The 55555-nt window shown below is 72.3% G+C and carries 56 protein-coding genes (2 of these 56 running past the window's edge); 30 read left to right on the forward strand and 26 right to left on the reverse strand.

What is annotated here, in order from left to right; translation table 11 throughout:
* The 4 genes in view from NE234_RS04170 to NE234_RS04185 are tightly spaced (at most 58 nt apart) and all read left to right on the forward strand, a layout consistent with a single transcriptional unit that may run on beyond the window.
* On the forward strand, positions 1-1318 hold the 3' portion of the coding sequence (locus NE234_RS04170) for a magnesium transporter MgtE N-terminal domain-containing protein (protein ID WP_252777492.1). 50 nt of this gene lie to the left of the window's left edge; only the last 1318 of its 1368 coding nucleotides appear in the window; its start codon lies beyond the left edge, outside the window; the stop codon is at positions 1316-1318.
* Positions 1315-1884 carry a DUF1003 domain-containing protein gene (locus tag NE234_RS04175; protein ID WP_252777493.1) on the forward strand — a complete coding sequence of 190 codons (570 nt, stop codon included), beginning with the start codon at positions 1315-1317 and terminating at the stop codon, positions 1882-1884. The genes NE234_RS04170 and NE234_RS04175 overlap by 4 nt, the downstream gene beginning before the upstream one ends.
* Before the next feature lie 20 nt (positions 1885-1904).
* On the forward strand, positions 1905-3041 hold the full coding sequence (locus NE234_RS04180) for an Mrp/NBP35 family ATP-binding protein (RefSeq protein ID WP_252777494.1): 1137 nt from the start codon (positions 1905-1907) through the stop codon (positions 3039-3041).
* 58 nt (positions 3042-3099) lie between these two features.
* Entirely contained in the window at positions 3100-3969 is an 870-nt protein-coding gene (locus tag NE234_RS04185) for a glycoside hydrolase family 16 protein (protein WP_252777495.1), read from the forward strand.
* Between the two features lie 61 nt (positions 3970-4030).
* On the opposite strand, the gene NE234_RS04190 is transcribed toward NE234_RS04185, so the two are convergent.
* The 5 genes from NE234_RS04190 to sigE all read right to left on the reverse strand — a co-directional run bounded on the left by NE234_RS04190 (position 4031) and on the right by sigE (position 8841).
* Positions 4031-4357 (reverse strand): sec-independent translocase, encoded by a 327-nt coding sequence (locus NE234_RS04190; RefSeq protein WP_252777496.1) that lies wholly within the window; start codon positions 4355-4357, stop codon positions 4031-4033.
* A gap of 106 nt (positions 4358-4463) precedes the next feature.
* Positions 4464-6239 (reverse strand): trypsin-like peptidase domain-containing protein, encoded by a 1776-nt coding sequence (locus NE234_RS04195; RefSeq protein ID WP_252777497.1) that lies wholly within the window; start codon positions 6237-6239, stop codon positions 4464-4466.
* A gap of 170 nt (positions 6240-6409) precedes the next feature.
* A complete protein-coding gene (locus NE234_RS04200; protein WP_252777498.1) occupies positions 6410-7483 on the reverse strand; it encodes a sigma-E factor regulatory protein RseB domain-containing protein in 1074 nt (357 codons plus the stop codon).
* Positions 7480-8040: a zf-HC2 domain-containing protein gene (locus tag NE234_RS04205; RefSeq protein WP_252777499.1), complete on the reverse strand. Its 561-nt coding sequence runs from the start codon at positions 8038-8040 to the stop codon at positions 7480-7482. The genes NE234_RS04200 and NE234_RS04205 overlap by 4 nt, the downstream gene beginning before the upstream one ends.
* Positions 8041-8223: 183 nt before the next feature.
* Positions 8224-8841: an RNA polymerase sigma factor SigE gene (sigE, locus tag NE234_RS04210; RefSeq protein WP_252777500.1), complete on the reverse strand. Its 618-nt coding sequence runs from the start codon at positions 8839-8841 to the stop codon at positions 8224-8226.
* Positions 8842-8947: 106 nt separating this feature from the next.
* On the opposite strand from sigE, the gene NE234_RS04215 reads away from it, so the two are divergent.
* The 8 genes from NE234_RS04215 to NE234_RS04250 all read left to right on the forward strand — a co-directional run bounded on the left by NE234_RS04215 (position 8948) and on the right by NE234_RS04250 (position 17705).
* Positions 8948-9601 (forward strand): O-methyltransferase, encoded by a 654-nt coding sequence (locus NE234_RS04215; protein ID WP_252777501.1) that lies wholly within the window; start codon positions 8948-8950, stop codon positions 9599-9601.
* 13 nt (positions 9602-9614) lie between these two features.
* Positions 9615-10193, forward strand: coding sequence for a hypothetical protein (locus NE234_RS04220; RefSeq protein ID WP_252777502.1), 579 nt, complete (start codon positions 9615-9617; stop codon positions 10191-10193).
* Between the two features lie 259 nt (positions 10194-10452).
* Entirely contained in the window at positions 10453-11757 is a 1305-nt protein-coding gene (locus tag NE234_RS04225) for a nucleotide sugar dehydrogenase (RefSeq protein WP_252777503.1), read from the forward strand.
* A 100-nt stretch (positions 11758-11857) separates the two neighbouring features.
* Positions 11858-13204, forward strand: coding sequence for a glycosyltransferase (locus tag NE234_RS04230; RefSeq protein WP_252777504.1), 1347 nt, complete (start codon positions 11858-11860; stop codon positions 13202-13204).
* On the forward strand, positions 13197-14711 hold the full coding sequence (locus tag NE234_RS04235; protein WP_252777505.1) for a polysaccharide deacetylase family protein: 1515 nt from the start codon (positions 13197-13199) through the stop codon (positions 14709-14711). The genes NE234_RS04230 and NE234_RS04235 overlap by 8 nt, the downstream gene beginning before the upstream one ends.
* Before the next feature lie 11 nt (positions 14712-14722).
* Positions 14723-16066 (forward strand): polysaccharide deacetylase family protein, encoded by a 1344-nt coding sequence (locus NE234_RS04240; protein ID WP_252777506.1) that lies wholly within the window; start codon positions 14723-14725, stop codon positions 16064-16066.
* Positions 16063-16797, forward strand: a complete 735-nt coding sequence (locus NE234_RS04245; RefSeq protein ID WP_252777507.1) for a polysaccharide deacetylase family protein — start codon at positions 16063-16065, stop codon at positions 16795-16797. Before NE234_RS04240 ends, NE234_RS04245 begins: the two co-directional genes overlap by 4 nt.
* Before the next feature lie 17 nt (positions 16798-16814).
* Positions 16815-17705, forward strand: coding sequence for a hypothetical protein (locus NE234_RS04250; RefSeq protein WP_252777508.1), 891 nt, complete (start codon positions 16815-16817; stop codon positions 17703-17705).
* A 43-nt stretch (positions 17706-17748) separates the two neighbouring features.
* Here the strand turns inward: NE234_RS04250 and NE234_RS04255 are convergent, their stop codons facing one another.
* Both NE234_RS04255 and NE234_RS04260 read right to left on the reverse strand, forming a co-directional pair.
* Positions 17749-19239, reverse strand: a complete 1491-nt coding sequence (locus NE234_RS04255; protein ID WP_252777509.1) for a leucyl aminopeptidase — start codon at positions 19237-19239, stop codon at positions 17749-17751.
* A 127-nt stretch (positions 19240-19366) separates the two neighbouring features.
* On the reverse strand, positions 19367-19534 hold the full coding sequence (locus tag NE234_RS04260; RefSeq protein WP_252777510.1) for a DUF3117 domain-containing protein: 168 nt from the start codon (positions 19532-19534) through the stop codon (positions 19367-19369).
* A 327-nt stretch (positions 19535-19861) separates the two neighbouring features.
* Between NE234_RS04260 and NE234_RS04265 the strand changes: the two genes are divergently transcribed.
* The 3 genes from NE234_RS04265 (at position 19862) to NE234_RS04275 (ending at position 22608) form a co-directional block, all read left to right on the forward strand.
* Positions 19862-20647: an enoyl-CoA hydratase-related protein gene (locus NE234_RS04265; RefSeq protein ID WP_252777511.1), complete on the forward strand. Its 786-nt coding sequence runs from the start codon at positions 19862-19864 to the stop codon at positions 20645-20647.
* A gap of 110 nt (positions 20648-20757) precedes the next feature.
* Positions 20758-21264 carry an NUDIX domain-containing protein gene (locus tag NE234_RS04270; protein ID WP_252777512.1) on the forward strand — a complete coding sequence of 169 codons (507 nt, stop codon included), beginning with the start codon at positions 20758-20760 and terminating at the stop codon, positions 21262-21264.
* Between the two features lie 84 nt (positions 21265-21348).
* Positions 21349-22608 carry a cytochrome P450 gene (locus NE234_RS04275; RefSeq protein WP_252777513.1) on the forward strand — a complete coding sequence of 420 codons (1260 nt, stop codon included), beginning with the start codon at positions 21349-21351 and terminating at the stop codon, positions 22606-22608.
* On the opposite strand, the gene NE234_RS04280 is transcribed toward NE234_RS04275, so the two are convergent.
* The 3 genes from NE234_RS04280 to NE234_RS04290 all read right to left on the reverse strand — a co-directional run bounded on the left by NE234_RS04280 (position 22609) and on the right by NE234_RS04290 (position 28057).
* Entirely contained in the window at positions 22609-23871 is a 1263-nt protein-coding gene (locus tag NE234_RS04280) for a cytochrome P450 (protein WP_252777514.1), read from the reverse strand. It abuts the gene before it with no gap.
* Between the two features lie 233 nt (positions 23872-24104).
* The gene (locus tag NE234_RS04285) at positions 24105-27455 is read right to left on the reverse strand and encodes a phosphodiester glycosidase family protein (protein ID WP_252777515.1); all 3351 of its coding nucleotides are present in this window, start codon (positions 27453-27455) and stop codon (positions 24105-24107) included.
* Between the two features lie 128 nt (positions 27456-27583).
* A complete protein-coding gene (locus tag NE234_RS04290) occupies positions 27584-28057 on the reverse strand; it encodes a MarR family winged helix-turn-helix transcriptional regulator (protein ID WP_252777516.1) in 474 nt (157 codons plus the stop codon).
* 144 nt (positions 28058-28201) lie between these two features.
* Here NE234_RS04290 and NE234_RS04295 point away from each other — a divergent pair, with 144 nt between their 5' ends.
* The gene (locus NE234_RS04295; RefSeq protein WP_252777517.1) at positions 28202-30268 is read left to right on the forward strand and encodes a carbohydrate ABC transporter permease; all 2067 of its coding nucleotides are present in this window, start codon (positions 28202-28204) and stop codon (positions 30266-30268) included.
* An 83-nt stretch (positions 30269-30351) separates the two neighbouring features.
* A complete protein-coding gene (locus tag NE234_RS04300; RefSeq protein WP_252777518.1) occupies positions 30352-30915 on the forward strand; it encodes a GNAT family N-acetyltransferase in 564 nt (187 codons plus the stop codon).
* A 20-nt stretch (positions 30916-30935) separates the two neighbouring features.
* Here NE234_RS04300 and NE234_RS04305 read toward each other — a convergent pair whose 3' ends face one another.
* Entirely contained in the window at positions 30936-31325 is a 390-nt protein-coding gene (locus NE234_RS04305; RefSeq protein ID WP_256528353.1) for an ATP-binding protein, read from the reverse strand.
* Positions 31326-31357: 32 nt separating this feature from the next.
* Between NE234_RS04305 and NE234_RS04310 the strand changes: the two genes are divergently transcribed.
* Together NE234_RS04310 and NE234_RS45795 are read left to right on the forward strand one after the other, a co-directional pair.
* Positions 31358-32104, forward strand: coding sequence for a helix-turn-helix domain-containing protein (locus NE234_RS04310; protein WP_252777520.1), 747 nt, complete (start codon positions 31358-31360; stop codon positions 32102-32104).
* A 17-nt stretch (positions 32105-32121) separates the two neighbouring features.
* Positions 32122-32211 (forward strand): DUF397 domain-containing protein, encoded by a 90-nt coding sequence (locus NE234_RS45795; RefSeq protein WP_406566937.1) that lies wholly within the window; start codon positions 32122-32124, stop codon positions 32209-32211.
* A gap of 52 nt (positions 32212-32263) precedes the next feature.
* On the opposite strand, the gene NE234_RS04315 is transcribed toward NE234_RS45795, so the two are convergent.
* Positions 32264-32692 carry a bleomycin resistance protein gene (locus NE234_RS04315; RefSeq protein WP_252777521.1) on the reverse strand — a complete coding sequence of 143 codons (429 nt, stop codon included), beginning with the start codon at positions 32690-32692 and terminating at the stop codon, positions 32264-32266.
* Positions 32693-32852: 160 nt separating this feature from the next.
* Here NE234_RS04315 and NE234_RS04320 point away from each other — a divergent pair, with 160 nt between their 5' ends.
* Positions 32853-34046, forward strand: coding sequence for an MFS transporter (locus NE234_RS04320; RefSeq protein WP_252777522.1), 1194 nt, complete (start codon positions 32853-32855; stop codon positions 34044-34046).
* A gap of 363 nt (positions 34047-34409) precedes the next feature.
* On the forward strand, positions 34410-34541 hold the full coding sequence (locus NE234_RS44105; RefSeq protein WP_256528306.1) for a hypothetical protein: 132 nt from the start codon (positions 34410-34412) through the stop codon (positions 34539-34541).
* Positions 34542-34613: 72 nt separating this feature from the next.
* On the opposite strand, the gene NE234_RS04325 is transcribed toward NE234_RS44105, so the two are convergent.
* From NE234_RS04325 to NE234_RS04335, 3 genes are all read right to left on the reverse strand, one after another.
* On the reverse strand, positions 34614-35573 hold the full coding sequence (locus tag NE234_RS04325; protein WP_252777523.1) for a CU044_5270 family protein: 960 nt from the start codon (positions 35571-35573) through the stop codon (positions 34614-34616).
* The gene (locus NE234_RS04330; protein ID WP_252777524.1) at positions 35570-36127 is read right to left on the reverse strand and encodes an RNA polymerase sigma factor; all 558 of its coding nucleotides are present in this window, start codon (positions 36125-36127) and stop codon (positions 35570-35572) included. The genes NE234_RS04325 and NE234_RS04330 overlap by 4 nt, the downstream gene beginning before the upstream one ends.
* A gap of 74 nt (positions 36128-36201) precedes the next feature.
* Positions 36202-36762, reverse strand: coding sequence for a MarR family winged helix-turn-helix transcriptional regulator (locus NE234_RS04335; RefSeq protein ID WP_252777525.1), 561 nt, complete (start codon positions 36760-36762; stop codon positions 36202-36204).
* A 67-nt stretch (positions 36763-36829) separates the two neighbouring features.
* On the opposite strand from NE234_RS04335, the gene NE234_RS04340 reads away from it, so the two are divergent.
* On the forward strand, positions 36830-37675 hold the full coding sequence (locus NE234_RS04340; protein ID WP_252777526.1) for an SDR family oxidoreductase: 846 nt from the start codon (positions 36830-36832) through the stop codon (positions 37673-37675).
* On the opposite strand, the gene NE234_RS04345 is transcribed toward NE234_RS04340, so the two are convergent.
* The 3 genes from NE234_RS04345 to NE234_RS04355 form a co-directional block, all read right to left on the reverse strand.
* Positions 37676-38500 carry an SDR family oxidoreductase gene (locus NE234_RS04345; RefSeq protein WP_252777527.1) on the reverse strand — a complete coding sequence of 275 codons (825 nt, stop codon included), beginning with the start codon at positions 38498-38500 and terminating at the stop codon, positions 37676-37678.
* A 104-nt stretch (positions 38501-38604) separates the two neighbouring features.
* The gene (locus NE234_RS04350) at positions 38605-39243 is read right to left on the reverse strand and encodes a response regulator transcription factor (RefSeq protein ID WP_252777528.1); all 639 of its coding nucleotides are present in this window, start codon (positions 39241-39243) and stop codon (positions 38605-38607) included.
* Positions 39234-40517, reverse strand: a complete 1284-nt coding sequence (locus tag NE234_RS04355) for a sensor histidine kinase (protein ID WP_252777529.1) — start codon at positions 40515-40517, stop codon at positions 39234-39236. Before NE234_RS04355 ends, NE234_RS04350 begins: the two co-directional genes overlap by 10 nt.
* A 132-nt stretch (positions 40518-40649) precedes the next feature.
* Here NE234_RS04355 and NE234_RS04360 point away from each other — a divergent pair, with 132 nt between their 5' ends.
* Together NE234_RS04360 and NE234_RS04365 are read left to right on the forward strand one after the other, a co-directional pair.
* Positions 40650-41393 carry an ABC transporter ATP-binding protein gene (locus NE234_RS04360; RefSeq protein WP_252777530.1) on the forward strand — a complete coding sequence of 248 codons (744 nt, stop codon included), beginning with the start codon at positions 40650-40652 and terminating at the stop codon, positions 41391-41393.
* On the forward strand, positions 41390-43975 hold the full coding sequence (locus NE234_RS04365) for an FtsX-like permease family protein (protein ID WP_252777531.1): 2586 nt from the start codon (positions 41390-41392) through the stop codon (positions 43973-43975). The genes NE234_RS04360 and NE234_RS04365 overlap by 4 nt, the downstream gene beginning before the upstream one ends.
* 38 nt (positions 43976-44013) lie before the next feature.
* Here the strand turns inward: NE234_RS04365 and NE234_RS04370 are convergent, their stop codons facing one another.
* From NE234_RS04370 to NE234_RS04380, 3 genes are read right to left on the reverse strand one after another with little or no spacing between them, the layout of a single operon-like run.
* A complete protein-coding gene (locus NE234_RS04370) occupies positions 44014-44583 on the reverse strand; it encodes a DNA-3-methyladenine glycosylase I (protein ID WP_252777532.1) in 570 nt (189 codons plus the stop codon).
* The gene (locus NE234_RS04375) at positions 44580-45008 is read right to left on the reverse strand and encodes an SRPBCC family protein (RefSeq protein WP_252777533.1); all 429 of its coding nucleotides are present in this window, start codon (positions 45006-45008) and stop codon (positions 44580-44582) included. Before NE234_RS04375 ends, NE234_RS04370 begins: the two co-directional genes overlap by 4 nt.
* Positions 45005-45709 carry a hypothetical protein gene (locus NE234_RS04380; protein ID WP_252777534.1) on the reverse strand — a complete coding sequence of 235 codons (705 nt, stop codon included), beginning with the start codon at positions 45707-45709 and terminating at the stop codon, positions 45005-45007. Before NE234_RS04380 ends, NE234_RS04375 begins: the two co-directional genes overlap by 4 nt.
* Before the next feature lie 86 nt (positions 45710-45795).
* Here NE234_RS04380 and NE234_RS04385 point away from each other — a divergent pair, with 86 nt between their 5' ends.
* Positions 45796-46326, forward strand: a complete 531-nt coding sequence (locus NE234_RS04385) for a hypothetical protein (protein WP_252777535.1) — start codon at positions 45796-45798, stop codon at positions 46324-46326.
* A 70-nt stretch (positions 46327-46396) separates the two neighbouring features.
* Here the strand turns inward: NE234_RS04385 and NE234_RS04390 are convergent, their stop codons facing one another.
* Positions 46397-46981 (reverse strand): LOG family protein, encoded by a 585-nt coding sequence (locus NE234_RS04390; RefSeq protein WP_252777536.1) that lies wholly within the window; start codon positions 46979-46981, stop codon positions 46397-46399.
* Positions 46981-47787, reverse strand: a complete 807-nt coding sequence (locus tag NE234_RS04395) for an LOG family protein (RefSeq protein ID WP_252777537.1) — start codon at positions 47785-47787, stop codon at positions 46981-46983. Before NE234_RS04395 ends, NE234_RS04390 begins: the two co-directional genes overlap by 1 nt.
* A gap of 116 nt (positions 47788-47903) precedes the next feature.
* Between NE234_RS04395 and NE234_RS04400 the strand changes: the two genes are divergently transcribed.
* Positions 47904-48407, forward strand: a complete 504-nt coding sequence (locus tag NE234_RS04400; protein WP_252777538.1) for a hypothetical protein — start codon at positions 47904-47906, stop codon at positions 48405-48407.
* Positions 48407-50563, forward strand: a complete 2157-nt coding sequence (locus NE234_RS04405; RefSeq protein WP_252777539.1) for a bifunctional polysaccharide deacetylase/glycosyltransferase family 2 protein — start codon at positions 48407-48409, stop codon at positions 50561-50563. Before NE234_RS04400 ends, NE234_RS04405 begins: the two co-directional genes overlap by 1 nt.
* Before the next feature lie 9 nt (positions 50564-50572).
* Here NE234_RS04405 and NE234_RS04410 read toward each other — a convergent pair whose 3' ends face one another.
* Together NE234_RS04410 and dapE are read right to left on the reverse strand one after the other, a co-directional pair.
* Positions 50573-50968: a MerR family transcriptional regulator gene (locus NE234_RS04410; protein ID WP_252777540.1), complete on the reverse strand. Its 396-nt coding sequence runs from the start codon at positions 50966-50968 to the stop codon at positions 50573-50575.
* A 107-nt stretch (positions 50969-51075) separates the two neighbouring features.
* The gene (dapE, locus tag NE234_RS04415; RefSeq protein ID WP_252777541.1) at positions 51076-52131 is read right to left on the reverse strand and encodes a succinyl-diaminopimelate desuccinylase; all 1056 of its coding nucleotides are present in this window, start codon (positions 52129-52131) and stop codon (positions 51076-51078) included.
* A gap of 218 nt (positions 52132-52349) precedes the next feature.
* Here dapE and NE234_RS04420 point away from each other — a divergent pair, with 218 nt between their 5' ends.
* Together NE234_RS04420 and NE234_RS04425 are read left to right on the forward strand one after the other, a co-directional pair.
* Complete coding sequence (locus NE234_RS04420) at positions 52350-53201, forward strand: peptidoglycan recognition protein family protein (protein WP_252777542.1); 852 nt, start codon at positions 52350-52352, stop codon at positions 53199-53201.
* Positions 53202-53335: 134 nt separating this feature from the next.
* Positions 53336-54166 (forward strand): lysozyme, encoded by an 831-nt coding sequence (locus NE234_RS04425; RefSeq protein WP_252777543.1) that lies wholly within the window; start codon positions 53336-53338, stop codon positions 54164-54166.
* A 59-nt stretch (positions 54167-54225) separates the two neighbouring features.
* Here NE234_RS04425 and NE234_RS04430 read toward each other — a convergent pair whose 3' ends face one another.
* On the reverse strand, positions 54226-55062 hold the full coding sequence (locus NE234_RS04430; protein WP_252777544.1) for a 2,3,4,5-tetrahydropyridine-2,6-dicarboxylate N-succinyltransferase: 837 nt from the start codon (positions 55060-55062) through the stop codon (positions 54226-54228).
* Between the two features lie 423 nt (positions 55063-55485).
* On the opposite strand from NE234_RS04430, the gene NE234_RS04435 reads away from it, so the two are divergent.
* A protein-coding gene (locus NE234_RS04435; protein ID WP_252777545.1) for a hypothetical protein crosses the window boundary here: on the forward strand, positions 55486-55555 show its 5' end (the start). It continues 755 nt past the right edge of the window; the window shows 70 of its 825 coding nt (coding positions 1-70); the start codon lies at positions 55486-55488; the stop codon falls past the right edge of the window.

Genomic DNA, 55555 nt, shown 5'->3' on the forward strand with positions numbered 1-55555 from the left:
GGTGTTCGACCCCGCCGGGGACCAGATCGGCCGGGCGCGGGACGTCGTCGTCGCGCTCCGCCCGCCGCCACGGCCACCGCGCGTGCTCGGCCTCGTGGTCGAGGTTCCGCCGCATCGTCTCGTCTTCCTGCCGATCACGCGGGTGACCAACATCGACGCCGGTGCGGTGATCTTCGACGGCCGCATCAACATGCGCCGGTTCGAGAAACGCGAGTCCGAGACCCTGGCGATCGGCGAGCTGCTCGACCGGACCGTCGAGCTCACGGAGACCGGCGAGAAGGCGATCGTCCTGGACCTGGGCATGGAGCAGACCCGGACCCGGGACTGGCTGATCATGAAGGTGGCCGTACGCCGCGTCGACCAGCCGGCCGGCCGGGGCCCGCGGCTGGGCCTGCGACGGCGGCGCGGCGAGACGTTCGTCACCGACTGGGACCAGGTCAGCGGCCTGACGATGATCGAGGAGAAGCAGGGCGCCGCGAACCTCATCGCCGCGTTCGAGCAGATGCGCGCCCCCGACCTGGCGAACGTCGTGCACGAGCTGTCCGCGAAGCGGCGCGCCGAGGTCGCCGCCGCGCTCGACGACCGGCGGCTCGCCGACGTCCTGGAGGAGCTGCCCGAGGACGACCAGGTGGAGATCCTCGGCGAGCTGGGCGTGGACCGGGCCGCCGACGTGCTGGAGGAGATGGGCCCCGACGACGCGGCCGACCTGCTCGGCGAGCTGCCGGCGGAGCAGCGCGAGCAGCTGCTCGCGCTGATGCAGCCGGAGGAGGCCGCGCCGGTGCGGCGGCTGCTGACCTACGCCGACAACAGCGCGGGCGGCATGATGACCACCGACCCGGTGATCGTCTCCCCCGACGCGACCGTCGCGGAGGCCCTCGCCCTGATCCGCAACGCCGACCTGAACCCGGCGCTGGCCGCGCAGGTGTACGTCTGCCGCCCGCCGACCGCCACGCCCACCGGCCGCTACCTCGGCACCGTCCACTTCCAGCGGCTGCTCCGTGAGCCTCCGCCGACGCTGGTCAGCGCCATCTGCGACACGGAGCTGGACCCGCTGCGGCCGTCGCGCTCGCTGGAGGCGGTCGCGAGCTACCTGGCGACGTACAACCTCGTCTCCGTACCGATCGTCGACGAGGGCGGGCACCTGCTCGGCACGGTCACCGTCGACGACGTCCTCGACCACCTGCTGCCCGACGACTGGCGGGAGAGCGTCATGGACCCGCCGGTGGAGGAGGCCGACGAAGAGGAGGAGTCCCTGCGCCGCGCCGGCGGAGACGAACGGGCCCTGCGCGAGGTATCGGGTGACGGGAGGCGGTCATGAGCACCGCCCTCGGCCGGAGCCGTGACGAGCAGCGGTTCGGGCGGCTCGACCAGCCGCGGGAGTACCGCCGTACGATCTCGCCGCGGCTGTACTACGACCCGGAGGCGTTCGGCCAGTTCTCCGAGCGGATCGCGCGGTTCCTCGGAACGGCGCGGTTCCTCGTCTACATGACGGCGTTCATCACGGTCTGGCTCGGCTGGAACACCTTCGCCCCGGCGTTCCTGCGCTGGGACCCGTACCCGTTCATCTTCCTGACCCTGATCCTGTCGCTGCAGGCGTCGTACGCCGCGCCGCTGATCCTGCTCGCCCAGAACCGGCAGGACGACCGCGACCGCGTGCAGTACGAGCAGGACCGCGCCCGCAACGAGCGGAGCGTCTCCGACACCGAGTACCTCACCCGGGAGATCGCGAGCCTGCGCATGGCGATGAACGAGGTCGCCACCCGCGACTGGATCCGCGACGAGCTGGCGCACCTGCTCAAGGAGCTCGACGGGCGCCACCCCGAGCCGGGCTGGCGCGACCACCGGTCGTCCGGTCCCGGCGAGCTGGGTTCGCCCGCCGACTGACCGGTAAATAACATGGGGGCATGGCCTCCCCCACGATCGAGCAGGTGACCGCGGCGCTCGCGACGGTGAACGACCCGGAGATCCGCCGTCCCATCACCGAGCTCGACATGATCAAGGGCGTCGACGTGGCCGCCGACGGCTCCGTGACGGTCGGCGTTTACCTCACGGTCGCCGGCTGCCCGCTCCGCGACACGATCACGCGCGACGTCACCGCCGCCGTCTCCAAGATTCCCGGCGTCACCGGCGTACGGGTCGACCTCGACGTGATGAGCGAGGAACAGCGCTCCGCCCTCCAGACGAAGCTGCGCGGTGGGCAGGCTCCGAAGGAGATCCCCTTCGCCAAGCCCAACTCCCTGACCCGCGTGTACGCCGTGGCGAGCGGCAAGGGCGGTGTCGGCAAGTCCTCCGTGACGGTGAACCTCGCGGCCGCCATGGCCGCGCAGGGCCGCAAGGTGGGCGTCGTCGACGCCGACATCTACGGGCACTCCGTGCCGCGCATGCTCGGGGTGACCGGCCGGCCCACCCAGGTCGAGCAGATGATCATGCCGCCGAACTCCCATGGCGTGAAGGTCATCTCGATCGGCATGTTCACCGAGGGCAACGCGCCGGTCGTCTGGCGCGGCCCGATGCTGCACCGCGCGCTGCAGCAGTTCCTCGCCGACGTCTACTGGGGCGACCTGGACGTCCTGCTGATGGACCTGCCGCCCGGCACCGGTGACATCGCCATCTCGGTGGCCCAGCTGCTGCCCTCGGCGGAGATCCTCGTCGTGACGACGCCGCAGCAGGCCGCCGCCGAGGTCGCCGAGCGCGCGGGCGCGATCTCCGCGCAGACCCACCAGACCGTCGCGGGCGTGATCGAGAACATGTCCTACCTGCCCTGCCCGCACTGCGGCGAGGCGGTCGACGTGTTCGGCTCCGGCGGCGGGCAGACCGTCGCCGACGCGCTGACCCGGACGCTCGGCACGTCCGTGCCGCTGCTCGGGCAGGTCCCGATCGACGTTCGCCTGCGGGAGGGCGGCGACGCCGGCGTGCCGATCGTGCTCGACGACCCGGACGCCCCGGCGGCCAAGGAGCTGCGGGCCATCGCCGACCGGCTCTCGGGACGGGCGAAGAGCCTGCGCGGCCGGCAGCTTGGGCTGAGCCCGAACCGCGCGTGACCGATTCTTAGTCCGCGTCTTCGCTTGACCGGCCGTACGAGCGTGGTTTCGTGTGCCCATGGCACTTCGTTCCGCTCGTGCGGCCGTCCTGGCCTTAGCGGTCGCGGCCGCCGGGTGCTCGACCGGCGGCGGGCGCGGGCCGGTCGCCGCGCCGCCCGCCGTGACACCGTCCGGTCCGGCGGCCGGCGACGGCACGGCCTCCGCCACCCCGACGCCGGGTTCGTCCGACGAGCTGCGGCCGACGCGGCCGAGCGTCGTCCCGTCGGCCCGCGCGTACGGCCGGTGGGGCCGCCCCGTCCTGTACGACGACTTCGGCGGCGACCGGCTGGATCCGCGCAAGTGGCAGGTCTACGACGCGCCGAACGCCCCCTCACATCCCGGCTCGCCCGCCGGCGTCCACGTCGCGAACGGGCGCCTGCGGCTCGTCGGCGGGCTGTACGACGGTCGTGACGAGTCCGCGGGGGTCGTCTCACGCCTGGCCCAGACGTACGGCCGCTGGGAGGCCCGCATCCGGGCCGACCGCGGCAGCGGGTACTCCGCGACCGCCTTCCTGTGGCCGACGCGGCTCGGGGCGCCGGAATGGGCGGAGATCGACTTCGCCGAGATCATCGACGGCACCCGGCGTACGGGCGGGCTGTTCATCCACCACGGCGCGGACGACCGGCAGCTGAGCAAGATCGCGCACGTCGACTTCACGCGCTGGCACACCGTGGCCGTGGACTGGCTGCCCGCGAAGCTGACGTTCCGGGTGGACGGCGAGGTGGTCTGGAGCTACGAGGGGCCGTACGTCCCGAAGCGGGCGGACATGCACCTGAACCTGCGCAACGAGACGGCGGACGGGTTCCACCGGATGGCGAACACGCCGCAGCGGGTGACCATGGAGGTCGACTGGGTCCGGGTCTTCCGCGCGCCGGGAGTCACCCGCTGACGTCGCGGGGCGGCCGGTGACGGCCGGGCTGGTCCCGGATGGGAGCGGCGGCCGCCGTCGGTCAGGTGGCCTCGGGGTCGTACGGCGGGCGCTCGCCGTACGGCAGGAACGGCTCGTCGCGCACCGGCTCGCGTACGTCGAGGTCGTCGAGGTCGTCCAGCAGGTGTTTGGTCACGAACCGGCGGGGGTTCAGATCGGCGAGGTCGAAGTCGGCGAACTCCGGGCCCAGCCCCTCCTGCAGGTCCTGCTTGGCGCTGTTGGCCATCGTGCGCAACTGCCGCAGGGCCCGCCCCGCCTGGGCCGCGACCTTGGGCAGCTGGTCCGGTCCGAAGATGATGATGGCCAGGACCACGAGGACCGCGCCCTCACCGAACCCTACGCCGAACACGAGTCCTCCATACGGTGGCCACGACTCTGACCGGAGCCGCCGATCCCAGCTTAACCGGGCCGGGAACCGGCGTCTCCTCTGGTTCCGGGCCGATGATCCCCGGTTGCTAGTTCCCGGCGGCGAGGGTCAGCTGGACGGTCCTGCTCTGCCCGCCACGGGTGAAGACGACCGGCACCGTGTCGCCGGGCGACTTGCTGCGGATGGCGACGATCAGCTCGTCGGCGCCGCCGATCGCCTTGCCGGCGAAGGACGTGATGACGTCGCCCGCCTTCAGTCCGGCCTTCTCCGCCGGGCCACCCGGCGTGATCGCGCCGCCCTTGCACTGCGTGGCCGAGCCGCTGGTCGAGATCCGCGCGCCGTTGCCCTGGTAGGACATGTCCATGCAGGCGCCGATGATCGGGTGGGTGACCTTGCCGCCCTTGATCAGCTGCTCGGCGACCCGCTTGACCTGGTTGCTCGGGATCGCGAAGCCCAGGCCGATGCTGCCGCTCTGCTGCTTGTCGCCGCCGAGGGTCTGGCCGCCGAGCGTGGCGATCGCGGAGTTGACCCCGATCACGCGGCCCTGCGAGTCGACCAGCGGGCCGCCGGAGTTGCCGGGGTTGATGGCCGCGTCGGTCTGCACGGCGCTGATGTAGGCGGACTCGCCGCTCTCGCCGCTCGTGGTGACCGGGCGGTTCAGCGCGCTGACGATGCCGGTGGTGACCGTCCCGGCCAGGCCGAGCGGCGAGCCGATCGCGATGACCGGGTCGCCGACGGCGATCCCGTCGGAGTCGCCGAGGAGGAGCGCCGGACGGCCGTCGAGCGTGGCCGGCTTGATCACGGCGATGTCGGAGTTCGGGTCGCGGCCGACGATGCTCGCCGAGGTGGTCTTGCCGTCGTTGTACACCACCTGCATCGTGCCGCCCTGGGCGGCCGGCGCGACCACGTGGTTGTTGGTGACGATGTACCCGCCGTTGACGATGAAGCCGGTGCCCGCGCCGCCCTCGGTGGCGTTCGCCACCTTGATCATCACGACGCTGGGCACGACGCGCCTGGCGATCCCGGCGACGGACCCCGGAGCGCGGTTCTTGGCACCGGTGGTCGACCCACCGCCCAGGTCGACGGCCTTGGGACCGCTGTCACGGGTGGCGACCACGCCGATGCCCGCCCCCAGGGCGCCGGCGATGAGCGCGACCGCCACCGCGACGGCGACGAACACCCCCATGACCGGCCCGGAGCGTTCGTTCGGCCGGACCGGGGGCACGGGCGCCCAGTTCGGCGCGGTCCCGCCGGGCCCGCCGGGCGGCGTCCCCCAGGCGTACGGGACGGAGGACGGCGGCGGCTGGTCGTGCGGCGTGAAGATCGGCCGGGGCGTGCCCTGCTCACCCGGCCGACCGGCGTACCCGTAGGCCGGGGTCCCCTGGCCGTACGCCTGACGGCCCTCCTCGGCGCTCGGGGAGCCGTTCTGACCGGTGTATCCCGGACCGCCTTGCTCGAAGCCCGCCGAGCCCCCCTGACCGGCGTATCCGGGACGGCCCTGCTCGAAGCCCGCGGAGCCGTTCTGACCGGTGTATCCCGGACCGCCTTGCTCGAAGCCCGCCGAGCCCCCCTGACCGGCGTATCCCGGACCGCCCTGACCGAGACCCGGACGGCCGTTCTGCTCGGGCGGCGTCGTCGGCCCGCCCTGACCGGATCCTCCGGCCGGGCCGTACGGACGACCGTCCTCGCCGTACGCCGAGGACGCTCCCGGATCCGGCGGCGCCATGCCCTCGTAGCGGGGCGGACCGGACACCAGCAGCTGGTCGGTCAGGCTCAGGGTGCCGTCCTCGTCCCCGGTGTTCGGACCGCGCACACGACCGTCGTCCGGCGCAGATCCCCCGGGCGCGCGGCTGTCATCCGTCATCACCAAGCTCCTCGCGTACCGCGCATGGACTTTGCTTCAACGCTCCACACTGCCGGGCAGGGCATGTGGCGAGCATAAGCGACCCGTGCCACTGAACCATTCGGGTCATCGCGTTACCCCGCCCGTGGTCACATCCACCTGAACGCCATACAAAACGCGATCTTCACGGATCAGTCAAACGGGTTGGCCCACGATGTCAGCCGGTCCAGCCCCCGGCCGATGCGGCCCCAGAATCCGGTGTCACCGTGCGGCAGCGCGGCCACGGCCTGGTCGACGACGGGCGGTGGCGCGTCCGCCAGGATCGTGTAGACGTAACCGCGGCTGGCCCACACGGCGCGCTGCTGGACGGTGTCGCGGAGGTAGACGGTCCGGCCGCCGCGCGTGGTCTTGTGCCAGCTCTGCACGCTGCTCGGGTCGAGCACGCCGCGCTGGACGAACACCGAGACGACCGAGAGCCCGTCGGAGTAGCTGAGGTGCACGACCGGGCCGCCCAGGTCCTGCTGCCGCGCGTCGTACAGGCTGAGGTGCCCCGGCAGGGCGGACTGCACCGGCCAGCCGCGGTAGCGCAGCGCGCCCAGGTCGGCGCCGGCCAGCTGGTGCGTCCAGGGCGCCTCGACCGTCTGCGGCGCGGAGGCCGCCACGAACATCGTCTTCGGCACCGAGGGCCGCATCTCGGTGAAGAAGGTGAGGTTCACCGCACGGCCCTGCTGGTCGAGCAGCTCGCGGCGGAGCATGAGGCCGGTGGCGCGGTCGATGTAGAACCGGCCGGCGGGGGTCCCGTCGGCGCGGCGCGCCTCGATGATCGTGGTGGGCCGGCCGCAGACCTGTCCGTCGCCGGCCTGGACGACGGCGTAGTTGCGGGCGAGCAGGTCGAGCATCTTCGGCGTGTACCCGGTGAGGCCGCCCTGGGCCTGCTGCGGATAGTCCGCCTCGAACATCTGCCCGCCCTGCTCCGCGGTGGTGCTCTGCACCCGCATCCGGGTGCCCTGCCCGGGCACGTGGGCGACGTTGACCAGCGACGTGGTCGACATGCCACTGCGGCTCCAGGACGTGATGTACTGCACGCCCTCGTACGCGGTGTCGCGCGCGGCCCCCTCGGCGCCGCGCAGCAGCCGCAGGGCCTCCGGGTCGGAGCGCAGCCGTGCGCCGCTGGCGGTGTCACCGGTGGTCACGAACCACATCAGCAACAGCGCGGTGGCGAGGCCGCCCGCCAGCCACGAGTGGTGCGAGGCCCGGCCGCTCACGGGTGATCGCCGGCCGTGACCTCGGGCCGTGGGTCGGTCAGCGGGACGTCCCCGGAGGTCAGGGCGTGCTCGACGGCGAACTGCTCGACGGACGGCGTGACGCGGGGCAGGGAGCCCGGGTCGGAACCCGCGGCGAACGCCGCCGAGCCGACGCCGAGCACCGCCAGCGTGGCCGCGCCCGCGATGAGGTAGCGCCCACGCGGCAGCCGGCGCCGCGCGGCGGCCGCGCGGCGGGGACGGTTGTCGGACGGCCGCGTACGGGCCGGGACGTCGCCGGGTCGCGCGACGGCCGGGGAACGGGCCTGACCGGGCAGCCGGGGGACGGGTGGCGGAAGGGGGTCCCCCGGCTCGCCCATGGCCTCCAGACGGCGCAGGAGGCCCTCGGAGGGCATCGTGTCGTTCAGCGCCCGCAGGCGCTTCTTGAGGCAGCGCAACGCCTCCGCCTCGGCGCGGCACTCCGCGCAGGCGGCGAGGTGGCGATGGGCCTTCTCGCGTTCGTGGTGGCCGAGCTCGCCGTCGACCAGCGCGGTGAGCCGCTCCCCCAGATGGCCGCTCATGGGGCCTCCTTCGGCGGAGGAGCGACCAGACGCGCTGTGCTTGCGATTCGCTCGCTCCGCTCGCTCATGGGGGCCTCCTCCGCCGGAGGAGCGACCAGACGCGCCGTGCTTGCGACTCGCTCGCTCATGGGGTCTCCTCCGGCGGGGAGGTCACCAGCGGGGCCGTGCTCGGGATCCGCTCGCTCATGAGGCCTCCTCGGCGGGCGGCTCCGTGCCGGTGGAGGCTGCGGCCCGGCGCGGGCCGCGGTGCTCCAGCGCCGCGCGCAACTGGGCGCGGCCGCGGTGGATCCGGCTGCGAACGGTGCCGATCTTCACGCCGAGGGTCGCGGCGATCTCCTCGTACGACAGGCCCTCGATGTCGCACAGCACCACGGCGGCGCGGTAGTCGGGCGCGAGCGCGTCGAGCGCCGCCTGGACGTCGGCGTCGAGCTTCTTGTCGAAGTAGGCCTGGGCGGGGCTGGGCTCGGGTCCGTGCAGGCGCTCGGCGGCGTCCTCGGACAGCCCCTCGAACCGGATGCGCTGACGCCGCCGCGCCTGGTCCAGGAAGAGGTTCGTGGTGATCCGGTGCAGCCAGCCCTCGAACGTGCCGGGCTGGTAGTTGGCCAGGGAACGAAAGACCCGGACGAAGACCTCCTGCGTGAGGTCCTCGGCGTCGTGGGGGTTGCCGGTGAGCCGGAAGGCCAGTCGGTAGACGCGCGCGGAGTGCTCCCGCACGATCTCGTCCCACGTCGGAGGAGTCCAGGCGATGCCGGGGTCGTGCACCGACACTCCCCTTTCACGTACGAGTTCTGCCACCGACATACTGCCCCGTTTCTTCCTCTCCGCCTAGCGGTAGCCACGCCCTCTGAAGAACGTGACGGTACGCGGCGGAGTTCCCCCTCCGTACTAGTGTTTGCCCTGCAGGCTCATGCATCCCAAGGAGGAAGTCATCGACGCGGTGAAGGCCACCCTGGCCTACGTGGACCAATACCTCCCGGAGGACGAGCCGCTGCGCGAGGCCCGGCAGCGCGGCATCGACGTCGGGGCCACCCCGATCGGCGCGGCGGGCGGCGCGGCCCTGCGGTTCCTCGCCGCCGCCATCAGCGCCCGCACGGTCGTGGAGATCGGCTCCGGCTGTGGCGTGTCCGGCATCTGGCTGCTGCGCGGGATGCGTCCCGACGGAGTGCTCACGAGCGTGGACGTCGAGCCGGAGAACCAGCGGCTGGCCCGCGAGGCGTACGCCGCCGCAGGCTTCCCGACCTCCCGTGCCCGCCTGATCGCGGGCCGTGCCCTGGACGTGCTGCCGCGGCTGACCGACGGCGCGTACGACATGGTGTTCTGCGACGCGGTGAAGCAGGAGTACCCCGACTATCTCGGCGAGGCGCTGCGGCTGCTGCGACCCGGCGGCGTCGTCGCGTTCGACAACGCCCTGTGGCATGACCGCGTCGCCGACCCGGCCGACCGGGACCCCGACACGGTGGCGATCCGCAGCCTCGGCCGCATGGTCCGCGACGACGACCGTCTCGTCCCGCTGCTGCTGCCGATCGGGGACGGGCTCCTCACCGCGGTCAAGTGCCGGTGAGCCTCTCGACGTAATGATCGCGGTACGGGCGCGGACCTCGCCGCAGGACCTGACCTCGGCGGCCGGGACGCTCGTCCTCCTCCTGGTGTCCGTGGCGTTCGCCGTCAGCGGCGCGCTGAGCCTGCCGGCCGTGGGCGGCGTCGTGGCCCTCGTCGTCGGAGTGCCGGGGATCGCGCTGTTCGGCGCCCGCCTCGTCGCCACGGCCGGGCGGGCGGTGAGCGGGCGGCCGGTGCTGGAGGTCGGCGAGCACGGGGTGTGCGTTCCGGCGGCGTGGCCCTGGTCGCGCGCACGGGACCGTCGGCTGTCCTGGCCGGAGGTGGCCTCCGTGGTGGTCTGGAACGAGACGCTCCCGCGCGGGCGGCTGCGCTCGCTCCCGCGCGTCGCCTTCCTCCCCGTCGGGGAGCGCGCGGCGGAGGCGGGGGCCGAGCCGGGCGTCGAGCTGCTGGCGCTGCGCCTGGAGGACGTGCCCGGAACCGCGACGCTGCACTGGTCGGCGGCACTGCCGCCGCGCGCGACGGTCTCGCTGGAGGCGGTCCTGGAGGAGGTGCGCCGGCTCGGCGGCGTCCCCGTGGTGGACGCCCGGTCGCGCTGACACTTCGGAACAGTTTTTCCTGCTTTTCCATTAATTAAGGTGCTTTGGCTAACAAGCGCCGACATACCACCCCCGCGCGCGACGTAGGCAACTCACCCTTTTGCGGGGTTCCTACGGCGAAAGAGCGCGACAGCATGCTTTCTGCTGCCCTTTCGGCACTCCCCCCGACAGTAAGGCCGAAGATGGACATCAGAAGAACGTTGCATTTTGCGGCTTTTCTCCCGAGGCCGTCGTTCGAGGTTCCCGCGGAGGCCGGCTCATGACCGCCACCGCCACCGCCGCCGACCTCGACGCCCACGCTCCGGCGTCGGGCGCCTACGACGTCGCCATCGTCGGCCTCGGCTACGTCGGCCTGCCGACCGCGCTGGCCTTCCACGCCGCCGGCGCCCGGGTGCTGGGCATCGACGCGAGCCCGGAACGCCTCGCCCGGATCCGGGAGCGCCGCGTCGACCTGCTGGCCTCCGACCACGCCCGCCTGGCGACGGCGCTGGACGACGAGGCCTTCTCGCTCGTCACCGACCCCTCGTACGCGTCGTGGGCCCGCGCCGTGGTGATCTGCGTGCCGACCCCGGTCACCGCGCACCTGACCCCGGACCTGTCCGCCCTGGACCGGGCCTGCGCGTCCGCGGTCCTGCACGCGGTGCCCGGCCAGGTCGTCATCCTCACCTCGACCAGCTACGTCGGCTGCACGGAGGACCTGCTCGCCGGTCCGTTACGGCGCCGCGGGCTGCAGGTGGGCCGGGACGTCTTCGTCGCGTTCAGCCCCGAGCGGATCGACCCCGGCAACGACCGGTACGCCCATGAGGTCGTCCCCCGGGTCGTCGGCGGGGCCACCCCGCAGTGCACGGCCGAGGCGGTCAAGGTCCTCGCCCACTGCACCGGCAACCTGCACGAGGTGTCCTCGGCGGGCGCCGCCGAGATGACCAAGCTGTTCGAGAACACCTTCCGGGCCGTCAACATCGCTCTGGCCAACGAGATCGCGGAGATCAGCCGGACCCTCGGCCTGAACGTCATGGAGGTCATCAACGCGGCGGCGACCAAGCCGTACGGGTTCATGCCCTTCTTCCCGGGACCGGGGGCCGGCGGGCACTGCATTCCCTGCGACCCCCACTACCTGCTCTGGCAGCTGCGCAAGACGCGGCTCCCGACCCCCGTCGTCAGCCAGGCCATGGCCGCGATCGCGGAGCGTCCCCGGCGGGTCGTCGACCGCGTCCGCGAGGTCCTGTCCGAGGCCGGGGTCGGCCTGGCCGGCGCGCGGATCCTGCTGCTGGGCGTGAGCTACAAGCCGGACGTGGAGGACGTACGCGAGTCCCCCGCCCTGGAGATCATCGACGGGCTGCTGGCCGCGGGCGCCGAGGTCGCCTACCACGACCCCCTCGTCCCGGAGATCCGGCTGCCGGAGGGCCGCGTGCTCGGCAGCGTCGACCCGCCCGGCGGCGAGGCCGACCTCGTCGTCGCGCACACCACGCACCGGGCCCTGGACCTGTCCTGGCTGCCCGAGGACCAGCTCGTCCTGGACGCGACCTACCGCCTCACCGGCGCCGGCCGCCGCGTCCCCCTCTGAGACCCGACCCCCCGCCGCGTCGAAGGGCGGAGGCGGCGCCGAGCCCGAGCACGGCGCCGTCCCCGCCCCGTCATGCCCACCGAACACGAGGAGACTCTTCGTGAGCACGCCACCCCTTCCGGGGGACCGAGCCCGGCCCGGGCGGCTCGCGTCCTTCGGGGCGTTCGCCGGCGTCACGGTCATCTGCCTGGTCATCGCCTGGCACGTCGGGATCAAGGTCGCCTTCCTGCGCGGCGACCCGTTCACCCCGGCGTACACCATCGCGGTCAGCGGCTATGTGCTGAGCCGGTTCCTGCTGGCGGCGTTCTACCGGCCGCCGCGCGACGCGGGGATCACGCCCACGGTCGCGATCATCGTTCCCGCCTTCAACGAGGGCGAGGCGGTGGTCCGCACGATCGACTCCTGCATGGCGCTGGACTACCCGCGCGACCGGCTGGAGCTGGTCGTCGTCAACGACGGGTCCAGCGACGACACATGGGAGCACATGCTGCGGGCGGCCGCCGCCCATCCTCCCGGGTCGGTGCGGTGCGTCGACCTGGGGAGCAACCAGGGCAAGCGTGCGGCCATGGCGGCCGGGATCCGCGCGACGAAGGCGGAGATCCTCGTCTTCGTCGACTCCGACTCCATGCCCGCGCCGAACGCCGTCCGCAGGCTCGTCCAGGGCTTCGCCGACCCGAAGGTCGGCGCGATCTCCGGCCTCACCTACGCGCGCAACGCCGAGACGAACACGCTCACGCGCATGCAGGCGGCGCGGTACTACGTCTCGTTCCAGCTCCTCAAGAGCGCGGAGTCGGTCCTGGGCGCGGTCACCTGCTGCTCCGGCTGCTTCGCCGCCTACCGCCGCGCGGCCGTGGAGCCGCTGCTGGACGCCTGGGAGCACCAGCGGTTCCTCGGCGTCGAGTGCACGTACGGCGACGACCGGGCGCTGACCAACCGGGTCATCAAGACCGGCTGGATCACGCGGTACGACGCGCGCGCCGAGGCGTGGACCGACGTCCCGGACGCCTACCGGAAGTTCTTCCGCCAGCAGCTGCGCTGGAAGAAGTCGTGGAGCCGGGAGGGGCCGCTCCTGCTGTCGCACGTCTGGCGGAGCCGCACCCGCGCGCTGCCGTCGGTCGCCGTGCAGACGTGCGCCGGGCTGCTCAGCCCGATCGTCATCTTCCTCACCGTCGTCCGCGCCGTCGTGGAGGGGCACTCGCCGCTGATCTATTTCCTCGGGCTGTATCTCGTCTCGATGGCGTACGCGTTCGTCTACCGGCTGTTGCGCAAAGACGGCCTGTGGCTCTACGCCTTCCTCGGAACGTTCTTCTACATCACCTTCTCGCCGCAGTTGTTGTGGGCGATCGCCCGAATTCGCGACGGGAAATGGGGCACCCGCTCGGTCGACCGGCGGCGGCCCCCGGCGTACCGGATCAAGCCGTCTCCGCAGGCGGTGCAGGATGGCTGAGCCGACCCGGATGGGGCGGGTGAGCGCGGCCGCCAACGGCACGCTCTTCATCGGCGCCCTGGCCCTCGTGCTCGTCGTGTGGGTCGCGGTGAGCCGTCCGTTCGACCCGCCGCGGCAGACGCCGCCGCCGGTCCACCTCGACGCGGCGACCGCGCGGGCCGCCGCCGGCCTGCCCGGTTACCCCGGGTCGGTGGTGGTGCTGACGTACCACGCGGTGTCCGACGCCGACCACGCGGGCAGCACGCTGACCCGGCGATTGTTCGGCGAGCACCTGGCGGCGCTGGCCGCCGCGGGCTACCGCACCGTCCGGCTCGCCGACGTCGAGCGGCTCATCGCGCACCAGCCCGTACGGCTGCCGCCGAAGGCGCTGCTGCTGACGTTCGACGACGGCACGCTCACCGACTGGACGACGGTCGACCCGGTGCTCGCGCGCTACCACTTCACCGCGACGGCGTTCCTCACGACGTCGAAGATGGTGGCCGCGGGAACGCCGTCGTACTACCTGTCGACGCGGCAGCTGCGGGCGCTGCGCGCGACCGGCCGCTGGGAGTTCGGCTCGCACTCGGACGCGATGCACGACCAGGTGCCGGTGCCGGGCGACCTGGCCCCGGCGCTCGTCAACCGGATCCTCGTCCACGGGAAACAGGAGTCGCCGGCGGCGTGGCGGTCCCGCGTGCGCGCCGACCTGGCCCGGAGCCAGAGGTTCTTCCGGCATGTCTTCGGACGGCCGGCGAGCGCGTTCTCCTATCCGTTCGGCGACACCGGCAGCACGGGCAACGCCCCGGCGCTGGCGCGGGAGCTGCCCGGCCTGCTGCGCGACGCCGGGTTCGGCGTCGCCTTCATCGGCGAGAACGTCCCGACCGAGCACGTCAACGCCGTCAGCGCGCAGTCGCCCCGCTGGACGCTGGACCGCATCGGCGTCCGGGCCACGACGTCGGTCTCGGACCTGCTGGAGATGGTCCGCGGGGCGGTTCCGGTCGCGCCGCCGCACGACCTGGCCGCCCTGCCGTGGCTCGGGGACCTGGCCGACTGCGCCCACCGGCCCGGTCTCCTCTCCGTGCGCAGCGACGGCTACGGCACCTGCCTGCTCGGCGAGGTCAACACCAGCCAGTGGGTGAACTACACGGTCCGGACCCGCGTGACCGGCGTGAACCGCCACGCCGCCGCCGTGATCGCCGTACGGGACGGCGCGGGCGCGGGCCACCGCGGCCGGGTCGAGGTCGTCGTCGGGGAGGGCTCGCTCGTCGTCCGCGAGCAGATCGGCGACGACGCGCGGGTCGTGCTCGCCAGAGCCGCCCTCCCGGCGAGCCGCGCCGGGCGGACCGTGCTGATCCGGGTCCACCGGAACACCGCGGACGTCACCGTCGACGGGCGCCGGCTGCGGGCGGCCTTCGACCCCCGCCTCCACGAAGGCGGGATCAAGTTCGGCATCGCCGCGGACGGCGGCCGCCGCACCGTCGTCTACCACCGCCCGACCCTGACCCCGGACACCCAGCGGAACCGTTGAGAGAAGGACCGATGCACCACACACCTGCCCCGGCGGCGGCGCGGCTCGCTGCGCTGTTCGCCCTGCTGTGCGCGGCGCTGGCCGTGCCCGGCGTGAGCGGCGGCACCGCCCACGCCGCGATCGGCACCGTCGTCACCCTCGGCTTCGACGACGGCGTCAAGGACCAATTCACCAACGCCCGCCCGATCCTGCAGTCCCACCACCTGCACGGCACGTTCTACATCAACAGCGGGCAGACGAACCTCACCAACTACATGACGCAGGCCGACATCGCGGCCCTCGCCTCGGACGGGGACGAGATCGCCGGCCACACCGTCGACCACGCCGACCTGACGACCCTGTCCTCCGACGACGCCAAGCGGGAGGTCTGCAACGACCGGGTGACACTGCTCGGCTGGGGCTTCGCGGTCAAGAACTTCGCCTACCCGTACGGCTCGGAGAACGCCGCCACCGAGCAGATCGTCCGCGACTGCGGCTACAACAGCGCCCGCGCCGTCGGCGGCGTCGTGTCGCCCGGCTCCTGCGACGGCTGCGGCTACTCCGAGAGCATCCCACCGGCCGACGCGTACAACATGCAGACGCCCGACTCGATCAAGTCCGACACGAGCCTCGCGACGCTGAAGAGCCTGGTCACGAACGCCGAACGGCACGGCGGAGGCTGGGTGCAGCTGGTGTTCCACCACGTCTGCGACGGCTGCACCGACACCTACTCGGTCAGCCCCAGCACGCTCTCGGACTTCCTCGACTGGCTCACCCCGCGCGCCCTGATCGGCACGACGGTCAAGACGGTCGACCAGGTGATCGGCGGCGCGCAGCAGCCGCCCGTGAACGGCCCGCCGCTGAACCCGCCGACCCACGGCAACCTCGTCCAGAACCCCTCGCTGGAGTCGGCCTCGAACGGGCTGCCGTCCTGCTTCCAGTACGGCGGGTACGGCACGAACACCTACACCTGGACCCGGTCCACCGACGCGCACACCGGCTCGTACTCCCAGCAGCTCGACGTGACCGCGCTGACCAGCGGGGACCGCAAGCTCGTTTCCAAACAGGACGCGAACACCTGCGCGCCCGTCGCGACTCCGGGCCACGTCTACAACGCGTCGGTCTGGTACAAGGGCAGCTGGGCGTCCGACGTGCAGGTCAAGCTGACGCTGTACTACCGGACCAGCGCCGGCACCTGGGCGTACTGGACGAGCGGCCCCGCGCTGCCCGCGACGAACACCTGGACGCAGACCCCCGCCTTCACGAGCCCGGCCGCTCCCGCCGACGCCACCGGCCTGTCCGTCGGCCTCTCGCTCGCGGGCGTCGGCACGATCTACACCGACGATTACGACATCACGGACCCGGCCAACCCATGACGACCAGAGGAAGAGTCCTCGCGGAGTTCGGGCTCGGAGTCGGGCTGCTGGGCCTCGCCGCCGGCCTCGCGGTCGACGTGCTGTCCCCGGCGAGCAGGGCCGACACCGAGAAGGCCCGTACGGTCGTGACCAACGCGATGCTGCAGGCCGCGCGGACGGACAACCGCTGCACGCGCGGCCGGGTCGCGCTGACCTTCGACGACGGCCCGGACATCTACACGCCGCAGATCCTGAAGGTCCTGCGCGCGTACGGGGTGCGGGCGACCTTCTTCGCCATGGGCCAGAAGGCGGCCGCGCGGCCCGCCCTGATCAGGGCGGAGGTCGCGGACGGTCACCTGGTCGAGAACCACAGCTGGAACCACCCGCACATGGCCGACCTCGACCAGGCACAGATCGACTGGCAGCTCAACGCGACCCAGCGGGCCATCACGGCGGCGGGCGCGCCGGCGCCGACGCTGTTCCGGCCGCCGTTCGGCAACACGAACACCACGGTGGACGGGGAGGCGAGGCTGGCCGGGATGCGGGTGATCCGCTGGTCGATCGACACCGACGACTGGCGGGGCCGCGAGCCGGGCGACATCGCCGCGTCCGTCCTCGACCAGGTGGTCCCGGGCTCGGTGGTGCTCATGCACGACGGCGTCCGCCAGTCCGCCGCCACGGTGCAGGCGCTGCCCACGGTGATCCGCGGGCTGCGCGCCCGCGGGTTCTGCACCGCCCTCGCCACCGACTGACCGGGAAGGACATGTCGATGCATCGGCACAATGGGCGTACGGGCGACGCCCTCCGCAGGGCGGGCGGACCCCGCACGGACGACGGACCCCGCACGGACGACGGGCCCCGCACGGCGGTCTCGGGCGGGATCCGGCGGCGGGCCGGCGTCCGGACCGCGTTGGTCCTCACCGTGGTCGCGGTGCTCGCGGCGGGCGGCTGGGCGGTACGCGCCCGGCCGCGCCCGGCGCTGTTCGCGCCGCGGCTGTCCGGGCCGGACCGCCTCGTCACCAACGAGTTCGCGCACTGGAACCCCCAGACGCCGGGCACCCGTGTCTCGCGGGACTGGGACGTCAGCAGCGGGTCGCTGTTCATCCACCGGGGCGTCGCCTGGTCGGGGACGCCGGACGCGTCGGTCCCGGACGCGGGATCGACCCGGGGCACGGGATCGAGCGTGTTCCGGATGACCACGCGCCGCCGGGACTTCGAGGACGTGGCGGTGTCCCTCCGGCTGCGGAACCTGGGCCTGACGGCCACCGGGCGGGCGGCGGCGTCGGAGATCGACGGCGTGCACGTCTTCCTGCGCTGGCAGAGCCCGGAGAAGCTCTACGTCGTCTCGCTGAACCGCCGGGACGACCTCATCGTGGTCAAGAAGAAGCTGCCCGGCGGCGACGCCAACGGCGGCACGTACTACACGCTGGGCCAGGCCCGCTACGCCGTCCCGTACGGCCGCTGGCAGGCGTTCCGGGTCCGGATCACGACGTCCGGCGGCGGCCTGGTGACGATCACGGTCGCGCGGGACGGCCGCGAGGTTCTGTCGGCGACCGACGACGGCAGTGAGAGGGCGGCGATCCTGGACCCCGGCGCGGTCGGGCTGCGCGGGGACAACTGCGATTTCGAGTTCACCGCCTTCCGCGTCACCCGGATCTGACGCCGTCCCGTGGGCGTGCCCTCCAGGCGCTCTGACGGGGCGGTCAGTCCCCGGCGTCCGGCCCGCTGAGCCAGCGCAGCAGCAGGCGGACGCCGAACCCGGTTCCACCGCGCGTGACCTCGGCGTCGTCGGAACCGGCGCGGGCCGGCCCGGCGATGTCGAGGTGCGCCCACGCGCGCCGCCCGGTGAACTCCCGCAGGAACAGCGCCGCGACGATCGAGCCCGCGCGGAAGCCGCCGCGCCCGGCGTTCGCGAGGTCGGCGACGTCGGAGTCGAGGGCCTGGCGGTAGTCGTCGGTGAGCGGCATCCGCCACAGCGGCTCGCCGCTGTCGGCTCCGGCGCCGAGCAGCCCGGCGGCGAGGGCGTCCTCGGTCGCGTACAGCGCGCCGAGCCGCTGGCCGAGCGCGACCTTGGCCGCCCCGGTGAGCGTCGCGAGGTCCACGAGCGCGTCGGGGTCGAGCTCGGCGTCCGCGTAGGCGAGGGCGTCGGCCAGGACCAGGCGTCCCTCCGCGTCGGTGTTGAGCACCTCCGACGTGATGCCGCCGTAGTGCCGGATGACGTCGCCGGGGCGCATCGCGGAGCCGGACGGGAGGTTCTCGGCCGCCGCGATCAGCCCGGTGACCCGGACCGGCACGCGCAGCGCCCGCAGCGCGGTCATCGCGCCGATGACCGCCGCGCCGCCCGCCATGTCGGTCTTCATGGTCTGCATGCTCCCGTTCGACTTCAGCGACAGGCCGCCGGAGTCGAACGTGATGCCCTTACCGACGAGCACGACGTGCCGGGCGGCCGGGCCGGTCTCCGGCTCGTACGCCAGCTCGATCAGGCGCGGCGGGCGGGCCGATCCGGAGCCGACGGCGACGATCCCGCCGAAGCCCCCGGCGCGCAGCTCCTCCTCGTCGCGGACCCGTACGGTCAGCCCGGACTCGGCGGCGAACCGCTCGGCCTGCTCGGCCAGCCACCGCGGGGTCTTCTCCAACGACGGGGTGTTCACCAGGTCGCGGGCGGCCGCCACGGCGCGGGCGACGACGACGCCGCGTTCGACGGCGCTGTCGGCCGCGCGCCCGGCCTCGACGAGCAGGGTGATCGTCTCGGCCGCCGGTCGTGTCGGCGAGCCGCCGACGCGGAAGTCGTAGGAGGCCAGCAGCAGGCCCTCGGCGAACGCCGCGAGCGCCTCGTCGCCGGCGCCGGACGGCACGGCGACGGCGACGCCTGCGCGGCCCCGCCCGCGTCGCGCGACGGCCGCGCCCGCCCGGCGCAGCGCCGCCGGGGAGCCGTCCCCGACGCCGTACAGCAGCAGGTCGGTGATGCCGTCACCCAGCCGGCACGGGGCGCCGACGAGCTCTCCGGGGCCGCCCTTCGCCTCCTCGTGAGCGAGCAGGTCGGTCGCGCCCAGGGGGAACACGCCGGCCACCTCGTCGGCGTACAGGGGGTCGAGCTCGGGACCGGACCGCACGGGCACCGCGACGACCTCGGCGGTCGTGGCGATGTCCCGGATCGTGCCGTGGACGGTGCGCAGCTGGGTGGAAACCGGCAAGACCTCTCCTTCGGGACGGTCCCGTACGGGCCTCAGGGGGACTGGACGGTCCCGTACGGACAGCGAGGCCCCGGCGGACGAACGCCGGGGCCCTCGCGGAAACCTCAATGATCGGGGTGACGTCGGGTCAGCCCACGACGCCCTTCAGCGCGTCCCCGAGCTCGCCTGCCTCCTCCGCCGACAGTTCGACAACGAGCCGCCCGCCGCCTTCGAGCGGGACACGCATGACGATTCCGCGCCCCTCCTTGGTAACTTCGAGCGGACCATCGCCTGTCCGCGGCTTCATCGCCGCCATGCGTGAATCCCCTTCCTGCCTAGGGCCGCGCGGGGCCGCCGGGCTTCTTTGGCCGCTGACCCGTCTGCCGCATCAAGTCAACTGGTGGTGGTCCATTATCCCGTTTTCCGGGCGCTAAGTGGTAACGATCAGCTTCGAGATCATGCTGAGACCTGGCGACCGGCCGTTCCGGCGGTGGGCGGCACCCCCGTCGCGGGGCCCGTGGCGCCCTTCCTCTCTTCATTTTCTCGCACCGGCGACGGCGCGGCTCTTGCCCCCGGCCTCCGGCGTCACGGAAGGTTGCCGTGGAGGATCGGACGGACCGAACCAGGGCAAAGGAGCCTGAACGTGTCGGAGAGCGTGCGGTACGACCTCGCGGACGGGGTCGCGACGATCAGCCTGAACCGCCCGGACGCGATGAACTCGCTGACCGCGAAGACCAAGAGCGCGTTGCGCGCGGCGGTGGAACGGGCACGCGACGACTCCGCCGTACGCGCGGTGATCCTGACCGGTAGCGGCCGCGCCTTCAGCGCCGGGCAGGACCTGCGGGAGCACGCCGCCAACCTGGACGCGGGCCGCGGCCTCGACGGCACGATCGCGGACCACTACAACCCCATCGTCCTCGCCCTCGCCGGCATGCCCAAGCCGGTGATCGCCGCGGTCAACGGCGTCGCGGCGGGCGCCGGGTTCTCCTTCGCGCTGGCCTGCGACCTCCGGATCGCGTCGGAGAAGGCGTCGTTCGCGACGGCGTTCACGAGGATCGGGCTGGCCCCCGACAGCGGCCTGTCCTGGACGCTGCAGCGCCTCGTCGGCCGGGCCAAGGCCACCGAACTCCTGTTGCTCGCCGAGCCGCTCCGCGCGCCGGAGGCGCTCGAACTCGGCCTCGTCAACCGCGTCGTGCCCGCCGACCGGCTCGACGCGGAGGCGCGCGAGCTCGCGCGGCGGCTCGCCGCCGGGCCCACGGTCGCGTACGGCGCGGTGAAGGCCGCCCTCGACCACGCGGCCACCGCCGACCTGGCCGGCGCGCTGGCCAGGGAGGCGGAGCTGCAGGACGCCTGCGCCGCGACCGCCGACCACACGGCCGCCACCAAGGCCTTCCTGAAGAAGGAGGAGCCCGTCTTCGAAGGCCGCTGAGCCGCCCGCGACCTCCGGCGGCCTCGGCCGCCCGCGGCCCCCGGATGATCAGGGGGAACGCCGGAGTGCCGGGCGCCCGGGCCGCCGGGTGACCCCTTAGCCTCGGCACCGTGACCGAACGCGAATGGCTGTCCACCGAGGATTGGTACGCCTCCCTGCCGAGCGTCTATCTCGCGGCGGGCGGACTGATCACCGACACCTCCGGACGGATCCTGCTCGTCAAGCCGAGCTACCGCCCCTACTGGCTGTTCCCCGGCGGCATCGTCGAGGCCGGCGAGGCTCCGCACCTCGGCTGCGAACGCGAGGTCCTGGAGGAGGTCGGGCTGTCCCTGACCGCGGGACGCCTGCTGGTCTGCGACTGGGTACCGGCGGACGACGAGCGCCCGCGCGCGAACGTGTACTTCCTGTTCGACTGCGGCACGTACTACGCGGACGCGCCGATCCGGCTGCAGGAGGAAGAGCTCGTGGACCACGCGTTCGTGACGGTCGAGGAGGGCGTCGGCATGCTCTCCTCCGCCTCGGCCGCCCGCCTTCCCGCCGCCCTGCAGGCCCGCGCGACCGGCACGACGCAGTACCTCGCCGCGTCCAAGCCCATCGACGCGGACCTCACGCGATAACGCCGGAGAATGGACGGGGCATGGACCTGACACTCTCTTTTACATAGCCTTGACCGGCACGCCTGCCGATCGAGGGAGTGTTCATTGGCCACGCCGTCAGCGGTCCCCGACATCCTGTCGCCCGAATTCGCCGCGGACCCGTATCCGTACTACCGGACGATGCTCGACGAATTTCCGCTGATCAGGCAGGAGGCGAGCGGCGGCTACGTCATCTCACGCTACGAGGACGTGCAGCGCGCCTTCCGGGACCCGGTCTTCACCACCGACAACTACCAGTGGCAGCTCGAGCCCGTGCACGGGCGGACCATCCTGCAGATGAGCGGCCGAGAGCACGCCGTGCACCGCGCGCTGGTGGCGCCGGCGTTCCGCGGAAATGAGCTGCAGGAGAAATTCCTGCCGGTCATCGAGCGCAACTCCCGCGAACTCATCGAGCGTTTCGCCACCCGCGGAACCGTCGATCTGGTGGCGGAATTCACGACGCGGTTCCCCATCAACGTCATCGCCGACATGCTGGGCCTGGACAAGGGGGATCACGACCGGTTCCACCGCTGGTACACCTCGATCATCGCGGTCTTCGGCAACCTGGCCGGCGACCCGGAGGTCGCGGCGGACGGCGAGCGGACCCGCCGCGAGCTGGGCGAGTACCTCATCCCGATCATCCGGGAACGCCGGGCGAACCCCGGGGACGACCTGCTGTCGACGCTCTGCGCCGCCGAGATCGACGGCACCAGGATGACCGACGACGACATCCGGGCCTTCTGCAGCCTGCTGCTCGCCGCCGGCGGCGAGACCACCGACCGGGCCATCTCCGCGCTGTTCCGCAACCTCCTCGAACACCCCGACCAGTTCGCCGCCGTACGCCGCGACCGCACGCTCATCCCGAAGGCGTTCGCCGAGACGCTTCGCCACACCCCGCCGGTCCACATGGTCATCCGTCAGGTGGCCGAGGACGTCACCCTCAGCGGCGGCACCGTGCCCGCCGGCGGCACCGTCGTCTGCGCGGTCGGCGCCGCCAATCGCGACCCCCGGCGCTACTCCCGTCCGGACGAGTTCGACGTCTTCCGCGACGACCTGGCCGCCTCGACCGCGTTCTCCGCGGCCGCCGACCACCTGGCCTTCGCGCTCGGACGTCACTTCTGCGTGGGCGCCCTGCTGGCCAAGACGGAGGTCGAGGTGGCGGCGAACCACCTGCTCGACGCCATGGACGACCTCGCGTTCCGTGACGGCGCCGCGCCGCCCGAGCGGGGAGTGTTCACCCGCGGCCTCATGACGCTCCCGCTGAGGTTCCGGCCGGTGGCCGCCGGCTCCTCCTCCGCCATGGCGGCGCCGGCCGTCACCGGCTGATCAACCGGAGACGTACGACGGGGTGAACCCCACCGGCAGGTCGACCAGGCCGCGCATCCAGACGGACGGCGACCACCCCAGGTCCTCGGGCTCCACCGCCAGCAGCAGGTCCGGCAGCCGGTCGAGGAGCACCTCGACGGCGGCATGGCAGATCACCTCGGCGAGCTCCGGTGCCGGGTACGGGCACCGGTGCTCGCCGTAGCTGAACGACATCATGGCCTGGTTGCCGACCGCGGGGGCGTCGGAGGTGGGCCGTACCCGCGGGTCGCTGTTGGCCGCCGCCAGGCCCAGGACGAGCAGGTCGCCGGTGTCGATCTGCTGCCCGCCGAGGAGGACCGGCCGGGCGGCCCACCGGCCCAGGTAGTTCTGCGTGGGCGTGTCCTCCCACAGCACCTCGTTCAGCGCATGGCCGACGCTGCGGCGGCCACCCGCGAGGTTCAGGGAGAACCGGTCGTCGGTCAGCATCAGCCGGACGGTGTTGCCGATCCAGTACGCCATCGGCTGCTGGGCGGCGGTCATCACCAGGACCAGGTCCGCGATGAGCTCCTCTTCCGTCAGGTTCGCGGAGTCGTTCAGCATGCGCGTCACGAAGTCCGGGCCCGGCTGCTCGCGCTTGTGCGCCACCAGCCGCTCCATGGTCGCGCAGATGCCCTGGTAGGCGTCGAGCGCGCCCTCGTCGCCGTTGACCGTGGTCATCATGTCCCGCAGCAGGCCCGGGGTCTCCTCCTCGGGCAGGCCGAAGATCTGCGCGAGGACGAGCAGCGGCAGCGGATGCGCGTACTCGGCCATCAGCTCGGCCTCGCCCCGCCCGGCGAACGAGTCGATCAGGTCGTCCGCGATCCTCTCGGCCCGGATCCGCAGGTCGAACTGGTCGACGTCGAACAGGCCGTTGCTGATCGCACCGGCGCGGCGCCGGTGCTCGTCGCCTTCGGCGAACAGCGTGGAGGGCTGGTAGCCGACGAAGGGCCGCAGCGGCCAGTCGGGCGGGATGTCGTCCCACTGGTTCCAGCGGCGGGAGTCGCGGGCGTAGATCTCCGGGTGGCTCAGGACGTGATGGACCTCCCGGTAGCCGATGACGAACCAGGCGGGGATGTCCCCCTCGAGCACGACGGGGACGACCGAGCCGTGCTCCTGGCGCATCTCGCGGTAAAGCTCCGACGGATTCCGCAGGAACCTCGGCCCGTACAGCGGCAGGACGGCGGCGTGGGCGGGACAGCCGCCCGGTGAGTCGTCGGCGGGGGCGGCGGGCACGGGCTCGGTCATGGCCTTCTTCCACGAAGCGGTCGGAATCCGCCGACGGCACACGCCGGCGAGGCGTCACGGGTGGTGTGCGCGAGACTACGCGTCCAAGATCCGCCAGGGGCCTACATCCGGACGAATTCCCCCGAGAATCGCGGTCCGCCGACGCTCGGGCCCGTTCCCCTGGTCGACCGCGGCACGTACGGAAGACCCCTCGGAGACGGCGACCGGCCGCTCCGAGGGGTCCGTGCGGCAGGTCAGCCGGTGACCGTGACCTCGATCCTCCCGGACACGCCGCCGCTGGTGACCGAGACGGTCGCGGTGCCCGCGCGCCGGGCGGTGATGCTCCCCGTCGCCGGATCGACCTCGACCACCCGCGTGTCGCTGGACGACCAGACGTGCGAGGCCGGGTCGGCGATCGGGAGCGTCAGCGTGGGCTGATTGTCGCCGCCGACGGCCGTGCCGGTCGCCGTGAGCCGCCCCGAGTCCCCCTTCCGCAGGGCGGCCGGGCCGGTGACCGCGATGGACGCCAGCACCGGCTCGACGGTGAACCCGATGCGGCCGGACGGGCCGACGTGGATCAGACCGAAGTTGTAGAAGCCGCCCTGATCCGCCGGCGCGTACGCGGGCATGCCGAGGTCGGCGAAGGTGAACTGCGGAACACCGTCGGCCGAGGGCTGCCCGAGCGGGTCGAGGATCTGCTCGGCGAAGCCGCGGGCGTGGCCGTACAGCATGATCACGTGGGTGCCGCGGTGCGTCTGCTGGTACCGCTGGATCAGCCGCACGTACATCCGCGCCTCCCACCGGTCGCCGAACTGGCTGTTCGCGGCCGGATGCGGGTCGTACGCCGGCATGTGCGTCACCACGAGGACCGCCGGGGAGCGGTTGCCGGTGAGCTGCCGGACCAGCCAGGGGAACTGCGCCTCGGCGGGGCTCTGGTAGGCGTCGGACGACTGCAGACTGCCGTGCGCGTTGTCGGTCACGATGACGTTCGCGGGTCCGGAGGTGTACGCGTAGTGGGTCTCGCCGAAGACCTTCGCGAAGTTCCCGTTCTCCGGCACCGCGCCCTGGCTGATCTCGTGGTTGCCGACGATGTCCCGGTACGGGACGCCGAGCGCGGCCATCTTCTGCTGGGCGAACTGCAGGTCGGGCAGCTCCCCGTCATCGGGCATGTCGCCGAGGAACTGCGCCCGGTCGGGCCTGAGCGCGGGGACCCGCTTCGCGATGGCGTCCATGACGCCGGCGCTCGCCGAGCCCGGGTCCGACGCGACGAGGTGGGCGTCGTCCCCGGTGAGGAGCGTCGTGCCCTTCTTGTGGAAGTCGTCCGCGCTCTCCTCGTACGTCAGCCAGGACGGGTTCTTCGGAATGGCCGTGTACGGCGGCGCGACGACCGGGCGCGGGGAGTACAGCGCCTGCAGTCCGCTGACGTTCAGCGTGCCGCTCATCGTGGTCGCCGCGTTGATGCCGAGGAAGTCGATGAAGCTGATCTTCAGCGGGAACTTCATCGTCGACGGCAGCGCGGCGACGACGAGCCGCCAGTCCTTCCAGGTGACCGTCGTCGGGTAGAGGGTCGTCGTGAGGCCGTCGGCGCCGATGTAGGACTCCGCCAGATTGATGCCGCTGCCGTCACCCTTGATCCACAGGCCGATGCCGGTCGGGTTCTTGCCCTCGGCGTCGGCCCCGGCCTGCAGCGTCGTCTTCGAGGACAGGACGAGCTGCTTGACCCCCTGCCCGGCGGGCACGGTGTACGTGAGCTGGAGCGAGCCGGATGCGGTGGATCCGGGCGGCACGACGCCGGAGGCCAGGCTCGTCTGCGCCGGCTGTCCGGTGGTGTTGCGCAGGTTCCAGTCGCCCACGTCGCTCATGTCGTCGATGACCTTGGAGACGCTGCCCACCGCGACGGTCGTGCTCGCGGACACTCCGCCCGACTCGGCGGTCACCGTGGCGAGGCCGCCCTTGGCGGCCGACGCGGTGAACGTCCCGTGCGCGTCGATGGTGCCCAGGTCGGACGGGCTGACCGTCCACCGGGCCACCTCCGCGGGGACGGGTATGGAGCCGTCGCCGGTGAGGGTGAACTGCTGGACCGATCCGTTGATGAGGTCCGGCTGGTCCGGGCTGATCGTCAGCGAGTGCAGGCGGTCGAGGACGCGCAGGGGCTCGGTCGCGGTCGCACGGCCGTTCCTGGCGATGATCTCTCCGGTGCCCGCGCGGTTCACGGTGAGCCGGCCGTTCTGCCACGAGCCGAGGGACGACGGCACGACCGTGACCCGGGTGTCGCCGGCGGCGGGGTTCTGGTCGGCGTCGGTGGCGTACACCGGGACGTCGACGGTCGCGCCGGGCACGGTGGTGACCGGCGTTCCGCCGTTGATGACGACCGTGCGCGCCGAACCGGCGGCGTCGGCCGTGGAGTAGACGAAGATGCCGTTCGCGACCGCGCGCTCGTGGCCGTCCGAGGGCGTGTTCATGACGGAGAGCCGGCCGTCGCCGGGCTTGCGCGCGACGAGTTCGCTCGAGCCGCCGCCGTCGAACAGGATGGCGTCGTACGCGCCGTGGTCGAGCAGGTAGCCGGTGGCCTCGTCGGGCGTGACGCCGGACGCCCCGGTCGGGCCGGTACGCCCGTCGAGGACGACGAACGTCGCGTGCCGACCGTCCTTGCTCAGGCCGACGGCGGTCTCCGGGTTGCGGCTGGGGTTCTTGCCGCCGGGCGGAGTGCCCACCGGGTCCTTGTACGCCGCGCCGTCCTTCACCAGGACGGTGGCGCCGCTGACCATCGTGGTCAGGGTGGGCGTCTTCTCCTCGATGGTCAGGGTGTCGCCCACGTGGACGTTCGCGGCGAGCCACTGCCCGCCCGCGCCGGCCCCGGCCAGGCTCTCCCGCCCGGCGGTCAGGCGGGGTATCGAGGTGACGCCGGCCGTGACGCCGTCGACGGTGAGACCGCCTCCGGTGGCGTGGCCGGTGACGACCGTCGCCGCGGCCACCGCCGTCGGACCGCCGAGGTCGGGGGTCAGCCTGCTGATCCCGCCCGCCGCGACGTCGGTGACGGTGTTCACGGAGGTGATGGCGTGGCTCGCCCCGCCGTCGGTGACGGTGCCGCTGTAGGTCTGCGGGCCGATGACCATCGAGCCGTCCGGCTTGACGCCGAGGATCGCGTTGAAGTTCGGCTGCGGGCTCTTGAGCAGGCGGCCGTTCGCCATGATCCCGCCGATCGGCCGGCCGGTGGCGTTGATGTCGAAGTAGTCGCCGTTGATGCCGGCCACCGCGCCCGTACGCGTCCCCATGGAGGTGAGGGTCTCGTCCGAGGGGTCGGTGATCTGGTCTCCCGCCTCGACGGCGCCGATTCGTACGTTCGGGTCGGACAGGTCGACGTCGAGCACCTGCGTGTGCTGGCGGCCGCCCACGGCGTCGTAGGTCTCGGAGTACTCGGCGACCCCGTGGGTGATCGGGGTCGAGTCCGTCCGGCTCTGGTCGACGACGAGGGGCCAGAAGTCAGGAGTCTTGGGAAGCCAGGGCGCGGCCGCCGCGTCGGCACGTGGGGTGAGCCCGGCCGCCATGGTCGCGGTGACCACGGCGGTCAGGCCGATTCTGATGAGACGGTTCGCCGTTCGCACGGCGCCTCCCGGTGATGAGACGAAGCGAAACCTCTGAACCTCACCAGAAAGATATTTACGGGAGACGACGACTCGACGGCAAGATCCTTACCGACCGATGCATGATCGAGCGGTAAGGCGAGGACCGGTCAGCGGTCGACGGTCACCTCGAACAACCGTTGCAGCAGGGCGTGCAGAGAGGTCCGCTCGTCGCCGGTCAGCCCGGCGAGCATGTCCCGCTCGATGACCTCGCCCGCGCGGCGCAGGGTCCCGGCCGTGGCGCGGCCCTCCGCGGTGAGCCTGATCGTGTGACGGCGCCGGTCGGCGGGGTCCCGGGTCCGTTCGATCAGCCCGCGGCGTTCCAGGAAGTCGACCACCGAGACGGCGTTCCGCGGGTCCACGCCGATCAGCTCGGCGAGGTGCTGCTGGTGCGTGACCTTCACGGCCTCCAAGGTCATCAGTGCCCCATAGTGATGCGGCGTCATGCCGTGCTCGGTCAGCATGCGCGCCCATCGCCGCCGCGACTCGGCACCGAGCCGGGTCAGCAGATAGCCCGTGCCGGCCCGGAGCTCAGGCGGTGTAGCGGAGACACTCTCTGCCGGTTCGTGGCTTTTGTCCGCCATACCGGTGATCATACGCTCTTGCGGACATTCACCATGATGGTCATAGTTCATGGCCAATGGTGGGAGACAAGAACGTTCTCACGCGTTACGGTCTGCACTGGCGATCAATGACATGAGTCAGAGCGGAAGAACGCGGAGCGGACGATGGCCCCTCACCCCCCGGCGCCACCCGTCACAGGCCGACCCGTCACCGGCCGGCCCCCTGCCGACCGGTATCGCGGCGCCGGTCTGCTGCTCACCCTCCCCGCCGCCCTCCTGGCGCTCATCACCCTGATCGTGCCGACCGGCCAGACGATCGTGAAGAGTTTCCAGAGGTCCCAACTCTTCGGCCGTTCCCACGATTTCGTCGGCCTCGACAACTACTTCAACGTCCTCAAGCAGGGCGACGTCTGGCGCGCGTTCGGCTTCTCGGTCCTGCTCGCCATCGCCCCGGTCATCGTCGCCGTGCTGATCGGCCCGGCGCTCGCCGCGGCCCTGGACGGGGCGGGAACGTGGCCGCGGCGCATCGGCCGCGTCCTGCTGTCCCTGCCGCTCGTGGTCTTCTCCCCGGTGGCGACCGCCGTCGCCTGGCACCTGGGGCAGGCCGGCGTCGGAGGGAACGGAGTCGCGAGGATCTTCGGCCGGATCGACAGCCCCGACAAGGCGTTCGCCGTCATCCCGCTGATCACGGCGGCGGCCACGTTCGGCGTGGTGTGCGGCCTGGCGCTGCTGGTCTTCCTGCCGGTCCTGCGCGGCCGCCGTGAAGGCCGGCGGGTCACCCCGGCCATGCTCGCGGTCGCGTCGATCGTCGCGCTCGCGGTAATCGCGACGAGCCTTCAGGCGTTCACCTTCCCGGCGGTGCTCGGCGACTCGCGACGCTCGGTCACCCCCGTCGGCCTGGGATACGGCAGGGCCTTCCGTCTGGCCGAATTGGGCCTCGGTTCGGCCCAGGCCACCATGGTCGGCCTGATCCTGGCGGTCCTCGGCGTGGCCGTGGCCCTCATCGCGATCAGAACGGGCCTCGGCGTCAAGCTCGCCCCCGCACCCCCGCGCGGAACTCCGGAGCCCGGCCCGCGCCCGGACGCCGGCCGGTCGGCGATCGGGCTGCTGGCCGTGGTCGTCGTCCTGATCCTCACCGTCCTGGCCTCCTGGCCCTGGCTCTCCGCGCTGTTCCCCCACGGGTCCGGCGGCTCGGCCCACGACTCCACGGCCCGGCTCTACCTGAACACGTGGATCCCGCCGCTGCTGGGCGCCATCGTCTCCGTCGGCGCGGCGTTCCTGGCGGCGCTGGGCATCGGCGGCCTGCGCCCGCTCGGCCGCCGCAGCGAGTGGCTCCTCCTGCCGTTCGCCCCGTGGCTGTTCGTCGGCGTCGGCCCGCTCGCCGTCGCCGACTACCAGAACGAGCGCGACCTCGACCTCCTCGGCAAGTTCCCGGCGCTGATCTCGCCGATCCTCGTGAGCGTCCCCGCCCTGTTCGTCCTGACGCTGTTCTGCCGGAGACACGCCGCGCGGTGGCGGGCGCAGCGCGCCGCCGGCGCCCCGGCCGGTCCGTCGTTCTTCGCCACGGTCGTCGTCCCGGCGCTGCCCCTGGCGGGTCTGCTCGTCGGCGCGATCACCCTGATCGGAGCACAGGGCCTGCTGTGGCCGTCCATCGCCGGCGACGGCCCCGGAAACCAGACGGCGCCGCTCGAGCTGATCATCCGCGTCGAGCAGACCTTCGGCACCGACACCGGGACCGGGCTGACGACGCCGATCGTCGTGGTCGTCCTGGCGCTCATCGCGCTCGCCGCGCTGCAGATCCTCTATCTCGACCGGCTCGTCATCACGACCGGCCCCGATGAGGAGGCCCTCGGAGTCACGCCGCCGTTCCAGGCCGCAGGACCACCCGTCCCGGTCCCGGGCCCCGGCCTCCCGCCGCCCACCGGGCCGTCGTTCCCGTTGCCTCCCCCGCCCGGTTACGGCCCACCGCCCTCGTACGGGCCTCCTCCCGGATACCCGCCCCCACCGGGGTACGCGCCGCCGCCCGACGGACCACCCCCTTCGCCCGCCCCCACGACGAGCCCGGCCGATCCAAAGCCGGAGCCGGAGGCGGAGCCGCCGGCGGATCCGGAGGGCGCTCCCGAGACGCGGACGCGGAGCGACGGGGAGGCATCACCCGCCGCGCGCGAGGACCCGGACGCGGCTCCGGCGGACACGCCGGCCGACGACCCACCGCAGCGCGAGGACGACTGAGGCGACCCGCAGAACCCGGAGGATGGATGCTTCGCCTGCCCACCAGGGTGCGGCGCGTCGAGAAATGCCGAGGCAGACGCCACGTGCTGAGCACGCCGCGGCTGTTCCTGCAGACGGCCACGCTCCTCGACCTGAACATCGCCGCGGCCGCCGCCAGCGACCCGGAGGCACAGCGTTGGCTGGGCTGGCCGCCCGGTGGCGTGATCCTGGAGGATCACCGGGATCGGCTACTCGCGAGACGGCCGGGCCAGGGCCGCCCGTTCCGGGGACCGGACGATGACGTCGAATTGGTCGCCATCGACCGGCAGAGCGGTCTCCTCGCCGGCTCCATCGGCGTGCGCGGCGCCGAAGGCGGGGAATGGGAGGTCGGCGGATACCTGGCTCCGCGTTTCCGGCATCAGGGTCTGGGCACCGAGCTTTTCGCCGGAGCCGCGGCGTTCGCCCACGAACACCTCGGCTTGGCGGTGGTCCACGCAGGCGCGGAGGTCTCGAACTCCGCGTCGATCGGTGCCCTGCTGTCGGCTGGTTTCGTCCCGATGGCGGGGCCGGAACACCATGAACTCCCGGACGGCCGGGTCATTCCGAGCCGCTGGTTCCGCCATGAGTCCGACCGGCCGGCCACCTGCGCCATTGCCGGGAGCCGGTGAGGTGGTAGCCGGGGCTCTTTCTAGATTCGTGCCCACACCCATTTGCCGCCCCGATCCGGCGTCGGCGTACAGCCCCACGCGAGAGCGGCGCTACGGACGAGGAGGAGTCCGCGGCCACCGTTGTGGTCGAAGTCGTCGTCGTCCAGGTCGGCGAGCGGCTCCGCGCTGACCTGCGGGAGCTCGGGTGCCGGGTCCCAGACGGACAGCACGCTCTCCGCGCCGTCCAATGTGATCATCACTTTGATCAGCTTTCCGGGCGCGGCCTTGACGGCATTGGTCGCGAGTTCGGAAATGATCAGCTCGGCGTCGGGACACGTCTCCCGCCGGCCATGGTGCGCGATGACGATCGACACCCACCGGCGAATGGCGGGGACGGCGCTCTCCGCAGCGGTAAAGGGCCCTAACGCCAGATCAAAGCCTCACCGCCTACTTCGGCTTCGAGGTGCGCAAGCACCGCGAGGGCGCGAGCCTGTCCCAGGCCGAGCTCGCCGACCAGCTGCACTGGGCCAAGTCCACGGTCGGCAACCTGGAGACGGCGTTCCGCTCCCCCACCGTCGACCACGCCAAGGACCTCGACCGCTTCTTCACCACCGACCGCTTCGGCTGGCTTCACGGCCTGATCGTCCGCGAGGAGCTCCCCGACTTCTTCCGCCCCTTCGCCCGCAGAGAGCCCGACGCGACGCACATCCGCGCCTTCGAGCCATCGCTGGTTCCCGGGCTGCTACAGATCGAGGAATACATCCGAGCGCTGTTGGCTACCGAACGCGACCCCGCAGACATCGAGCAGACAGTCGCCGCACGACTCGACCGGCAACGCATCCTCCACCGCAAGGCTCCCGCCCCTCCGCGCCTATGGGCCGTCTTGGACGAGACCGTCATCAGGCGAGAGGTAGGCGGACCCGAGGTGATGCGGAAGCAACTAGCTCACCTACTGCAAATGGCCGAGTGCCATAACGTCATAATCCAGCTCGTCCCGATGTCCGTAGGCGCGTACCCTGGTCTAGAAGGTGGGTTCTCGATCCTGAGTTTCGACGAGGGAGCTGACATGGCGTTCGCAGGTGCTTCAGGCGGCGGACACATGATCGAACAGCAGAAAGATGTAGCACGCGCCGTCACGCGTTTCGAGCTGATCCGCTCACACGCCGTTAGCGCCAACGAAAGCATCAGGCTGATCCGGGAGGCACTGTGAACACCCCTCGACTTCCAATGATCTGGCGCAAGAGCAGCCGCAGTGGCCAATCGGGCGACAACTGCGTCGAGTTGGCGATTGTCGCGGTGCGAGAGAAGGCCTCCTAGACATCCTGGTCACCCACCGCCCCACCTACACTGCTCCCGTGACTGGGGCTGCTTACCGCAGGCGCGTCCCCAGATGCTGGGACAGGCGCAACAGATAGCCGTCTGGATCCTGCACGGCGAACTGCCGCACACCCACTGCATCCACGGCTCGCTCGTACCAACGCTCTTCCAGCGGCAAGAACAATCCGCAGCCGGCGGCCAGCACAGCGGCATAGATCTGCTCGACATCCTCCACCTCGATGGTGAGATTGACGCCCCGTCCATAGGGGTGGTCGAGCTCCGCACGGGGATAGAGCCGGTCGCGACTGAATGGCTGCTCCAGCATGAGCTCTGCCCCGCCTCGCTCCAGGTAGGCGAAACGCTCCTCCGGACGCGCGTAACGCACCTGGAACCCCAGCAGGCGGTAGAAAGCCAGGCTGGCCTCGATGTCGGAGACGATCAATTCCGGAACCAGACACGACATCTCGTCACCCTGACCCATCTCAGGGATACTCGCAAATCACCATCCCGGCCAGCCGACGAAGCCCGCCCGGACAAGACGACCAACGGCGGAGCGGCAGACGTGCCATCCACTCTCCGCAGTGACGTTGATGTCTGTTTCCCGCCAGCATCGTTGCGCCGATGCTTCCTACGGTTGGCGGGTGAGAACTGATCTCTCCGGGGTCGATCAGCACCGCCGATTGCGTAGTCCTGTCATTTGGTTCATGTCGTTCGCGGCCGCGCTCGGGACAGCGACGACCTACCCGTTGCAGCCGGCGATCGCCGATGTGGCGAACTCGTTGGACGCCTCGCTCGCCGCTGTCGGGGTCACTCTCGCGTGCGGGCCAATGGGGTACATGGTCGGACTCGGTCTCCTTGTCTCGCTGGTCGACCGATTTCCTCCGGGACGGGTGCTTTCGGCGCAGGTCGGCGTTCTGGCGGCCGCCCTGTTCTTGAGTGCTGTCGTCGACAGCGTATGGGCGTTGGGGGCGGCGATCGGCGTGATCGGGGCCTGCTCGTCCGTTGGTGCAGGCCTCAGTTCGGTGGTCGCCCGGCTCGCGTCCCCGCATCGGCGAGCAACGATGCTGGGGATCGTGACCGCCGGGATATCGGCGGGAATCCTCGCCGGCCGGATCGTCGGCGGCTGGCTTGCCGAGGTCATCGGCTGGCGTGGCATGCTCATGGTGTTCGCCGCAGCCTGTGCGGCCGTCGCGGTGGGCTTGCTGCTGGTAGTGCCAGGAACTCGGGGAAAGGCCGAGCGTGGTTATCTCGCCACACTGAGGTCGATCCCGGGCCTGCTCGTCCGGTACCGGGCGTTGCGGTTGGCCGCCACCCGTGGCGCCCTGTGGTTCTTCGCGTTCTGCGCGATGTGGGCTGGGCTGGCGGTCGCACTCTCGAAGCCCCCGTACTCGTACTCGGCCGAGCGTATTGGTATGTACGCACTTGCTGGACTCCTCGGGATTCTCGCCACTCGGGTTTCGGGCATCTACACCGATCGCGTGGGCGCGCGCCGCGTGATCCTCGTAGGTCTCGTGATCGCCGGAGCCGCGGCGGCAACCATCGGGTTCGTACTCCCGAGCGCTGCCGCGACCCTGGCCTGTCTGGCGCTCTTCGACGCGGGTCTGTTCGCTGCACAAGTCGCGAATCAAAGCACCATCCTCGCGATCGATCCCGGGGCACCCGCACGGTTCAACAGCGCCTACATGCTCGTCTACTTCGTCGGCGGAAGCCTCGGCACCGCTTTCGGGGCGGCGGCCGTCGAACGGTTCGGCTGGCCGGCAACGACCACGATCACCGCAGCCGCCATCGCGGTTGCCGCAGTGATCACGCTGCGCGCGTACGATCGCCCGATTTGACTCACTTCCACTGATCCCGCTGGAGGCCGCGCACGTCCTCCAATCGGGACAGGGCGCACTCATCGACGCGCTCTTCGGCTGACCCCGCGCCTGATCCGTACGACGACACCTCCTAAGTCCCTGCCGGGTGACACCGCGGAACCGAGGCCCGTACATCACTGAGCGTCGCAGGCACTCGGGATCAGTGCGAGCGATCGGTACGGTCCCGAAGGATGACGTGGGGACGGAACGGGCGGCTCCGACAAAACACCTACCCGCGGGGACCCTGCCTTCCCGGGCCGTCTACTCAGGGGAGAAATCGTCTCCCCTGAGTAGACGGCCCGGAACGCGATGGGTCACCCGGCGAGCGGGCGAGGTGCTCGGATGACGCTCATGCGGGTCCGGGACGGTCAGACCGTCGCATCACGCGAGCACATCGACCCGATCCGTACCGTCCAGGCACGTAGTGACATCGACAGGCTCATCGCCGTGCTTCGCGGAGAGGCGACGGCATAGCCGCTGAGCCGGCGGAGCCCGGGGCCTCACCCCGTTGAAGGTCGCCGCGTTCGGGGCCTCCGTCGGGACCGTTCAGGGGCGGTGGCCCTTGCCGTCGACGACCGTCTGGGTCTGGACGGCACTGGCGCTCATCAGGGTGCCGGCCTTGCCCCGGTCGGAGTCGGCGATCAGGTAGTCGCGGTCGCCGAGGTAGGCGAACGACGTCTTGTCGAACACCCACTCGGTGCGCTCGCCGTCCTTGTCGAACGCCACGGCGATCCCCTTGCGGCCGAGGGCGTCCTGGGAGTCGGAGACCACGCGCACTCCGGGGATGAGCGCCGTCGCGCGGTACAGCGCGGCGCGGGTGGCCGGCGGCACGACGACCTCGGACATCAGGGTCTGGATCTGGTCGAACGCCCGGCCCGGGTCCCGGTCGCCCTGACGGGTGTAGAGCCGGTCGAGCAGCGCGGCCGGGTCGGACGGTAGTGCGGCCAGTTGCCGGTAGCCCAGGGCGTCGATGGCCGAGTGCAGGGTCGTCTCCTGCCCGCTCTCCCTGCTGAGACCCGTCTCCTTGGAAAGGTCCAGCGGGATCCAGGTCTGCCGTTCGTGCAGCGCGATCATCTCGACCGGGCCGCCGAAGGTGCGCTGATCCGTCGGGCGGGTGCTCTCCACCATGCTCTTGGTGTAGGTGTATCGGTGCGGACCGGCGTCGGCCGCGGGTCCGCGGGCGGCCGCGTCCGCGATCCTGGCCAGCGTCGGGGCGACCTTCGCCTTGGAGACGGCCGGCACGCGGATGATCGGCGCCGGCACGTACGACACGTTCTCCTGGCGGGAGCCCGACCCCAGCAGTGACGGGAGGGTCAGGGCCAGCGCGGCCGTCCCGGCGGCGACGGGGGCCAGCAGCGCGACCAGGCGGATCCGCCGGCGGCGCCGCGGCCGGGCGCTGGTCTCGCGCATCAGGTGCTCCTTGAGCTGCCGGTGCCGGAGCGGCGACAGTTCCGGGTCGCCGGGCTCGGGAAGCATCCGCGCGATCTCGTCGTACTCGACGTTCATCGTTTCCCTCTTTGCATCGTCGTCGTGGTGAGCGTGCGCAGCTTGGCCCTCGCCCTCGACAGCCGGGACCGGACCGTGCCCACGGGGACCCCGAGCGCCTCGGCGGCGGCCGTGTAGTCCAGACCCGCCCAGACGCAGAGGGCGATGACCTCGCGGTCGGCGTCGCTCAGCTCCTCCAGCGCGGCGCGGGCGGCCGCCACCCGTTCGGCGTCCGCCATGCGGCCGATCACCTTGTCGGTGAAGTCGGGAGGCTGCTCGCGCCGGGGCATCCGGGACATCGCCGCCCGGTGCCGGCGCGCGGCCCGGGCCTGGTTGCGCAGGACGTTGGTGGCGAGGCCGAAGAGCCAGGGCAGGACGCCGGCGTCGCCGGGCTCCAGCCGTCCGCGCAGCCGCCAGGCCTCCAGGAAGGTCAGGGACACCACGTCCTCGGCGGCGTTCAGATCTCCGGTCGACCGGGCGGCATACCGGTAGATCGCTTGGGCGTGCGCGTCGAACAGCTCGCTGAAAGCGGCCGGATCGCCGGCTCTGAGCCGGGCACGCTCTGTTCGTTCCATGCTCGTATCTGTCCGCCGCCGCCCCCCGGTTCCTGTGATCCGCGTCACCACCCGGGACTCCGGCCAAGTACGGATCAGGAGCCGGGGCGGGGGCGGTCGTGGCGGGGGGCGGGGCCGAACTCCTCCTCCAGGCGGGACAGCAGGGCGCCGAGCAGGGAGTTCAGCCGGTCGAGCTCGTCCTCGTCGAGGGCGCTTCCGAACAGGCGGTGCTCCTCCATCGTGCGCCGGGCCGTGGCGGCGCTCCAGAGACGCTGGCCCTCCTCGGTCAGCCGGATCGGGCGGCTGCGGCCGTCCGTGGCCGGGGCGGGTGCGACGAGGCCGGCGCGGGTGAGGCGGTCGACGCGGACGCTGATCGTGCCGGAGGTCAGGCCCAGCGCGTCGGCCAGCTGCTTGGGCGTGCGCTCGTACGGCGGGCCGGAACGCCGCAGGACGGACAGGGCCGCCCAGTCGCCCACGGTGATCGACTCGCGGCCGGCCGCCCGCTCGAGGATCCGCTCGAAGAGGCGGGCGATCCGGCCGATCCGCTGGCGGGCGGCCTCCACGCCGGGGTCGACGCCGGAGGGCATCTGCCCGATCCACCGGGGCAGGCCGGCGCCGACCGAGTCGGGGTGCGCATCTCCGTGTTCTGCGGCCACTGGACACTTCCTTGAGTCTCAAGATATTTTGCCTTGAGTTTCAAGGTATCCAATCGAGGGATCGAGCATGCCTGATATCGACAACGACCCCCGCGTGTGGTTCATCACCGGCACCAGCACCGGTCTCGGGCGTGCGATCGCCGACACCGCGCTGGCCCGTGGTGAGCGCGTCGTCGCCACGGCGCGGGATCCGCAGACCGTCAAGGACCTCGTCGAGCGGGCACCGGAGCTCGTCCGCACGGTCGCGCTCGACGTCACCGACCCGGGCCAGGTCGCGGCCGCCGTCGGTACCGCGATCGAGGAGTTCGGCCGGATCGACGTGCTGGTCAACAACGCCGGTCACGGGCTGATCGGCGCGCTGGAGGAGCTGTCCGACGAGCAGATCGACGCGGTGCTCGCCACGAACGTGCTCGGCGTCATCGCCGTGACCCGCGCCGTGCTGCCGCACATGCGGGCGCGGCGGCGGGGTCACATCGTGCAGATGTCCTCGGTCGGCGGCGCGGTCGGCAACCCCGGCCACGCCATCTACGCGACCTCCAAGTTCGCGCTGGAGGGGATGTCCGAGGCGCTGGCCGGTGAGGTCGGGCCGCTGGGCATCCGGGTGACCATCGTCGAGCCGGGCCCGTTCCGTACGGACTTCGCCGGCCGGTCCATGCGGTTCGCCGACCCGATCGACGACTACCGCGACACCCCGGCCGGTGCGCTGCGGCAGCGCTTCTCCGCCCAGGACGGCGTGCAGCCGAACGACCCGGCCAAGGCCGCCGAGGCGATCATCAAGGCGGTCGACGACGAGGACTCGCCGCTGCGCCTGCCGCTCGGCCCCGAGGCGGTGGAGCGGATCCGGCAGAAGCTGCGCCGCCAGCTCGCCGACCTGGACGCCTGGGAGCGGGTGTCGCTCGACACGCGGTACTGATCAGCGGAAGTCGTCGGCGTGGCAGGCGGCCCACTCGGCGTACGTGTGAGGCTCCCGCCCGATGAGGTCGGCCGGGGCGGGCGACACCCCGGCCATCTCCTTCGACTCCGCGCGCATCGCGATCAGGGCGTCGGCGATCTCGGCGGGCATGTGCGGGGACATGGCGGCACGGAACTCCTCCGGCGACAGCCCGTCGAACCGCAGCTCACGGCCGAGCGCCGCACCGAGCACCGCGACCCGCTGCGGATCGGTGAGCGCCTCGGGCCCGGTCAGGAGGTACGTCCGGCCCGCGTGACCGTCGTCGAGCAGCGCGCGTACGGCGACGGCGGCGATGTCGCGCTCGTCGATCGGCGTGGAGGCCGCGTCGTCCCCGAGCCAGCGGACGACGCCGGTGGCGCGGATCTGCGGGGCCCAGTTCCGGTCGTTGCTCATGAAGGCGCTGGGCCGCAGGATCGTCCACGGCAGCCCGGAGTCCCGCACGGCCCGCTCGATGGCCTCGTGGCGGCGTCCGATCGCGTTCGGCCGCTCGTACGTCACCGCCGACGCGGACATCAGCACGACGTGCCGGAGCCCGGCCCGCTTGCCCGCGGCGAGGAACCCCTCCATGGCGCCGGACAGCGGGAAGAGGAACACCCGCTCGACGCCGCGCAGCGCGGCGGGCAGCGTCTCGGGCTCGGTCAGGTCGCCCCGCACGACCTCGACGCCGTCCGGCAGGCCGGCCTGGTCCGGCCGGCGGGTCATCGCCCGCACCTCGGCGCCCTCTCGCAGCAGTTGCTCGACCACCTGGCGGCCGACGTTCCCGGTCGCTCCGGTCACGAGGATCACGGCCGGCTCCCTTCGGACGTCCGAACACTCCGGATCCATGAATACAGGGACGGAGGCTCGAGAGCGACCATGTTCAACCGCGCGTCGGCGGAGGACGAAGCCCGTCAGCCGCGCAGGTGGGCGAGGACGGCGAGCACGCGGCGATGATCGTCCGGGGCGGGCGGCAGATCGAGCTTCATGAAGATCGAGCCGACGTGCTTGACGACGGCCGCCTCGGTGACGACCAGCCGGCGGGCGATGGCGCCGTTGGAACGGCCTTCGGCCATCAGCTCGAGCACCTGGCGCTCCCGGTCGGTCAGCCGCCGCAGCGGTGAGCCGTCGTGCCGCTCGGACAGGAGCCGCCGGACGACCTCCGGATCGATCACGGTGCCGCCCTCGGCGACGCGGGTCAGTCCGTCGATGAACTCGGCGACGTCACCGACCCGGTCCTTCAGCAGGTAGCCGACACCGCCGCCGGTCTGCAGCAGGTCGGCGGCGTAGGACCGCTCGACGTACTGCGACAGCACCAGAACGGGCAGCCCGGGATGGTCGCGCCGCAGCTCCAGCGCGGCCCGCAGCCCCTCGTCCCGGTGGCCGGGCGGCATTCGCACGTCGGTGACGACGATGTCCGGCCGGTCGGCGGCGACGGCGGCGACCAGTGCCGGCGCGTCGCCGACCGCCGTCGTCTCGTGGCCGAACCGGCCGAGGATCTGGATGAGGCCCTCGCGCAGCAGCACCGAGTCCTCGGCGAGCACTACTCGCACGGCATCTCCACCCGGATGATCGTAGGGCCGCCGGGCGGGCTGGACAGCCGGAGGGTTCCGTCGTGGACGGCCACCCGGTCGGCGAGGCCCTGCAGCCCCGTGCCCCGCCCCGGGTCCGCTCCGCCCGTGCCGTCGTCGCGGATCTCGACGATGAGCAGCCGGCCGAGCACCCGCGCGAACACGCGAGCCCGCCGGGCGCCGCCGTGCTTCGCCGCGTTGGTGAGGGCCTCGGCGACGACGAAGTACGCGGCCGACTCGATCTGCTCGGGCGGGCGTACGGGCAGGTCGACGTCCACCTCGACGGGCACCGGGGAACGCTCGGCCAGGGCCCGTACGGCCGCCTCCAGGCCCCGGTCGGTCAGGATCGAGGGATGGATGCCCCGGACGAGGTCGCGGAGCTCGGCCAGCGCCGCGCGCGCCTCGTCCTGCGCCTTGCCGATCAGCTCGCTGTCTCCGTCGAGCCGGGCCAGGCCCAGCAGCATGATCAGTCCGGTGAGCCGTTGCTGCGCGCCGTCGTGCAGGTCGCGTTCGATGCGCCGCCGCTCGGTCTCGAACGCGCCCGCCATCCGGGCGCGCGAGGCGGTCACCGCGACCAGCCGCTCCCCCAGCTCCGCCTCACCGGACGGCACGAGGAGCGCACGGGCCAGCGCCGCGCGTGCCGCCGCCAGCAGCGTCACGACGTACAGGCCGGCCACGGCCACCGCGAACCCGATGGGGACCACCGCCCACGCCTCGCCCGGCGTGTCGATCGTCGCCAGCGAGCCGTACTGGATCCGTTCGCCGCCGCGCACCAGTGCCGGCGCGGCGATCGGCGTGCCCGCGAAGGCGGCCACGTTGAAGACCACGGCGGCGTCGAACACCGACAGCACCCCGTGCAGGAGCGCGTAGCCGAGTTCCCGCCACGACGCGGCCTCCCGCAGCCGGAACCGGAGCCACGGCCGGAACCCCTGCCGGGTGACGGCACGGTGCGGCGAGGGGGCCGGGCGCGGGTCCAGCCAGCGCAGCCGCCGGCGTTCGATCGCGGCCAGCGCCACGGCGAGGATCGGGACGAAGGCCAGCAGGGCGACCCCGGCGACCACCGGCGTCAGGAGCAGCCCCAGGAGCAGCAGCGCGAGGATGAGCGCGAGCCAGAACAGGCCGATCGGCGCGCCCGTGACGAGGTACGCGAGCGCCCGCCAGGGCCACGACGAGAGGACGAACCGCAGCGGGCTCCGGGCCATCGCCCGCCAGACCGTCGTGCGCCCGCGCACGCCCTGGTCCCCGGTCCCGCTCACGCCACGACCGTACGCGACCGGCCCGCCGACGGTCGGTCGAGGAGAGTAGACCCTGCCGGATGGGGGCAGCCCTACCGAGGAACTCCAGAGCGCGCCAGTGTGGCCGGGGCCCGTTTCCCGTTGGCTTGAGGCATGACTCAGACGACTGCCCTGGCACCCGTCGCCCAGGCGGACTCACTCGTGAAGACGTACGGCTCCGGGGAGAACGCGGTGGCAGCGCTGCGCGGCGTCTCGGCCGCGTTCGCGCGCGGGCAGTTCACCGCGATCATGGGCCCGTCCGGGTCGGGCAAGTCGACGTTCCTGCACTGCCTCGCCGGGCTGGACACCGTCTCCTCGGGCGCGGTCGTCATCGACGGCGTCGACATCACGAAGCTGTCGCGGACCCGGCTGACCCGGCTGCGCGGGGAGAAGCTCGGCTTCGTCTTCCAGTCGTTCAACCTGCTGCCGATGCTGACCGCCGAGGAGAACATCCGGCTCACCGCGCGGATGGCCGGCCGGAGGGTCGACCGGGAGTGGTTCCGCGTCCTCGTCGACGCGCTCGGGCTGCGAGACCGGCTCGGTCACCGGCCCGCCGAGCTGTCCGGCGGGCAGCAGCAGCGGGTGGCGGTCGCGCGGGCGCTGCTGACCCGTCCGGAGGTGGTGTTCGCCGACGAACCGACCGGCAAGCTCGACTCCGCCGCGGGCGGTGAGGTGCTGCGGTTCCTGCGCGCGGCGGTCGACACGTACGGCCAGACCGTCGTGATGGTGACCCACGACCCGCTCGCCGCGTCGTACGCCGACCGGGTGCTGTTCCTGGCGGACGGCCGGATCGTCCACGAGCTGGCCGGCCCGACGATCGACGCCGTCCACGGCGTCATGCGCCGGATGGAGGCATGAGCATGTGGCTGATCGCACGCCGGTCGTTCGCCCAGGACTGGGCTCGGCTGACCGCGACCGTGCTCGCCGTGCTGTTCTCGGTGGGGCTGATGTCGGGGTCGCTGCAGTTCGCGCTGCGCGCTGAGTCGGCGGTGTCCGGGTCGGACGCCAGCGAGTACGCCAAGGCGGACGTGCTCGTGCAGCCGCCCGGGATCGACCCGGAGGAGTCGTTCGCCGTTCCCCGGGGCGAGGTACGGCCCGGCGCGATCGCGTCCGTGCCCGGCGTGGCGGCGGTCGCGGGGGACGCCGCCGTACCGGTCACGGTCATCGGGGCGCACGGCAGACCGGTGCTGCCTCCGGCGGGCGCGGCGACGATGTTCCGCCCCTGGATCTCCGACGCGCGCCTGAGCGCCTACCACCTGGTGGCCGGGCGGGCCCCGGCCGCCGACGACGAGGTGGCCGTCGTGCGGCACGTCGCGACGGCCGGGCGGCTCGGAACCGGGGCCACCACGACGCTGCTCCTGCCGAAGACGTCGAGCAAAGTCCGGATCGTCGGCGTCGTCACCGTCCAGGGCCGTGGCGCCGTGGCGTCCGGCGACCTGGTCCTGGGCACGCCCGCCGCCGTGCACCGGGCGGCCGGCCTGGCCGCGGGCGCCTGGCAGAGCCTGTGGGTGAAGGCCGCGCCGGGGGTTCCGGCCGGCGACCTGCGGAACCGGCTCGCCGCGCCGATGCGCCCCGCCGTCGTTCGTACGGCCTCCGACCTGCGGCGCCACCAGGCCGCCGAGCTGCAGGACACGGGCGCGTCGGTGGGCGGGGCGATCGGCATGCTCGCCTCCGTCGCGGTGTTCACCGGCCTGTTCGTCGTCGCGAACGCCTTCGGCACGATGGTCCGCCAGCGGACCCGGCGGCTGGCCCTCCTCGCGGCGATCGGCGCCCGGCCCCGGCAGATCAGGCGGCTCGTCCGTCTGGAGGCGCTCGTGCTGGCCGTGATCGCGTCGGCGGGCGGCCTGCTCGTCGGGTACGGCGTGGCGGAGGTCCTCACGCGGCTGTTCGCCCAGGACGGCTTCGACATCTCCGCCGGTGAGGTCAGCGTCGGCTGGATCGCGCTGGCCTTCCCGTTCGCGGCGGGCGTCGTGACCACGCAGCTCGCGGCCTGGCGGCCCGCCCGCCGGGCGTCGAAGGTCGCGCCGATCGAGGCGCTGCGGTCGGCCACGGCGGAGAAGAAGGGCCGCACGTGGCCCCGGATCGTGGGCGCCCTCGCCGTCTTCGGGGCGTCCTGGATGTTCTTCGGCCCGGTGTTCGCGGTGGCGAACGACCCGACGTCCGTCGGCACCGACCGGACCGTGGGCATCACGGTGCTCATCCTGCTCGGGTCGATGGTGTGCGTGTCCGGGCTGGCCGTGCTCGCGCCGTTCTTCGTCGGCCCGCTCGGCGGCCTGGTCGGCCGGCTCGGCATGCTGGTCAGCGGCGAGGCGGGCCGGCTCGCCCGCGCGACGATCACCCGCAGCCCGCGCCGTGTCTCCTCGGCGGCCGCGTCCCTCATGCTCGGCGTCGCGCTGGTCGCCGCGACCGGACTGCTGATCACCTCCGTGCACGACCGGTCCCGTGCCGCGGGCGCGCAGACCCTCGCCGCCGACCACGTCATCGCCGGGAACGGCCGTACGTCCGGCGGGGCCGCTCCCCTGCCCGCCGACCTCGCGGCCCGCGCCGCGCGGGTCCCCGGTGTGACGGCGGCGGTCGCGCTGACGCAGACGGAGGTACGGCTCGTGTCACCGAAGATCAAGGCGTTCGACAGCGACCCCGGCATGCCGATCATGCTGACCGTCACCGGCGCGTCCGACGTACGGCCGGTGCTGCGCTTCGGCGGGCATCTCCCCCTGTTGCGGCCCGGCGAGATCGGCGTCACGTCGCCGCTGGTCAAGGCGTACGGCCTGCGCCCCGGCCGCCGGATCGTCGTCCACGGCGCGCGCGGCGACGTGACGCTCACCGTGGCCGGCCGGTACCACGACCCGTCGCACCTGTTCGCCGACCAGGCGCTGGTCGCCCCGGCCACGATGGCGACGCTGGACCCGGGCGCGAACACCTCGGCCGTGCTCGTCCGGGGCACCGCGCCGGCGGCGGCCCTGGCGGCGGCCGTCTCCGACGTCCCGGTGGCCCGGGTCTACGACCGGGCGGCCTACGTACGCGTGGCGGCGGCCGCGATGGAGCAGGGCGTGCGGGTGATCTACGGGTTCATCGCGATGTCCCTGCTGATCGCGCTGTTCGGCATGGCCACGACCGTGTCGCTGAGCGTGTCGGAGCGGACGAGGGAGTTCGGGATGCTCGGGGCGGTCGGGACGACCGTCCGGCAGATCCGGTCGATCGTGCGCTGGGAGGCGGCGACGGTCGTCCTGCTGGGCGTGCTGCTCGGCATGGGCGTGGCCGTCGGCACGGTGGCGCTGCTGCACGTGGCCACCGGCAGCTCCTACATCCGGGTGCACCTGCCGTGGTGGCTGCTCGCCACCGTGGTCCTGGGCGCGGCCGCCGTCACCTGGGCGACGTCCGCGCTGCCCGCCCGCCGCGCCGCCGGAGTGCCGGTGCTCGAGGCCGCCAAGGCGGAGTGACCGCGGCCGGGGGACCCACCGCCCCGGCGAGGCGGCCCCTACCGGTAGGCGCCGCGGCGGTGGCAGTCGGCGAGGTGGTCGTCGACCAGGCCGCAGGCCTGCATGAGGGCGTAGACGGTGGTCGGGCCGACGTGCCGGAAGCCGTGCTTCTTGAGCTGCTTGGCGAGCGCCGTGGAGCCGGGCGTCGTGGCGGGCACGTCAGCGCCGGTCTTGGGCGCCGGGGCATCCGGGTCGGCGTACGCCCAGACCAGCGCGGCCAGGCCGTCGGGCAGGTCGAGCGCCGCCCGGGCGTTCGCGATCGTCGCGTCGATCTTGCGGCGGTTCCGGACGATCGAGGCGTCGGCCAGCAGCCGTTCGACGTCGGCCGGGCCGTACGCCGCGACCTTCTCCAGGTCGAAGTCGTCGAACGCCCGCCGGAAGCCCTCGCGCTTGCGCAGGATCGTCAGCCACGACAGCCCGGACTGGAACGCCTCCAGGCACAACCGCTCGTACAGCCCGCGGTCGTCGCGGACCGGGCGGCCCCACTCGTCGTCGTGGTAGGCGATGTAGTCGGGCGCGGAGACGCCCCACGGGCACCGCGCCAACCCGTCCGGGCCGATGACAATCATTCGAACATACTAGCGAGACGATGCAGCGACGTCTGCAGCATGAGGCGGGCCGCCGGCCCGATCGCGAGCCAGCCGACCCGGCCGAGAGGCCCCAGCGGCAGGTCGAGCAGCTCGGCCCAGGTGACACGGCACCGGCCCTCGGGCAGGTCCAGCAGGTCGAACCGTCCCTCACCGCGCACCAGACCGCCGGTATGCCGCACGCGGACCCGGTGCGGCGGCCGCCACTCGCTGACCACCATGGTGTCGAGGAAGCCGACGGGGCCGACGCCCGTCCACGCCTCGACGCTCGCTCCGTCGCCCGCGCCGCCCTCCGCGCGGGTCAGCGGCACCCACTCCGAGTGCCGCGGCCAGTCGACGAGCACCTCCCACACCCGCTCCGCGGGCGCCGGAACGTCGGCCGACGCGTGCACCGCGACTCTGCTCATCCGTCCTCCCCCCGTCGGTCGCTCTCGCCCGCCTCATGCAGGTCACCCGGCCGGCGCGTCTCGTCCGCGCCCTCCTCGGCGTCCCCGCCGGTCCGCGGGTCGAAGACGACCTTGTCGACGATCGTCTGCGGCGGCGGGTCGGCGGGCCGCTCCCACCGGGTCTGCGGCGGCGGGTCGGCGGGCCGCTCCCACCGGGTCTGCGGCGGATCGGCCGGCCGCTCCGCCGGTCGTTCCCAGGGCGCCGCCTCCTGGACGTGGTGAGGCGGCGAAGGCGGGTCGCCCTCACCGGAGGGCCGCGGATCCACCGGCTCGAACGGGTCGCGCAGGTCCATCGCGTCGGGCGCGGGGGACGCCGGCGGGACGGCCGGCCGCCAGGTCGAGCGTTCCGGCTCCTCGTTCAGGCGCCGTCGTGCCTCCGCCAGCTCCTGCTCCAGCACGGCGATGCGCGTGTCGCGCTCGGTCAGCTCGTGCGCGAAGCGCTCCAGCGCCTCGTCGGTGATCTGCTTGTGGTAGCCCCAGAGCCCCATCGGCAGGCGGAGCAGCACGGCGTCCGTGCCACCGGCCGGGCGCCGGCCCGGCAGCGCCAGCCGCGGATGGTCGGGGTGCTCGGCGGAAAGCTCCCCGCCGCCACCGGTGGCCACGACGACGATCGCCGCCAGGACGCCCAGCGCGGCGAGGGCCACGGTGATGGTGACGAGCATGTACCGATCGTGCCACATCCATGCGGTACGGTGCGTCAACCCGCTCTCACGGACGTCGTTCCCGGCGCATATGCCACGATCAGAGCATGGAGCTGCGTCTCGGGACCCGGGTCGTCTTTCCCGGCGCTTTCATGGTGATGACGAAGGGTCTCGCCGAGGGCGCCGACATCGCCGAGATCGCCGCCGACCCAGAGGCCATCCGCGCGGCCCGGGCGGACCCGCGGGCCCCGGTGATCGCGGTGGCCCCGTCATCCCCCGAGCAGGCGGTCGCCTGTGCACGGGCCGGGGCCGACCTCCTGATCGGTGACGCGTTCGCCGGCGTGGCCGCGGCGACCGGGGCGGCGCTGCTGTGCTCGGCGCCGGAGCGGGCCGCCGGGGTCCGCCCGGACGGGGTGCTCGTCCGCGCCACCGACCCGTACGCGGCCGAACGCCTCGCGGCGGCCGGACGGGCCGTGGCCGTGGACGCGGCCGAGCCCGCCGTCGCGTCGGTGTTCGCCTGGGCCGGCGCCCGGGTCTTCCGTACGGCCGACGCCGACGCGACGCGCCAGGTGCTCGACATGGTCGCCTCGATCATCGGGACACGCCCGCCGGCCGTCTCACGCCGCGGCCTCGCCTGACGGCGGCCGCCGGCTCGCGGCCCGGCCGCCGGCGCGGCCACGGCCCGACCGGGCGCCGGGGCCCGGCGGATCAGGGCTCGGACTCGATGTAGTCCTCCGCGGTCGGCTGCATGCGCACGGGCGAGCGCTCCAGGTGGTCGAACGCCTCCTCGACGGTCGTGGCCCAGCCGACCGCGTCGAAGATGCGTGGCCGGGCGAACCCCTCGTCGAGCAGGTGCTTCATCAGGTCGCGCAGCGGCTCGTACAGGCCGTACGGGTCGAGGATCGCGATCGGCTTCTCGTGCATGCCGAGGACCCGCGCGGTCCAGATCTCGAAGAGCTCCTCAAGGGTGCCCAGCCCGCCCGGCAGGACGAGGAACGCGTCGGACCGGCGGTCCATCTCGCCCTTACGCGAGCGCATGTCCTCGGTGACGATCAGCTCCGCCGAGTCGTCGTCGGCGATCTCCACGTCGACGAGGGCCTTGGGGATGACGCCGACGGTCTGGGCGCCGCCCTCGCGTGCGGCCTGGGCGACGGCCCCCATGCAGGAGACGGTGGCGCCGCCGCTGACCAGGGTGTGGCCCCGCCGGGCGAGCTCGGCGCCGGCCTCGGCGGCCAGTTCGACGTAGCGCCGGTCGATGCGGCCGCTGGACGAGCAGAAAACGCAGACGCGCATCAGCTTCCGTTCCCTCCGTCGCGCACCTGGGCCTCCTGGGCCGCGCGCTCCTCCAGTTGGCGCTCCTGGGTCTCGTGGGCGCGCCTGATGCGGTCGACGACCTCGGCGGGGTCGTCGGTGACGGAGATCAGCTCCAGGTCCTCAGGAGAGATCTTGCCCGCGGGGAGCATCTGGTCCTTGATCCACTGGACCAGGCCGCCCCAGTAGTCCGTGCCGACGAGCACGATCGGGAAGCGCGTGATCTTTTTGGTCTGCACGAGTGTCACGGCCTCGAACAGCTCGTCCAGCGTCCCGAATCCGCCGGGGAGCACGACGAATGCCTGGGAGTACTTCACGAACATCGTCTTGCGGACGAAGAAGTAACGGAACTCCACGCCGACGTCGATGTGGTCGTTCAGCTTCTGCTCGAACGGCAGCTCGATGCCGAGCCCGACCGAGAGGCCGCCGGCCTCGTCGGCTCCCTTGTTCGCGGCCTCCATGATGCCGGGGCCGCCGCCGGTGATGACGGCGTAGCCGGCGTCGACGAGGAGCGTGCCGATGCGTTCGGCCAGCTCGTACTCCTCCGAGCCCGGCTTCGTCCGCGCGGAGCCGAAGACGCTCACCGCGCGCGGCAGCTCCGCCAGCAGGCCGAATCCCTCGACGAACTCCGCCTGGATGCGGAGCACCCGCCAGGGGTCGGTGTGCAGCCAGTCCGAGGGGCCGCGGGAGTCGAGGAGGCGCTGGTCGGTGGTGGTGGCGGGGATCGCCTTGCCGCGGAGCGTCACGGGACCCTGTCGTCTCCTGCGCGGCGTCTCTTCAGGTCGCATGGCCCTTACCGTAACCAGCCGCGCAACCTCCTCAGACCGACGTTGAGACATACCCGTTGCCGAACGAAGAATGCTTTAGTGCCGTATGTCGATTTGTCTGGTTCTAGACTCCTCCCGTGAACCAAGCGACTGAGGTCCTGGAACCGGACCCCGTTTTCGTCGATCCGACGGGGCGCCGGGCTCGGATCATGCGCCGTACGGGGATCGCGCTCGGGTGCCTCATCGCGGGCTACCTCGTACTCGTCGCGGTCGGGATGGCCACCGGTGCGCGTGTGCCGCTGACTCCGTGGCCCCAGACGCATCACTCGGCGTCCGGCCACGGTCACGCCGGACAGCTGCTCATGCCCCGCGGCGGGGCCGACGGCTCCTTCCCCAGCGGAGGCCCGACCGGCCACCGGTCGCCGAGCGACCCGGCACAGACCGGCCGCGCGTCCGGCTCCCCGAAGGCCGGTGCCGCCCCCACCACCGGCACGAGCCCCACCCCGGGGGGATCCGCGACGCCGACCACCGGGACGACCACCTCCGCCCCGGCGGTCCCGACCGCCACGCCGACGACCCACGGCAAGGGCAAGGGCAAGGGCGTCGGGCTGACGAGGAGCCCGCACCCGAGGCACACCTGATGGCACGCGAGAAGAGGCGGCGCGACCCACGCGGCCACTGGCTCCTGCTGCTCCTCGGCGCCCTCACGCTGGTCGGCGGTCTCCTGCTGGCGGGATACGCGCACGGCGTCGTCGGAGAATCGACGCAGCACGAGTACTCCAAGGACGGTTCGGCGCCGGCCGCCGTCGCCGACGGCGGCCCCGTCGTCAACCTGTCGGACGGCACCCCCAAGAGCGTCCGCGCCCCCCGCCGTACGATCGCGCTGACCTTCGACGACGGCCCGGACCCCCGCTGGACCCCGCAGATCCTCGACGTGCTGCGCCGCCACGGGGCGCACGCGACCTTCTTCGTCATCGGCGCGCACGTCGCCGACCACCCCGACATCGTCGACCGGGCCATCCGCGAGGGCAACGAGATCGGCTCGCACACCTACACCCACATCGACATGGCGAGCTCGTCCCCCTGGCGCATCCGCTTCGAGCTGGACCTGACCCAGCGGGCGCTCGCCGGCGCGGCCGGGATCCACACCCGGCTCATCCGGATGCCGTACTCCTCCGTGCCGGACGGCCTGTCGGCACCCGAGTACCGCGCGGCGCAGGAGGCCGGCCGGCAGGGCTACGTCGTGGCGCTCACCGACCAGGACACCGAGGACTGGAAGCGCCCGGGCGTGGACAAGATCGTGCAGGCCGCGACGCCCCGGAAGGGCGCCGGCGCGGTCCTGATGATGCACGACTCGGGCGGCGACCGGAGCCAGACGGTGCGGGCCCTCGACGTGCTGCTGACCCGCCTGTCCGCCGAGGGATACCGGTTCACCACGCTCAGCCAGGCGATGCGGCTGCCGGCCGCCGACGTGCCCGCCCCGACCCTCGACAGGGTGACCGGAACCGCGCTGATCGACGGCCAGCGCTGGTCCGACCGGCTGACCGGCTGGCTCGGCATCCTGTTCGGGATCGCCGGCGTGCTGACCACTCTCCGGCTGTTCGCCCTCCCGCTATTCGCGCACGTCCACGTACGGCGGGTGCGACGCGAGCGCCGCCGCCGCGCCAGGTCGCACCACGCCACCGGGAACGTTCCGCCGCCGGTGTCGGTGATCGTCCCGGCGTACAACGAGGAGGTCGGCCTGGCGGCGACGGTGCGCTCCCTCGTCGCCACCGACTACCCGGCCCCCATCGAGGTGCTGATCGTCGACGACGGGTCCACCGACGACACCCCGGTCATCGGCGCGCGCCTGGAGCGGGAGTTCGCGAACGTCCGGTTCGTCCGGCGGCCGAACGGCGGCAAACCGGCCGCGCTGAACACCGGCATCGCGCACGCCTCCCATGAGGTGCTGGTCCTGGTCGACGGCGACACGGTCTTCCAGCGCGACACGATCGGCAACCTCGTCCGTCCGCTGGACGACCCGCGTGTCGGAGCGGTCAGCGGCAACACCAAGGTGGCCAACCGCAAGGGTCTCATCGGCCGCTGGCAGCACCTTGAGTACGTCATCGGGTTCAACCTCGACCGGCGGATGTTCGACGTTCTCGAGTGCATGCCCACCGTGCCCGGCGCGATCGGCGCCTTCCGGCGGGCGGCCCTGGCCTCGGTCGGCGGCCTCAGCACCGAGACTCTTGCCGAGGACACCGACCTGACCATGGCGATCTGCCGCGCGGGCTGGCGGGTCGTGTACGAGGAGACCGCCCTCGCGTGGACCGAGGCGCCGTCCTCGCTGCGGCAGCTCTGGCGGCAGCGGTACCGGTGGTGTTACGGGACCCTGCAGGCGATGTGGAAGCACAAGCGGGCGCTGGTCCAGCGAGGCCGGTCGGGCCGGTTCGGCCGCCGTTGCCTGCCGTACCTGACCCTCTTCCAGGTCGCGCTGCCGTGCCTCGCGCCCGTGGTCGACCTCTTCGCGGTGTACGGCGTGTTCGTCATGAACCCGCTGACCGTCGTGGGGTCCTGGGTGGCGTTCACCGTGGCGCAGGCGGCGGCCGCGATGTACGCGCTGCGTCTCGACGGCGAACGCCTGAGGACTCTCTGGGTGATGCCGCTCCAGCAGATCGTCTACCGGCAGCTGATGTACCTGGTCGTCATCCAGTCGCTGGTCACGGCCGTGCTGGGCGCCCGGCTGCGCTGGCACGTCATCCGCCGGACCGGGACGTTCGCGGAGGGAGACCCCCTGCCGTCCCGGGTCGGCGTCTGACGGCCTCCGTCACCGGCCGAGGCGGGTCCGCTCGATCTCCTCGTACACGTTGATCTTGTGGTCGATGAGCTCGAGGTCCCGCTGCAGCTCGTCGATGCGCGCGGCCACCTCCGCGCGGTGCGCCACGAGGAGCGCCTTGCGGTCGGCCGCCGTGCCGTTGCCCTCCCGGGCCAGCTCGGCGTAGCGCAGGAGGGTCGCGATGGGCATCCCGGTCGCGCGCAGCCGCGTCAGCAGGGTGATCCAGGACAGGTCGCGTTCGGTGTAGCGGCGGTGGCCGCTGGCGTCGCGCTCCGGGGGCTCCCGGAACGCGCCGATCCGCTCGTAGTAGCGCAGGGTGTGCGTGGAGACGCCGGTGCGCTCGGCCGCCTCCGCGATCGTCAGTCCGTCGGCCAGAACCTGGCCCATGAGGCCACCTTCCCAGGTCGATGCCGCTGCAGGAGTCGGGGGAATTCGTCCGTGTCGTCGGTGCGGACCACGTCACCCCGCCGCCGCCCGGGTGCGGGCGGCGTCCGTCAGGTCGTGAGCCAGGTCCGCATGCGTTCCTCACTGGCGAAGATACGCGGGATCTCGACGTACTCGTCCCGGGTGTGCGACAGGCTCGGCTCGCCGGGACCGTAGTTGACGGCGGGGATGCCCAGCTCGGAGAACCTCGCCACGTCCGTCCAGCCGAACTTGGCGCGCGCCTCTCCGCCGGTGGCCTCGGTGAACGCCGCCGCGACCGGATGCGTCAGGCCCGGGCGCGCGCCGGGCGCGCCGTCGACGACGGTGACCTCGTAGCCGTCGAACAGCTTCCGGAGGTAGCGCTCGGCCTCCGCGAGGGACTTGTCGGGCGCGAAGCGGTAGTTGATCGTGACGACGCACTCGTCGGGGATCACGTTGCCCGCGACGCCGCCCCGGACGAACACCGCGTTGAGCCCCTCGTGGTACTCCAGGCCGTCCACCACGGGCCGCGCCGGCTCGTACGACCGCAGGAGGTCGAGCACCGCGCCGGCCTGGTGGATGGCGTTCGTCCCCATCCAGGACCGCGCGCTGTGCGCGCGTTCTCCGGGGACCTTGACCTCGATGCGGATCGTGCCCTGGCAGCCGCCTTCGACGATGCCGCCCGACGGCTCCATCAGGACGGCGAAGTCGGCCTGCAGGAGCTCGGGGCAGGTCTGGCCGATGCGCTTGAGGCCGTTGCGCTCCTCCTCGATCTCCTCGCATTCGTAGAAGAAGTACGTGACGTCCCGGGTGGTCTCCGGGATGGTGGCCAGCTTGAGCTGTACGGCGACGCCCGCCTTCATGTCACCGGTCCCGCAGCCGTACAGGCGGTCGCCCTCGACGCGGGAGGGGAGGTTCTGGTTGATCGGGACGGTGTCGAGGTGCCCGGCGATCACGACCCGCTCGCTCCGGCCCTGCGACGTCCGCGCGATGACGGTGTCGCCGTCCCGCTCGACGGACAGGTGGGGCAGGGCGCGCAGCGCCTCCTCGACCGCGTCGGCGAGGGTCTTCTCGCTGCCGCTCACCGATTCGATGTCGACGATCGCCGCGGTCAGGGACGCGACGTCCTGAGTCAGATCAAGCCGCATGGAGCCTGAGCCTACGCCAGTGATGCCCGGATCCGGCCAGCCGCCCGGTGGCCGGGGCCACGGCCTCAATCGTCTTGAACTGCGCGGATGCGCTGACCTGCCAACGAAGACGCCGAGTATTAGGGGAATTTTCCACTTACTTCCGGCCTGGCGCGTTGGTTATTTACCTGTGAGGGAGCGGATCACCCCTTCACCCCCGCCGGAAGGACCTCCCCGCCATGACCCACGTCCCCGCCCACCCCCGCAGTCCCGTCCCATCCCCGCCCGCCCCCGACTCCGACCGCCGTGCCGACCTCACCCGCCGCTCCGGCCCCGGCCGCCGGGAGGTGCTCCGGCGCGCCGCCGCCGTCGCGGGCGGCGCCGTCCTCCTCGGCGCCGTCGACCTCACCCGCCCGCACTCCGCGCGCGCCGTCACCGCGCCGCACATCTACACGCGCGCCGAGTGGGGCGCACGGCCGCCGACCTCACCCGCCACGATCATCAAGGCGCCCGATCACCTGATCGTGCACCACATGGCCTTCCCGAACTCCACCGACTACTCGCTCGCCCACGCCTTCCAGCTCTCCCGCGACTGCCAGGACCTCCACATGGACACCAACGGCTGGAGCGACACCGGGCAGCAGCTCACCATCAGCCGCGGCGGCTACGTGATGGAGGGCCGCAACCGCTCCATCGAGGCCATCGGCAAGGGCGCGAACGTCCTGGGCGCCCAGTGCGCGAACGAGAACGGCCACACCCTCGGCATCGAGAACGAGGGCACCTACATCACCGAACTCCCGCCGGCCGCCCTCTGGAACTCGCTCGTCCAGACCCTCGCGTGGCTGTGCGACATCTACGGGCTCTCACCGTCCACCGCCATCGTCGGCCACCGCGACTACAACTCCACCACGCAGTGCCCCGGCGACGCCCTCTACGCCCAGCTGCCCCGGCTCCGTTCGGAGGTCGCCGGCACCCTCGGCCTGGCGTCCGCCGCGCGCGCCGAGGCGCCCGTTCGGCGGTCCGGCCTGCCCGCACCGCGGACCCTCGGCGACCACGGCCCCGCCGTGGGCGCCGCCGAACGCCGTCCCTGACGGCCGGGCCCGTGCCCCTCCGAGGGGCACCATCGACCACCCCCGACGGCCGGGCCCTCCGTCCCCGGCCTCCCGAGTCCACCCGCCCGCACGGTAGTTCCGCCCCCGCCACTCCCGATCCCCAGGAGGAAACCGTGGCCCCGTCCCCCCGTAACCGCATCGCCCGCAGGCTGACGACGGCGTTCGCCGCGCTCGCCGTCGCCGGAGGAGTCCTCGCCGCCGCTCCCGCGGCCGGCGCGTCGCCGAACCCGATCACCCACCCCGACAAGGACCACGCCGGCTCGGGCCTGGCCGCCCGGAGCACCTCCGACGGCACCGTCAGCCCGATGGTGGCCGGCCTTCCCGGCCTCGACGTCTCCAGCCACCAGGGCAACGTCGGCTGGAGCACGGTGAAGAGCAACGGCGCCAAGTTCGCCTACGTCAAGGCGACCGAGGGCACGTCCTACCAGAACCCCTACTTCTCCCAGCAGTACACCGGGTCCTACAACGTCGGCCTGATCCGCGGCGCGTACCACTTCGCCACGCCGGACACCTCGAGCGGCGCGGCGCAGGCCGACTACTTCGCCGCCCACGGCGGCGGCTGGTCCCGCGACAACCAGACGCTGCCCGGCGCGCTCGACATCGAGTACAACCCGTACGGCGCGACCTGCTACGGCCTGAGCCAGTCCTCGATGAAGAGCTGGATCCACTCCTTCATCAACGAGTACCACACCAAGACCGGCCGGTGGGCGGTCATCTACACGACCCTCGACTGGTGGACCCAGTGCACCGGCAACAACGACGCGACCTTCGCGACGAACAGCCCGCTGTGGATCGCGCGGTACTCCAGCTCGGCGGGCACCCTGCCGTACGGCTGGAGCTTCTACACCTTCTGGCAGTACGCCGACAGCGGCACGTTCCCGGGTGACCAGGACACCTTCAACGGCGACTCGACGCGCCTGCTCGCCCTCGCCAACAACACCTGATCACCGATGAGTCGAGGTGCCGGGGCGGCCCGCCCCGGCACCTCGCGCGTACGGAGGCGTCAGGCGCTCAGGCCGTGGTCGCGCAGGACGTCGTTGAGCTGGCTCTTGTCGTGCCGCACGCCCGGCTCCAGGCGCTTGATGACCAGGACGGCGGGCATCCCGAACGTGCCGCCGGGGAACTCCTTCAGCCGCGTGCCGCCGACGGCGACGCACCAGTCGGGGATGCGGCCCCGGCTGAGCTGCTCACCGGTCTCCACGTCGATGACCGGCATCGAGGCGGAGAGGTTGGTCCCGGAGCCGACGACCGCCCCCTTGCCCACCCGGGCCCCCTCGACGATCATCGAGCGGCTGCCGATCATGGCCTCGTCCTCGATGATGACGGGCTTGGCGTTCGGCGGCTCCAGCACGCCCCCGATGCCCACGCCACCCGACAGGTGGACGTTCTTGCCGATCTGCGCGCAGGAGCCGACCGTCGCCCACGTGTCGACCATCGTGCCGGAGTCGACGTACGCGCCGATGTTCGTGAACGACGGCATCAGGACCACGCCCGGCGCGAGGTAGGACCCCCAGCGGGCGATGGCGCCGGGCACCACGCGCACCCCGTCCAGACGGGTCTTCAGCGGAATCCGGTCGTGGTAGTGGAAGTCGCCCACCTGCGCGCGGCTCATGCCCAGCACCTTGAAGCTCAGCAGGATCGCCCGCTTGGCGCGCTCGTCGACGATCACCTCGTCGGTGGACTCGTCGACGAACGCCACGCGCGCCTGCCCGGCGTCGATCAGGTCGACCGCGCCGACGATGGCGGATCGGGCGTCGGTGTCCTCGGGGCTCAGGTCGGCCCGGCGCTCCCACAGCTCATCGATGGCGCTTGAGATCGGGCTGGTGAACGTGTCGGTCATGCCGGTGAGGATAGTGCCGTTTCAATCAACGTTGGTCGTGTGGTGACCGTGTTGGTTGATCCTCGCTGTGGGCGAGCGACTCCCCACCGGTGGTGGGGCGGGCCTCGGCCGGCCAGGGGACCCGTGGGCGGTGCCGTGATGGGGGCGTCGTCTTGGGTCACGCCGGGACCATCCGGCACCGGGCAGGTGCCGTCCGGCTCGACGGTGCGTGATCACTACCGGAAACGGGTTCCTTGAGGCAGCGGATCAGATAAAGCGCCGGATCAAACAGGCCCAGCACGAGGCCGCCAAACAGGTCATCGAGTGGGCCGTTACGCGGCGGATCGGAACCTTAATGGTCGGTGACCCCCGCTGCTGCGGCAATAGCGGCGGCACCGTCGGCGGATGTCCGGCAGGGCGTAAGGAACGGGTACCTTCGTGCCCGTGAGTCGGACGAGTGGGAGGCGGCTGCGGCTCGCCGTCATCGCGTTGGTCACCACGATGGTCATCGTCG

Origin of the sequence: Actinoallomurus rhizosphaericola, from assembly GCF_024055675.1 — a bacterium.
In the GTDB taxonomy this organism is placed as follows: domain Bacteria; phylum Actinomycetota; class Actinomycetes; order Streptosporangiales; family Streptosporangiaceae; genus Actinoallomurus; species Actinoallomurus soli.

What these genes read in the sequence shown, in the direction of transcription:
- NE234_RS04175 (WP_252777493.1), top strand. Translation starts at nt 1,315, where the DNA reads ATGAGCACCGCCCTCGGCCGGAGCCGTGACGAGCAGCGGTTCGGGCGG.
- NE234_RS04180 (WP_252777494.1), top strand. Translation starts at nt 1,905, where the DNA reads ATGGCCTCCCCCACGATCGAGCAGGTGACCGCGGCGCTCGCGACGGTG.
- NE234_RS04185 (WP_252777495.1), top strand. Translation starts at nt 3,100, where the DNA reads ATGGCACTTCGTTCCGCTCGTGCGGCCGTCCTGGCCTTAGCGGTCGCG.
- NE234_RS04195 (WP_252777497.1), bottom strand. Translation starts at nt 6,239, where the DNA reads ATGACGGATGACAGCCGCGCGCCCGGGGGATCTGCGCCGGACGACGGT.
- NE234_RS04205 (WP_252777499.1), bottom strand. Translation starts at nt 8,040, where the DNA reads ATGAGCGGCCATCTGGGGGAGCGGCTCACCGCGCTGGTCGACGGCGAG.
- sigE (WP_252777500.1), bottom strand. Translation starts at nt 8,841, where the DNA reads ATGTCGGTGGCAGAACTCGTACGTGAAAGGGGAGTGTCGGTGCACGAC.
- NE234_RS04215 (WP_252777501.1), top strand. Translation starts at nt 8,948, where the DNA reads ATGCATCCCAAGGAGGAAGTCATCGACGCGGTGAAGGCCACCCTGGCC.
- NE234_RS04220 (WP_252777502.1), top strand. Translation starts at nt 9,615, where the DNA reads ATGATCGCGGTACGGGCGCGGACCTCGCCGCAGGACCTGACCTCGGCG.
- NE234_RS04225 (WP_252777503.1), top strand. Translation starts at nt 10,453, where the DNA reads ATGACCGCCACCGCCACCGCCGCCGACCTCGACGCCCACGCTCCGGCG.
- NE234_RS04235 (WP_252777505.1), top strand. Translation starts at nt 13,197, where the DNA reads ATGGCTGAGCCGACCCGGATGGGGCGGGTGAGCGCGGCCGCCAACGGC.
- NE234_RS04240 (WP_252777506.1), top strand. Translation starts at nt 14,723, where the DNA reads ATGCACCACACACCTGCCCCGGCGGCGGCGCGGCTCGCTGCGCTGTTC.
- NE234_RS04245 (WP_252777507.1), top strand. Translation starts at nt 16,063, where the DNA reads ATGACGACCAGAGGAAGAGTCCTCGCGGAGTTCGGGCTCGGAGTCGGG.
- NE234_RS04250 (WP_252777508.1), top strand. Translation starts at nt 16,815, where the DNA reads ATGCATCGGCACAATGGGCGTACGGGCGACGCCCTCCGCAGGGCGGGC.
- NE234_RS04260 (WP_252777510.1), bottom strand. Translation starts at nt 19,534, where the DNA reads ATGGCGGCGATGAAGCCGCGGACAGGCGATGGTCCGCTCGAAGTTACC.
- NE234_RS04280 (WP_252777514.1), bottom strand. Translation starts at nt 23,871, where the DNA reads ATGACCGAGCCCGTGCCCGCCGCCCCCGCCGACGACTCACCGGGCGGC.
- NE234_RS04290 (WP_252777516.1), bottom strand. Translation starts at nt 28,057, where the DNA reads ATGGCGGACAAAAGCCACGAACCGGCAGAGAGTGTCTCCGCTACACCG.
- NE234_RS04295 (WP_252777517.1), top strand. Translation starts at nt 28,202, where the DNA reads ATGGCCCCTCACCCCCCGGCGCCACCCGTCACAGGCCGACCCGTCACC.
- NE234_RS45795 (WP_406566937.1), top strand. Translation starts at nt 32,122, where the DNA reads ATGATCTGGCGCAAGAGCAGCCGCAGTGGCCAATCGGGCGACAACTGC.
- NE234_RS04315 (WP_252777521.1), bottom strand. Translation starts at nt 32,692, where the DNA reads ATGGGTCAGGGTGACGAGATGTCGTGTCTGGTTCCGGAATTGATCGTC.
- NE234_RS44105 (WP_256528306.1), top strand. Translation starts at nt 34,410, where the DNA reads ATGACGCTCATGCGGGTCCGGGACGGTCAGACCGTCGCATCACGCGAG.
- NE234_RS04325 (WP_252777523.1), bottom strand. Translation starts at nt 35,573, where the DNA reads ATGAACGTCGAGTACGACGAGATCGCGCGGATGCTTCCCGAGCCCGGC.
- NE234_RS04330 (WP_252777524.1), bottom strand. Translation starts at nt 36,127, where the DNA reads ATGGAACGAACAGAGCGTGCCCGGCTCAGAGCCGGCGATCCGGCCGCT.
- NE234_RS04340 (WP_252777526.1), top strand. Translation starts at nt 36,830, where the DNA reads ATGCCTGATATCGACAACGACCCCCGCGTGTGGTTCATCACCGGCACC.
- NE234_RS04360 (WP_252777530.1), top strand. Translation starts at nt 40,650, where the DNA reads ATGACTCAGACGACTGCCCTGGCACCCGTCGCCCAGGCGGACTCACTC.
- NE234_RS04365 (WP_252777531.1), top strand. Translation starts at nt 41,390, where the DNA reads ATGAGCATGTGGCTGATCGCACGCCGGTCGTTCGCCCAGGACTGGGCT.
- NE234_RS04370 (WP_252777532.1), bottom strand. Translation starts at nt 44,583, where the DNA reads ATGATTGTCATCGGCCCGGACGGGTTGGCGCGGTGCCCGTGGGGCGTC.
- NE234_RS04375 (WP_252777533.1), bottom strand. Translation starts at nt 45,008, where the DNA reads ATGAGCAGAGTCGCGGTGCACGCGTCGGCCGACGTTCCGGCGCCCGCG.
- NE234_RS04380 (WP_252777534.1), bottom strand. Translation starts at nt 45,709, where the DNA reads ATGCTCGTCACCATCACCGTGGCCCTCGCCGCGCTGGGCGTCCTGGCG.
- NE234_RS04385 (WP_252777535.1), top strand. Translation starts at nt 45,796, where the DNA reads ATGGAGCTGCGTCTCGGGACCCGGGTCGTCTTTCCCGGCGCTTTCATG.
- NE234_RS04390 (WP_252777536.1), bottom strand. Translation starts at nt 46,981, where the DNA reads ATGCGCGTCTGCGTTTTCTGCTCGTCCAGCGGCCGCATCGACCGGCGC.
- NE234_RS04395 (WP_252777537.1), bottom strand. Translation starts at nt 47,787, where the DNA reads ATGCGACCTGAAGAGACGCCGCGCAGGAGACGACAGGGTCCCGTGACG.
- NE234_RS04405 (WP_252777539.1), top strand. Translation starts at nt 48,407, where the DNA reads ATGGCACGCGAGAAGAGGCGGCGCGACCCACGCGGCCACTGGCTCCTG.
- NE234_RS04410 (WP_252777540.1), bottom strand. Translation starts at nt 50,968, where the DNA reads ATGGGCCAGGTTCTGGCCGACGGACTGACGATCGCGGAGGCGGCCGAG.
- dapE (WP_252777541.1), bottom strand. Translation starts at nt 52,131, where the DNA reads ATGCGGCTTGATCTGACTCAGGACGTCGCGTCCCTGACCGCGGCGATC.
- NE234_RS04420 (WP_252777542.1), top strand. Translation starts at nt 52,350, where the DNA reads ATGACCCACGTCCCCGCCCACCCCCGCAGTCCCGTCCCATCCCCGCCC.
- NE234_RS04430 (WP_252777544.1), bottom strand. Translation starts at nt 55,062, where the DNA reads ATGACCGACACGTTCACCAGCCCGATCTCAAGCGCCATCGATGAGCTG.